Origin of the sequence: Streptomyces sp. NPDC015220, from assembly GCF_043079345.1 — a bacterium.
Taxonomy (GTDB): Bacteria; Actinomycetota; Actinomycetes; order Streptomycetales; family Streptomycetaceae; genus Streptomyces.
Genome location: NZ_JBIBUK010000009.1, coordinates 36,067 through 93,737 on the forward strand (window position 1 = coordinate 36,067; position 57,671 = coordinate 93,737).

44 protein-coding genes (1 of these 44 running past the window's edge) are annotated in these 57,671 nt (G+C 73.0%); 26 read left to right on the plus strand and 18 right to left on the minus strand.

What is annotated here, in order from left to right:
* Positions 1-166: 166 nt before the first annotated feature.
* Positions 167-2,734, minus strand: a complete 2,568-nt coding sequence (locus ACF061_RS19630; protein WP_392268162.1) for an ATP-dependent Clp protease ATP-binding subunit — start codon at positions 2,732-2,734, stop codon at positions 167-169.
* Between the two features lie 342 nt (positions 2,735-3,076).
* Here ACF061_RS19630 and ACF061_RS19635 point away from each other — a divergent pair, with 342 nt between their 5' ends.
* Positions 3,077-3,328: a helix-turn-helix domain-containing protein gene (locus tag ACF061_RS19635; RefSeq protein ID WP_392268163.1), complete on the plus strand. Its 252-nt coding sequence runs from the start codon at positions 3,077-3,079 to the stop codon at positions 3,326-3,328.
* Positions 3,329-3,730: 402 nt separating this feature from the next.
* Here the strand turns inward: ACF061_RS19635 and ACF061_RS19640 are convergent, their stop codons facing one another.
* A complete protein-coding gene (locus ACF061_RS19640) occupies positions 3,731-4,513 on the minus strand; it encodes an HAD family hydrolase (RefSeq protein ID WP_392268164.1) in 783 nt (260 codons plus the stop codon).
* Between the two features lie 736 nt (positions 4,514-5,249).
* Here ACF061_RS19640 and ACF061_RS19645 point away from each other — a divergent pair.
* From ACF061_RS19645 to ACF061_RS19675, 7 genes are all read left to right on the plus strand, one after another.
* A complete protein-coding gene (locus tag ACF061_RS19645; RefSeq protein ID WP_392268165.1) occupies positions 5,250-6,092 on the plus strand; it encodes a nitrilase-related carbon-nitrogen hydrolase in 843 nt (280 codons plus the stop codon).
* Positions 6,089-7,372: an aspartate aminotransferase family protein gene (locus tag ACF061_RS19650; protein WP_392268166.1), complete on the plus strand. Its 1,284-nt coding sequence runs from the start codon at positions 6,089-6,091 to the stop codon at positions 7,370-7,372. The genes ACF061_RS19645 and ACF061_RS19650 overlap by 4 nt, the downstream gene beginning before the upstream one ends.
* 44 nt (positions 7,373-7,416) lie before the next feature.
* The gene (locus ACF061_RS19655) at positions 7,417-9,060 is read left to right on the plus strand and encodes a PucR family transcriptional regulator (protein ID WP_392268167.1); all 1,644 of its coding nucleotides are present in this window, start codon (positions 7,417-7,419) and stop codon (positions 9,058-9,060) included.
* 157 nt (positions 9,061-9,217) lie between these two features.
* Positions 9,218-10,060 (plus strand): nitrilase-related carbon-nitrogen hydrolase, encoded by an 843-nt coding sequence (locus ACF061_RS19660; protein WP_392268168.1) that lies wholly within the window; start codon positions 9,218-9,220, stop codon positions 10,058-10,060.
* A gap of 78 nt (positions 10,061-10,138) precedes the next feature.
* Positions 10,139-11,542, plus strand: coding sequence for a dihydropyrimidinase (hydA, locus tag ACF061_RS19665; RefSeq protein WP_392268169.1), 1,404 nt, complete (start codon positions 10,139-10,141; stop codon positions 11,540-11,542).
* A gap of 11 nt (positions 11,543-11,553) precedes the next feature.
* Complete coding sequence (locus tag ACF061_RS19670; RefSeq protein ID WP_392268170.1) at positions 11,554-12,576, plus strand: TIGR03842 family LLM class F420-dependent oxidoreductase; 1,023 nt, start codon at positions 11,554-11,556, stop codon at positions 12,574-12,576.
* Between the two features lie 29 nt (positions 12,577-12,605).
* Positions 12,606-13,007: a hypothetical protein gene (locus ACF061_RS19675; protein WP_392268171.1), complete on the plus strand. Its 402-nt coding sequence runs from the start codon at positions 12,606-12,608 to the stop codon at positions 13,005-13,007.
* Here the strand turns inward: ACF061_RS19675 and ACF061_RS19680 are convergent.
* On the minus strand, positions 12,998-13,705 hold the full coding sequence (locus ACF061_RS19680) for a hypothetical protein (RefSeq protein WP_392268172.1): 708 nt from the start codon (positions 13,703-13,705) through the stop codon (positions 12,998-13,000). The genes ACF061_RS19675 and ACF061_RS19680 overlap by 10 nt on opposite strands.
* 731 nt (positions 13,706-14,436) lie before the next feature.
* On the opposite strand from ACF061_RS19680, the gene ACF061_RS19685 reads away from it, so the two are divergent.
* From ACF061_RS19685 to ACF061_RS19720, 8 genes are all read left to right on the plus strand, one after another.
* A complete protein-coding gene (locus tag ACF061_RS19685; protein ID WP_392268173.1) occupies positions 14,437-16,266 on the plus strand; it encodes a gamma-glutamyltransferase family protein in 1,830 nt (609 codons plus the stop codon).
* Positions 16,267-16,399: 133 nt separating this feature from the next.
* Positions 16,400-17,245, plus strand: coding sequence for an inositol monophosphatase family protein (locus ACF061_RS19690; RefSeq protein ID WP_392268174.1), 846 nt, complete (start codon positions 16,400-16,402; stop codon positions 17,243-17,245).
* Positions 17,246-17,370: 125 nt separating this feature from the next.
* Positions 17,371-18,780 carry a phytoene desaturase family protein gene (locus ACF061_RS19695; protein WP_392268175.1) on the plus strand — a complete coding sequence of 470 codons (1,410 nt, stop codon included), beginning with the start codon at positions 17,371-17,373 and terminating at the stop codon, positions 18,778-18,780.
* Entirely contained in the window at positions 18,777-19,289 is a 513-nt protein-coding gene (locus ACF061_RS19700) for an O-acetyl-ADP-ribose deacetylase (protein WP_392268176.1), read from the plus strand. Before ACF061_RS19695 ends, ACF061_RS19700 begins: the two co-directional genes overlap by 4 nt.
* Positions 19,290-19,393: 104 nt before the next feature.
* Complete coding sequence (locus ACF061_RS19705; protein ID WP_392268177.1) at positions 19,394-20,929, plus strand: AlkA N-terminal domain-containing protein; 1,536 nt, start codon at positions 19,394-19,396, stop codon at positions 20,927-20,929.
* A gap of 12 nt (positions 20,930-20,941) precedes the next feature.
* A complete protein-coding gene (locus ACF061_RS19710) occupies positions 20,942-21,439 on the plus strand; it encodes a methylated-DNA--[protein]-cysteine S-methyltransferase (RefSeq protein ID WP_392268178.1) in 498 nt (165 codons plus the stop codon).
* A gap of 127 nt (positions 21,440-21,566) precedes the next feature.
* Positions 21,567-22,046: a hypothetical protein gene (locus ACF061_RS19715; RefSeq protein ID WP_392268179.1), complete on the plus strand. Its 480-nt coding sequence runs from the start codon at positions 21,567-21,569 to the stop codon at positions 22,044-22,046.
* Between the two features lie 319 nt (positions 22,047-22,365).
* Complete coding sequence (locus ACF061_RS19720; RefSeq protein WP_392268180.1) at positions 22,366-24,444, plus strand: LysM peptidoglycan-binding domain-containing protein; 2,079 nt, start codon at positions 22,366-22,368, stop codon at positions 24,442-24,444.
* Between the two features lie 42 nt (positions 24,445-24,486).
* Here ACF061_RS19720 and ACF061_RS19725 read toward each other — a convergent pair whose 3' ends face one another.
* From ACF061_RS19725 to ACF061_RS19735, 3 genes are all read right to left on the minus strand, one after another.
* Positions 24,487-25,221: an NAD-dependent deacetylase gene (locus tag ACF061_RS19725; protein ID WP_392268181.1), complete on the minus strand. Its 735-nt coding sequence runs from the start codon at positions 25,219-25,221 to the stop codon at positions 24,487-24,489.
* Positions 25,222-25,360: 139 nt separating this feature from the next.
* Positions 25,361-25,861: an NUDIX domain-containing protein gene (locus ACF061_RS19730; RefSeq protein ID WP_392268182.1), complete on the minus strand. Its 501-nt coding sequence runs from the start codon at positions 25,859-25,861 to the stop codon at positions 25,361-25,363.
* Complete coding sequence (locus tag ACF061_RS19735; protein ID WP_392268183.1) at positions 25,858-26,931, minus strand: ADP-ribosylglycohydrolase family protein; 1,074 nt, start codon at positions 26,929-26,931, stop codon at positions 25,858-25,860. The genes ACF061_RS19730 and ACF061_RS19735 overlap by 4 nt, the downstream gene beginning before the upstream one ends.
* Before the next feature lie 172 nt (positions 26,932-27,103).
* Here ACF061_RS19735 and ACF061_RS19740 point away from each other — a divergent pair, with 172 nt between their 5' ends.
* Positions 27,104-28,240 carry a glycerate kinase gene (locus ACF061_RS19740; protein ID WP_392268359.1) on the plus strand — a complete coding sequence of 379 codons (1,137 nt, stop codon included), beginning with the start codon at positions 27,104-27,106 and terminating at the stop codon, positions 28,238-28,240.
* A 191-nt stretch (positions 28,241-28,431) separates the two neighbouring features.
* On the opposite strand, the gene pssA is transcribed toward ACF061_RS19740, so the two are convergent.
* The 9 genes from pssA to ACF061_RS19785 form a co-directional block, all read right to left on the minus strand.
* Complete coding sequence (gene pssA, locus ACF061_RS19745) at positions 28,432-29,250, minus strand: CDP-diacylglycerol--serine O-phosphatidyltransferase (RefSeq protein WP_392268360.1); 819 nt, start codon at positions 29,248-29,250, stop codon at positions 28,432-28,434.
* Between the two features lie 22 nt (positions 29,251-29,272).
* Positions 29,273-29,929 carry a phosphatidylserine decarboxylase gene (locus ACF061_RS19750; protein WP_164583064.1) on the minus strand — a complete coding sequence of 219 codons (657 nt, stop codon included), beginning with the start codon at positions 29,927-29,929 and terminating at the stop codon, positions 29,273-29,275.
* A gap of 170 nt (positions 29,930-30,099) precedes the next feature.
* Positions 30,100-31,305, minus strand: coding sequence for an acyl-CoA dehydrogenase family protein (locus ACF061_RS19755; protein ID WP_392268184.1), 1,206 nt, complete (start codon positions 31,303-31,305; stop codon positions 30,100-30,102).
* Positions 31,305-31,817: a MaoC family dehydratase gene (locus tag ACF061_RS19760; protein WP_392268185.1), complete on the minus strand. Its 513-nt coding sequence runs from the start codon at positions 31,815-31,817 to the stop codon at positions 31,305-31,307. The genes ACF061_RS19755 and ACF061_RS19760 overlap by 1 nt, the downstream gene beginning before the upstream one ends.
* Positions 31,818-31,822: 5 nt before the next feature.
* Complete coding sequence (locus tag ACF061_RS19765) at positions 31,823-32,797, minus strand: HpcH/HpaI aldolase/citrate lyase family protein (protein WP_392268186.1); 975 nt, start codon at positions 32,795-32,797, stop codon at positions 31,823-31,825.
* The gene (locus ACF061_RS19770; RefSeq protein WP_392268187.1) at positions 32,794-34,842 is read right to left on the minus strand and encodes a protein meaA; all 2,049 of its coding nucleotides are present in this window, start codon (positions 34,840-34,842) and stop codon (positions 32,794-32,796) included. The genes ACF061_RS19765 and ACF061_RS19770 overlap by 4 nt, the downstream gene beginning before the upstream one ends.
* A 9-nt stretch (positions 34,843-34,851) precedes the next feature.
* The gene (gene ccrA, locus ACF061_RS19775) at positions 34,852-36,189 is read right to left on the minus strand and encodes a crotonyl-CoA carboxylase/reductase (protein ID WP_392268361.1); all 1,338 of its coding nucleotides are present in this window, start codon (positions 36,187-36,189) and stop codon (positions 34,852-34,854) included.
* A 647-nt stretch (positions 36,190-36,836) separates the two neighbouring features.
* Positions 36,837-37,682, minus strand: a complete 846-nt coding sequence (locus tag ACF061_RS19780) for a TetR family transcriptional regulator (RefSeq protein WP_392268362.1) — start codon at positions 37,680-37,682, stop codon at positions 36,837-36,839.
* A gap of 118 nt (positions 37,683-37,800) precedes the next feature.
* On the minus strand, positions 37,801-39,606 hold the full coding sequence (locus ACF061_RS19785) for a 3-hydroxyacyl-CoA dehydrogenase family protein (protein ID WP_392268188.1): 1,806 nt from the start codon (positions 39,604-39,606) through the stop codon (positions 37,801-37,803).
* Positions 39,607-39,982: 376 nt separating this feature from the next.
* Between ACF061_RS19785 and ACF061_RS19790 the strand changes: the two genes are divergently transcribed.
* Positions 39,983-40,558: an adenylosuccinate lyase gene (locus ACF061_RS19790; protein WP_392268189.1), complete on the plus strand. Its 576-nt coding sequence runs from the start codon at positions 39,983-39,985 to the stop codon at positions 40,556-40,558.
* Between the two features lie 599 nt (positions 40,559-41,157).
* Here the strand turns inward: ACF061_RS19790 and ACF061_RS19795 are convergent.
* Both ACF061_RS19795 and ACF061_RS19800 read right to left on the minus strand, forming a co-directional pair.
* The gene (locus tag ACF061_RS19795) at positions 41,158-42,774 is read right to left on the minus strand and encodes an alpha/beta hydrolase (RefSeq protein ID WP_392268190.1); all 1,617 of its coding nucleotides are present in this window, start codon (positions 42,772-42,774) and stop codon (positions 41,158-41,160) included.
* Between the two features lie 322 nt (positions 42,775-43,096).
* On the minus strand, positions 43,097-44,158 hold the full coding sequence (locus ACF061_RS19800; protein WP_392268191.1) for an Rv2578c family radical SAM protein: 1,062 nt from the start codon (positions 44,156-44,158) through the stop codon (positions 43,097-43,099).
* Positions 44,159-44,351: 193 nt separating this feature from the next.
* Here ACF061_RS19800 and ACF061_RS19805 point away from each other — a divergent pair, with 193 nt between their 5' ends.
* The 6 genes from ACF061_RS19805 to ACF061_RS19830 all read left to right on the plus strand — a co-directional run bounded on the left by ACF061_RS19805 (position 44,352) and on the right by ACF061_RS19830 (position 55,254).
* A complete protein-coding gene (locus tag ACF061_RS19805) occupies positions 44,352-44,795 on the plus strand; it encodes an SRPBCC family protein (protein WP_392268192.1) in 444 nt (147 codons plus the stop codon).
* A 160-nt stretch (positions 44,796-44,955) separates the two neighbouring features.
* A complete protein-coding gene (locus ACF061_RS19810) occupies positions 44,956-47,379 on the plus strand; it encodes an MFS transporter (protein ID WP_392268193.1) in 2,424 nt (807 codons plus the stop codon).
* A gap of 916 nt (positions 47,380-48,295) precedes the next feature.
* The gene (locus ACF061_RS19815) at positions 48,296-51,172 is read left to right on the plus strand and encodes a CDP-glycerol glycerophosphotransferase family protein (protein WP_392268194.1); all 2,877 of its coding nucleotides are present in this window, start codon (positions 48,296-48,298) and stop codon (positions 51,170-51,172) included.
* On the plus strand, positions 51,169-52,302 hold the full coding sequence (locus ACF061_RS19820) for a glycosyltransferase (RefSeq protein ID WP_392268195.1): 1,134 nt from the start codon (positions 51,169-51,171) through the stop codon (positions 52,300-52,302). Before ACF061_RS19815 ends, ACF061_RS19820 begins: the two co-directional genes overlap by 4 nt.
* A 102-nt stretch (positions 52,303-52,404) precedes the next feature.
* Positions 52,405-53,835 (plus strand): glutamate decarboxylase, encoded by a 1,431-nt coding sequence (locus ACF061_RS19825; protein WP_392268196.1) that lies wholly within the window; start codon positions 52,405-52,407, stop codon positions 53,833-53,835.
* Positions 53,836-54,384: 549 nt separating this feature from the next.
* Entirely contained in the window at positions 54,385-55,254 is an 870-nt protein-coding gene (locus ACF061_RS19830; RefSeq protein WP_392268197.1) for a class II glutamine amidotransferase, read from the plus strand.
* A gap of 60 nt (positions 55,255-55,314) precedes the next feature.
* Here ACF061_RS19830 and ACF061_RS19835 read toward each other — a convergent pair whose 3' ends face one another.
* Complete coding sequence (locus ACF061_RS19835; protein WP_392268198.1) at positions 55,315-56,349, minus strand: NlpC/P60 family protein; 1,035 nt, start codon at positions 56,347-56,349, stop codon at positions 55,315-55,317.
* Positions 56,350-56,642: 293 nt separating this feature from the next.
* Here ACF061_RS19835 and ACF061_RS19840 point away from each other — a divergent pair, with 293 nt between their 5' ends.
* A complete protein-coding gene (locus ACF061_RS19840) occupies positions 56,643-57,479 on the plus strand; it encodes a M55 family metallopeptidase (protein ID WP_392268199.1) in 837 nt (278 codons plus the stop codon).
* Positions 57,472-57,671: the start of a M20/M25/M40 family metallo-hydrolase gene (locus ACF061_RS19845; RefSeq protein ID WP_392268200.1), read on the plus strand. It continues 1,105 nt past the right edge of the window; only the first 200 of its 1,305 coding nucleotides appear in the window; it begins with the start codon at positions 57,472-57,474; its stop codon lies off the right edge, out of view. Before ACF061_RS19840 ends, ACF061_RS19845 begins: the two co-directional genes overlap by 8 nt.

Consider the following 57,671-nt stretch of genomic DNA (forward strand, 5'->3'; position numbering starts at 1 on the left):
CCCAAACATCCCATTTTGAGCCCCCCCCCCCGGGGGGGGGGGGGGGGGGGGGGGGGGGGGGGGGGGGGGGGCCCCGGGGGGGGCCCCCCGGGGGGGGGGGGGCCCCCCCCCCGGGGGGGGGCCCCCCCCCCCCCCCGGGGGGGGGCCCCCGCCGCTCGTACGGCCCCTACTCGTGGGGTGCGGGCGCGGGCCGGGGCGGGGCAGGAGGCGCCGCCGCCTCCTGCGTGCGGAAGGCGAGCCGCCCGTCCTCGACGTCCACCGTGACCCGGCTGCCCTCGCCGATCCTGCCGTCCAGCAGGAGCCGGGACATCTGGTTGTCCACCTCGCGCTGGATGGTGCGGCGCAGCGGACGCGCGCCGTACTCCGGCTGGTAGCCACGCTGGGCCAGCCAGTCCACGGCCGGGTCGGTGAACTCGACGGCGACGCCCTGGGCGCGCAGCAGCCGGCGGGTCTTGTCCAGCAGCAGGTTGGTGATCTGCCGCAACTGCTCGGCGGTGAGCTGCCGGAAGACGACGATCTCGTCGATGCGGTTGAGGAACTCGGGCCGGAAGTGCTCCCGCAGCGGCCGGAGGATCTGCTCCCGCCGTGCCTCCTCGTCCGCGTCGCTGCCGCCCGGACCGAAGCCGATGCCGGCGCCGCGCCGGGTGATGGCCTCGGAGCCGAGGTTGCTGGTCATCACGATGACGGTGTTGGTGAAGTCCACCGTACGGCCCTGCGAGTCGGTGAGCCGTCCGTCGTCGAGCACCTGGAGCAGGATGTTGAACACGTCGGGGTGGGCCTTCTCCACCTCGTCGAGCAGGAGCAGCGAGTACGGGTGCCGGCGCACCACCTCGGTGAGCTGACCGGCCTCCTCGTGCCCGACGTAGCCCGGCGGGGCGCCCACCAGCCGGCTGACCGTGTGCCGCTCCTGGTACTCGCTCATGTCGAGCCGGACCATGCGCTCCTCGCTGCCGAACAGCGCCTCGGCCAGCGCCCGGGCCAGTTCGGTCTTGCCGACACCGGTCGGGCCGAGGAACAGGAAGCTGCCGATCGGCCGGTCGGGGCTGGCCAGCCCGGCGCGGGAGCGCAGCACCGCCTCGGAGACCACGCTCACGGCCTCCTCCTGGCCGACCACCCGCTGGTGCAGGTGCTCCTCCAGGCCGAGCAGCCGCTCCTTCTCCTCCTGGGTGAGACTGCTGACCGGGATGCCGGTCTGCCGGGACACCACCTCGGCGATGGCCTCGGCCGTGACCTCCAGGTGCTGTCCCTCGTCGGCCTCGCCGTCCCCGCCGGCCTCGGCGATCCGCCGCTTCAGCTCCACGATGCGGTCGCGCAACTGCGTGGCCTGCTCGTACTGCTCGTCGGCGACCGCCTGGTCCTTGTCCAGGGTCAGCTGCTCGACCTCGCGTTCCATGGCCCGTACGTCCGTGCCCTTGGTGCGCGCCCGCAGCCGCACCCGCGCCCCGGCCTGGTCGATCAGGTCGATCGCCTTGTCCGGCAGCCGCCGGTCGGTGAGGTAGCGGTCGGAAAGCTCCACGGCGGCCGCCAGCGCCTCGTCGGTGTAGCGAACCTGGTGGTGGGCCTCGTAGCGGTCGCGCAGCCCGCGCAGGATCTCCAGGGCGTCCGCGACGGTCGGTTCGGGCACCAGGATCGGCTGGAACCGGCGGGCGAGCGCCGCGTCCTTCTCGATCCGCCGGTACTCCTCCAGCGTGGTCGCGCCCACGATGTGCAGCTCGCCGCGGGCGAGGGCCGGCTTGAGGATGTTGCCCGCGTCCATCGCCCCGCCCTCGCCGCCCGAGCCCGCGCCGACCACGGTGTGCAGCTCGTCGATGAAGACGATCAGCCGCTCGGAGTTGGTCCGGATCTCGGTGACGATGTTGTTCAGCCGCTCCTCGAAGTCGCCCCGGTAGCGGGTGCCGGCGACCACTCCGGTCAGGTCCAGGGCCACCACCCGGCGGCCCAGCAGGATGTCGGGCACGTCCCCGTCGGCGATCCGCTGGGCGAGCCCCTCGACGATCGCGGTCTTCCCCACGCCCGCGTCGCCGATCAGCACCGGGTTGTTCTTCCCGCGCCGGGAGAGCACCTCGATGGTCTGCTCGATCTCCTGGTCCCGCCCGATCACCGGGTCGATGCGTCCCTGCCGGGCCAGGTCGGTGAGATCGCGCCCGTACTTGTCCAGGGTGGGCGTGGCGGTGGTCCGCTGCCGCTCGGCGCCCGGCGGGGCGGCGGCTTCCGGCGCCGCCTCCGGCAGGCCGGAGGCGGCGAACCGGGCCGCGTTCAGGATGTGCCCGGCCGCGGAGTCGGGGTTCGCGGCGAGCGCGCTGAGCACGTGCTCGGGGCCGATGTACCCGGCGCCGCTCGCCCGTGCCATGTCGTGCGCGTCCAGCAGGGCACGCTTCACGGCCGGGGTGAGGGACAGGGTGGCCGACGGTGGCGGATCGCCGGGCTTCTGCTGGACGGGGCCGGACCGCTCGTCGATCTGGGTGGCGATCGAGTCCGGGTCCGCCCCGGCCCGGCTGAGCAGGCTCCGGGTGGGCTCGGTGGCGAGCGCCGCCCGCAGCAGGTGCTCGGTGTCCAGGTCCCGGCTGCCGTGGTCGGCGGCGTACTGAGCCGCGCCCTTGACCAGTTCCCGGGCGGGCTGGCTGAGCAGCCTGCCGATGTCGACGTGCCGGGGACCGGGGCGGGGTCCGCCGAAGAACCGGGCGAAGAATTCGCCGAAGGGGTCACCCTCCGGGCCGACGTAGCCGCTGGTCATCGCTTTCCGTTCCTTCGCTGACGTGTGGCTCTCGCCGGGTAACCGCTTAGGAGGGCGCTCATGCCACCATGGCACGCCCGGTTTCCGGCGGCACGTCGGGTGACCCACGGGGTGGAGGGACGCGTCCGTGCGCGCGTGCGGCGTCGTCGTGCCGGGTCACGCCCGCGCGGCGCGCCGCCCGCCAGTGCGCCCGGCTCCGCTCCCGGAGGATCCCCGCGGCCCGGCCCTGCCGCCGGGTGAGGCCGCGGCGTCCCGGCCGGTGATCAGCGCCGTGCGTCTCACCCCGTCGCGCCCATTGTTGTACCGGTATTTGAATAACGCCTGCCGCGTTAGACTGGGTGCATGGTGCGCACCCCCCTGACCCCGGAAGAGCGCGAGCGTGGTGAGCGGCTCGGCCGGCTGCTGCGCGAGGCGCGCGGCGACCGCAGCATGACGGAGATCGCGGCGCGCGCGGGCGTCTCGGCGGAGACGCTGCGCAAGATCGAGACCGGCCGTGCCCCGACGCCCGCCTTCTTCACGGTCGCCGCGCTGGCCGGCGTCCTCGGACTGTCGATGGACGAACTGGCGGGGCGGTGCGCACTGGCCCGGGTGTGACCGGACGGCTCGCGCGGTGAGCGGTGCGCGTTCCGGGTAGGGCGTCCCGGGCGGGGGCGGGGCGGTCGCAGGGCCGGCGCCCGCCGGCCCAGGACGGGGTGCCGGCCCCCGGTGAGGCCCCTGCCCGGTGGGCGCGGTGAACCCGCGGTGTGCGGCACGGTGAGGAGCGCCTGGGCCGCGCTGCCCCGCCCGGACCTCTGCCGCGCCTCCGCCCGGACCGCGCGCCCGCTCGGCGTGCACGGGGACGGCCCGGCGTGCACGGGGACGGCCCGGCGCGGACGGGTGCCGTATGGGACGGGTTCGGGCTCGCCGCCCGCCTCGGACGCACGTCACCCGAGGCGGAGCGCCGTCAGTGGTGGACGGTCCGACAGGGGAGGAAGGGCCGTCAGAGGGGAAGGGGCGTCAGGACGCGGAGGCCGGGTCCGTGCTCGTGGGCCCGCCCGGCCTCGGGACCTTCGGGTCGGCCGGTGCGGCGCCAGGGCGGTCCGCCGTCGGCCGCCGGGCCGCCGGGCGGCTGTCCGCCCAGGCCGTCAGCTCCGGGTCGTCCAGGGCGCTCACCCAGAGGTCGGCGAGGGCCAGGGCCTCGGGCCCGGGCCGTGGCCCCACCCCGACGACCCGCAGACCCGCGGCCACGGCGGCCTTCAGTCCGTTGACCGAGTCCTCCACGGCCAGGACGTCGCCGCCGGACGCACCGAGCAGCCGTGCGGCCTCCGCGTAGGTGTCCGGGTGGGGTTTGGGGCGGATGTCCCCGCCGGGCACGACGATGTGCCGGAAGTGACGGCGTAAGTCCACCGACTCCAGGCAGAACTCCACCACGTCCGCTGGGCAGTTGCTGGCGACGGCCAGGGGCGCGGCCCGGCCCAGGGCCCGCACGAGGTCCCGGGCCCCGCGTGTGGTCACGGGGTCGCGCGCGACGAGGGCGCGGAAGGTGCTCAGGAGTTGCGAGGTCATCTCCTCGGCCTGGTCGGGATGGCCGACGAGGTCGGCCATGAGGGCTCCGCAGTCCTTGTAGTGCAGCCCTCTGGCGCGTTCGGCGAACTCGGGGTCGGGAGCGTGTCCGAAGGCGCGCAGGACCACGGCGCGCGCCCGCTGCCAGTGCTGCTCGGAGTCCACCAGGGTGCCGTCGCAGTCGAAGACGACGGCTGTGGGGGTCCAGTCGGGGGCGAACATGGGGGGTTTGGTCATGTGCTCTGGCCGTTCTGGCGTGAGGCGGAACCGCCGGGAAAGCCCTCTGGGTCCGCCGCTCGTGGGTGACGGTACGCCTGCTGCGCGTCCTTCACTTCGGGGAAGTGGGAAACCGCAGACGGAGAAGGACGGTCGTGAACGCGGCGGTGGACGCACAGCCGACTGCCGTGCTCCTGCGCGCGTTCGGAACCGTAAACACAATGAACGGTACGCTCCGCTTGGCATGTCGTGGACGTTTGCCAGCGCAATACGCACGTGTGGGTGACGCCTCGCTCGCAGCCGGGGCCCGAGGCGGCGCGCGGCGGGACGCGGAACGCCGGGTCGGCGCGACGGCCGGGCGATCGCCCCGGGCCGCCTCGGGCCGCCTCGGACCGCGTCGGGCCGGACGCCCGGGGGCGCCGCGGGTCGCGTCGGGTGTGGGGAGTCCGGCAGTCGCCCCGGCCGGTTCCGGGCCGGGGACCCGAGGTGACCCGGCCCGGAACCAGCCGGGACCCGGAGGTGACCCGGCCGGGCGCCCGACGCGGCCCCGGTAGCCGCCCCCCGGGCCGCCTCGGCGGCGGCCTCCCGGGCGGCCCCGGCCCTCGGCCGCGGCGCTCACCCACCAGAGTGCGAAACACGATCGACTCCGCGGGTTCACGGCGATGGTCTTGGCAAGGCCGCCCGGGAGGCTTACGTTCGTGCCTCTGGGTCTGTTCTACAGGCGTAGAGGCTCTGACGTACGTCGAAGGAGCAGCTCATGGCCAACGTCGTCCGCGCGGCCCTGGTCCAGGCCACCTGGACCGGTGACACCGAGTCCATGGTCGCCAAGCACGAGGAGCACGCCCGCGAGGCGGCCCGCCGGGGTGCGAAGATCATCGGGTTCCAGGAAGTCTTCAACTCGCCCTACTTCTGCCAGGTACAGGAGCCCGGGCACTACCGCTGGGCCGAGCCGGTCCCCGACGGGCCGACCGTGCGCCGGATGCGGGAACTCGCCCGCGAGACCGGCATGGTGGTCGTCGCCCCGGTCTTCGAGATCGAGCAGTCGGGCTTCTACTACAACACCGCCGCCGTGATCGACGCCGACGGCGGCTACCTGGGCAAGTACCGCAAGCACCACATCCCCCAGGTCGAGGGCTTCTGGGAGAAGTACTACTTCAAGCCCGGCAACCTCGGCTGGCCCGTCTTCGACACCGCCGTCGGCAGGGTCGGCGTCTACATCTGCTACGACCGCCACTTCCCGGAGGGCTGGCGGCAGCTCGGCCTGAACGGCGCCCAGCTCGTCTACAACCCCTCCGCCACCCACCGCGGCCTCTCCTCCCACCTGTGGCGGCTGGAGCAGCCGGCCGCCGCCGTCGCCAACGAGTACTTCGTCGCCGCGATCAACCGCGTCGGCCGGGAGGAGTACGGCGACAACGACTTCTACGGGACGTCGTACTTCGTCGACCCGCGCGGACAGTTCGTCGGAGACCCCGCGAGCGACTCCCGGGAGGAACTCGTCGTCCGGGACCTCGACCTCGACCTCATCGAAGCGGTGCGGCGGCAGTGGGCCTTCTACCGCGACCGCCGCCCCGACGCCTACGAAGGGCTGGTGCAGCCGTGAACGACCTCTACGACCGTCACCGGGCCGTGCTGCCCGACTGGCTCGCGCTCTACTACGAGGACCCGCTGGAGATCACCCACGGCGAGGGCCGCCACGTCTGGGACAGCGCGGGCAGGCGCTACCTCGACTTCTTCGGCGGGATCCTCACCACCATGACCGCCCACGCGCTGCCCGAGGTCACCAAGGCGGTGAGCGAGCAGGCCGGCCGGATCCTCCACTCCTCCACCCTCTACCTCAACCGGCCGATGGTCGAACTCGCCGAGCGCATCGCCAAGTTGAGCGGCATCCCGGACGCCCGGGTCTTCTTCACCACCTCCGGCACCGAGGCCAACGACACCGCGCTGCTGCTCGCGACGACGTACCGGCGCAGCAACACGGTCCTGGCCATGCGCAACAGCTACCACGGCCGTTCCTTCAGCGCCATCGGCATCACCGGCAACCGCTCCTGGTCCCCGAGCTCCCTCTCCCCGCTCCAGACGCTGTACGTCCACGGGGGCGTGCGCACCCGCGGTCCGTTCGCCCACCTCGACGACTCCGGGTTCGTCGCGGCCTGCGTGGAGGACCTGAAGGACCTGCTCGGCCACACCCGTCCGCCCGCCGCGCTGATCGCCGAGCCCATCCAGGGCGTCGGCGGCTTCACCTCCCCGCCCGACGGCCTGTACGCGGCCTTCCGGGAGGTGCTCTCGGAACACGGCGTCCTGTGGATCAGCGACGAGGTGCAGACCGGCTGGGGCCGCACCGGCGAGCACTTCTGGGGCTGGCAGGCGCACGGGCGCAGCGGCCCGCCGGACATCCTCACCTTCGCCAAGGGCATCGGCAACGGCATGTCCATCGGCGGCGTCGTGGCCCGGGGCGAGATCATGAACTGCCTGGACGCCAACAGCATCTCCACCTTCGGCGGCACCCAGATCACCATGGCGGCCGGTCTCGCCAATCTCAACTACCTGCTGGAGCACGACCTCCAGGGCAACGCCCGGCGTGTCGGCGGCCTGCTCATCGAGCGGCTGCGCGCCGTCGCCGCCCAACTGCCCGGGGTACGGGAGGTGCGCGGGCGCGGACTGATGATCGGCGTCGAACTCGCCAGGCCCGGCACGGACACGGCCGATCCGCAGGCCGCCGCCGCCGTGCTGGAGGCGGCCCGCGAGGGCGGGCTGCTCATCGGCAAGGGCGGCGGTCACGACACCAGCGCCCTGCGCATCGCCCCGCCCCTGTCGCTGACCGTCGCGGAGGCCGAGGAGGGCGCCGCCGTCCTGGAGAGCGCGCTGCGCGCGGCGTACTGAGGAGCGCGTAGGAAGAACCCGGCCGAGCGAGGGGAGCGTTTCCCATGACCACCGCCTCGGAACCACCCCCGACCACCCGCCGACGCCCGGGCACGAGCACCGGGCGGACGCCGGAACCGGCCCTGTCCGTCCGCCAGGTGCTCGCCCTGGAGCGGGTGCTCGCCGGGGAGCCCGAGGTGGTGGCCGGCGCCGGCCGGCTGGACCGGCCCGTGCGCTGGGTGCACGTCGCCGAGGCGGCGGACGTCGGCGTGATGCTCAGCGGCGGCGAGATGGTGCTCACCACCGGAGTACTGCTGGCCGGCGACGAGGAGAAGCAGGCCGAGTACATCCGCTCCCTGCACCGGGCGGAGGCCGCTGCCGTCGTGCTGGGCCTGGGCCGGGCCTTTCCCGCGCCGCCGGAGGCGATGCGCCGCGCCGCCGAGCGGTGCGGGCTGCCACTGGTCGTCCTGCACCGGCCGTTCCCGTTCGCCGAGCTCACCGAGGAGGTCCAGTGCCGGCTGGTGCGGCGCAAGTTCGCCGCCGTCAGCCTGTCCGAGGCGGTACGCGCCGCGCTCACCGCACTGATCACCGCGGGCGCCCCGCTCCAGGCGCTGCTCGACGAGATCGCCCGGCACAGCGCCTGCCCCGTCGTCGTCTCCAACCTCGCCCACCGCGTCCTCGCCACGGCGGGGGAGCGGCCGGCGGTGGACGACGTGCTGCGCGACTGGGAGCGCATCGCCCGGCAGGCATGGGGGCACCCCCCAGGCCGTTCAGGCACTGGGGGAGGCAGCGAGGGCGACGGCTGGATCCGCGCCGAACTCGGCGGGCGCGGGGAGCGCTGGGGCAGGATCACGCTGTGCGGCCACCGCGGGGACACCGCCACCGGACGGCTGCTCGCCGACCGGGCCGCCGAGGCCCTGGTCCTGCACCGCATGCTCGGCGGCGCCGCGGGCCGCTCCTGGGAGGAGCAGTCCGCGCGGAGCCTGCTGACCGACCTGGCCGACGGGACCGTACCGGCCCGGCGGCTGCTGCCCCGGGCCCGGGCGGCCGGGCTGCCGGTCAACCGGCGTGTCTTCGTGCCGCTGGCCGTCCCGGACGGCGAGCCCGGCGGACTCGACCGGCTGCTGCGGCTGCTGGGCCTGCCCGGCCTGGTCGCCGAGCTGGCCGGGGGCGTCACCGCGGTCCTGCTCAGCCTCGCCCGCGACCAGGACGCCGACGCCCTGGCCGGACACTTCGCCACCCGGCTGCGCGCGGAGGCGGGCCGGGCGCACACGGTCGTCGCCGCCGCGGACGCCCGCACCGCCTGGGACGACGTACCCGCGGGACTGCGCGAGGCCCGGCACGTCGCCGACGCCGTGGCCGCCTCCGCCCCCGCCCTCGGTCTCCCGGCCGTCGTCCGCCTCAAGGACGTCCACCTGCGCGGGCTGGTGCGCCTGCTGCGCGAGAACCCGCACGTGCAGTCCTTCGCCGAACGGGAGCTGGACGGGCTGCTGTGCGACACCGGCCAGGACCTCCTGGACGTCCTGCGCACCTACCTGGCCACCGGCCGCAACAAGTCCAGCACCGCCCGGCTCCACCACGTCTCCCGACCCGCGCTCTACCGCCGCCTGGAGGCCATACAGGGCCGCCTGGGAGTGGACCTCGACGACTTCGAACAGGCCGTCTCCGTGCACATAGCGCTCCTCGCGCACGACGCGCAGCAGCGGTGAGGCCCGCGACCGACCGGGAGAACGAGAGTGGCACAGGGGCGGAGCCAGGGTGACAGGCCGGCACGCCGCACCCCGGCGGACGTGACACCGTGCACCTCGAACCGGGCCCGCGGGCTCCCTACGCTCACCGCACACCGATCGAGCAGCGGAGGTCCCGATGAGCCGAGTGATCCGTGCCGCCCTCTTCCAGACCGCCTGGACCGGCGACAAGGAGTCCATGATCCGGGTCCACGAGCAGGCGGTCCGCGACGCCGCCGCGCAGGGCGCCCAGGTCCTGTGCTTCCAGGAGCTGTTCTACGGACCGTACTTCTGCCAGGTCCAGGACCCGGCCTTCTACGAGTACGCCGAGCGGGTCCCCGAGGGCCCCGTCGTCCGGCGCTTCCAGGCACTGGCCGGGGAGCTGGGCATCGTCCTCGTCCTGCCGGTGTACGAGGAGGAGCAGCCGGGCGTCCTCTACAACACGGCCGCCGTGATCGACGCGGACGGCAGCTACCTCGGCAAGTACCGCAAGACCCACATCCCCCAGGTGCACGGGTTCTGGGAGAAGTTCTACTTCCGTCCCGGCAACAGCGGCTGGCCCGTCTTCGACACCGCCGTCGGCAGGGTCGGCGTCTACATCTGCTACGACCGCCACTTCCCGGAGGGCTGGCGGGCGCTGGGCCTGGCCGGCGCGGAGGTCGTCTTCAACCCCTCGGCCACCTCGCGCGGCCTGTCCGGCTACCTCTGGCAGCTGGAGCAGCCCGCGGCTGCCGTCGCCAACGAGTACTTCGTCGGCGCGATCAACCGGGTCGGCGTCGAGGAACTGGGCGACAACGACTTCTACGGCACCTCCTACTTCGTGGACCCCCAGGCGCGGTTCGTCGGCGAGGTCGCGAGCGACAAGGAGACCGAACTCGTCGTACGGGACCTGGACCTCGCCGCACTGCGCGAGGTGCGCGACCGCTGGCAGTTCTACCGCGACCGGGCGCCGGGCGCGTACACACCGCTGACCGCGCCCTGAGCGGCGCCCCGCCGGCCGCCCCCGGCCGGCGGACCCGCGCCCCGGCCCCGTACAGGCACCAACGGAAGGAGAGGGAGCATGAGCAGCCGTACCGTCATCCGCGGCGGCCTCGTCGTCACCGCCGCCGACGAGATGCACGCCGACGTCCTGATCGAGGACGGCCGCATCGCCGCCCTCGCCGCCTCCGGCACCGCCGCCGCCGAGGCGTTCACCGCCGGGCGCACCATCGACGCCACCGGCAGATACGTGATCCCGGGCGGGGTCGACGGCCACACCCACATGGAGATGCCGTTCGGCGGCACCAAGGCCTCGGACACCTTCGAGACCGGCACCCGGGCCGCCGCCTGGGGCGGCACGACGACCATCGTCGACTTCGCGATCCAGTCCAGGGGCGGTTCACTGCGTGAAGGCCTCGACGCCTGGCACCAGAAGGCCGAGGGCAACTGCGCCGTCGACTACGGCTTCCACATGATCGTCTCCGACGTGAACGACGAGACGCTGAAGGAGATGGACCTGCTCGTGGAGGAGGGCGTCACCTCCTTCAAGCAGTTCATGGCCTACCCGGGGGTGTTCTACTCCGACGACGGACAGATCCTGCGCGCCATGCAGCGCGCCGCCGGCAACGGCGGGCTGGTCATGATGCACGCCGAGAACGGCATCGCCATCGACGTGCTGGTCGAGCAGGCGCTGGCCCGCGGCGAGACCGACCCGCGCTTCCACGGTGAGGTCCGCAAGGCGTTGCTGGAGGCCGAGGCGACCCACCGCGCCGTCCGGCTGGCCCAGGTCGCGGGCGCCCCCCTGTACGTCGTGCACGTCTCGGCGCGGGAGGCGGTCGCCGAGCTGGCGGCGGCGCGCGACGCCGGGCTGCCGGTCTTCGGCGAGACCTGCCCGCAGTACCTGTTCCTGTCCACCGACAACCTCGCCGAACCGGACTTCGAGGGCGCGAAGTACGTCTGCTCGACCCCCCTGCGCCCCGAGGACCACCAGGCCCCCCTGTGGCAGGGCCTGAGGACCGACGACCTCCAGGTGGTCTCCACCGACCACTGCCCCTTCTGCTTCGCAGGCCAGAAGGAACTGGGCCGGGGCGACTTCTCCAGGATCCCCAACGGCCTGCCGGGGGTGGAGAACCGGATGGACCTGCTCCACCAGGCCGTCGTCGACGGGCACATCTCGCGCCGCCGCTGGATCGAGATCGCCTGCGCCGCCCCCGCCCGCATGTTCGGCCTGTACCCGAAGAAGGGCACCATCGCCCCGGGCGCCGACGCCGACGTGGTGATCTACGACCCGCACGCCGAGCAGGTGCTGTCCGCCACGACGCACCACATGAACGTCGACTACTCGGCGTACGAGGGGAAGCGGGTCATGGGACGGGTGGAGACCGTGCTCTCGCGCGGCGAACCCGTCGTCACCGAGCGGGAGTACACCGGACGCGCCGGACACGGCGTCTACACCCCGCGCTCCACCTGCCAGTACCTCGACTAGGAGTGGCGCACATGGACTTCGGACTCGTCCTGCAGACCGACCCGCCGGCCTCGCGCGTCGTCAGCCTGATGCAGCGCGCCGAACGCAACGGCTTCCGCTACGGCTGGACCTTCGACTCCGCCGTGCTCTGGCAGGAGCCGTTCGTCATCTACAGCCAGATCCTCGCCAACACCGAGAAGCTGACGGTCGGCCCGATGGTCACCAACCCGGCCACCCGCACCTGGGAGGTCACCGCCTCCACCTTCGCCACCCTCAACGACATGTTCGGCAACCGCACCGTCTGCGGCATCGGCCGCGGCGACTCCGCGATGCGCGTCGCCGGGCGCAAACCCGTCACCCTGGCCCGGATCAGCGAGGCCATGAAGGTCATCCGGGCGCTGGCCGGCGGAGAGGAGGCCGACCTCGGCGGCGGCGCGGTCGTCCGGTTCCCGTGGATCGGGCCGGGCGCCCGGCTGCCGGTCTGGATGGCCGCGTACGGGCCCAGGGCGCTGCGGACGGCCGGCGAGGAGGCCGACGGATTCATCCTCCAGCTCGCCGACCTCTATCTGACCCAGTACATGGTCAAGGCGGTGAAGGACGCCGCGGCCGAGGCCGGGCGCGACCCGTCCGAGGTGACCGTCTGCGTCGCCGCCCCCGCCTACGTCACCGACGACGACTCGCCCGGTGCGCTGGCCCACGCCCGCGAGCAGTGCCGCTGGTTCGGCGGCATGGTCGGCAACCACGTCGCCGACCTGGTCGCCCGCTACGGCGAGCACTCCGCCGCCGTACCCGACGAACTCACCGACTACATCAAGGCCCGCCAGGGCTACGACTACGCCCACCACGGGCGCAGCGGCAACCCGGACACCCGGTTCGTGCCCGACGAGATCGTCGACCGGTTCTGCCTGGTCGGGCCGGTCGAGGCGCACATCGAGAAGCTGACCGCGCTGCGCGACCTGGGCGTCGACCAGTTCGCCGTGTACGCCATGCACGACGCGCGGGAAGCCGTGATCGACGCGTACGGCCGCCAGGTCATCCCCGTCGTCAACTCCTGATCACCGGCCCCGATCCGATCGGGCCGCCCATGACCGACACCGCCGCCTCCGGCATACCGTCCCCCGCCCAGGTCACCCTCCCCGACGGCCGGGTGCAGCTCGCGCCCGGCGCCCCGCCGCCCGCCGGCCCGTACGCCGACGCGGACCCGCTGCCGGTCCCGTCGTCCCGGCCGGCCCCTGGCCGCCGAGGTGACGGTCTCCGCCCGGCACGCGACCGTCGTCCACGCCCCGGACGGGGCGGCCCGGGTGACCGAGGTCTCCCGCAGGGCGCGACCAACGGCACGAGGTTCAACGACCGTGTGCTGAAGCCGGGTTCGAGGACGCGCCTGCACGACGGCGACCGAAGCGAGCTCGGCCCCAGGGCCGGTTTCGTCGTACGGGGGATCCAGGAGGAGGACCGGGCGGCGGAGTACGGGCCGGATCAGCCCTGACCGCGGCCGAGCGCCGCCACGGCGTCCTTGGCGGCCTTGATCGCGCCCTTGTTGATCTCGTCCGTACCCGGCGCCTTCTTCGTCTCGAAGTCGCTGCCGTTGTACGTGACGACCACCAGCGCGTTGCCGACGCGCGCCAGCACCGTGCCCTCGCGGGTCTGCTGCTTGTCCTGGGTGGTGAGGTCGACGACGGAGTACGCCGAGTCCCCGAGCCCGGGGACCGCTCCGCCGCCGCTCTTCTCGGCGGTCCGCTGCTCGTAGGAGGTCCGCGCCGCCGCGTCGGACCGCATGACCTCGAAGGACACGTCGAGCCAGCGGTAGTCGTAGCCCTTCAGGGCGTTCCAGGAACAGGTGCGGCGCACCTCCCGGTCGGTCGAGGGGATCTCCTTGCCCGCCGTCTTCGCGCCGGGCACCAGCGCGGTGACGGTCTTGGCGGCGACGGCGGCGCACGGCGCCGGCGCGGACGTGTACGTCTGCGCGGCTCCGGTCGAGGACGGCGCGGCGGACGATCCGGACGGCGCGGCGGACCCGGACGACCCGGCTCCGGACGCGGCGGTCTCCTGTCCGGCGGCCCGGTGCCCGTCGGTGGACGACGCCGCGAACGGACCGGACGTCAGCGCCCAGCCCGTGCAGGCGAGCACGAGGACCGGACTGAGCCGCGCGGTGAGCGCGAGCGGCAGGGGAAGAAGATGACGCACGGCGCACTTCTCGTGTGGGGGTGGACGATGCGAGGCCGTCCACAGTGTGGACGGGACGACAGTGTCACACGAGTGCCTGTGGGGCGGAAGCACGAACTCGCTGCGTACCCGGGCGGTCACCGCGCCCCGCCCCTGACGCGGTGTTCGCCCGGTTCTGTCCGGACGGCGGAGGCGGCCGCGGTGGTCCCCCCGGTCCGTGCCGGTGGGACGGGCGAGGCCACGACGGTGGTTCCCTCGGTCCGGGCCGGCCGCGCGGCGGGCGGAGAAGGGCCGCCGGAGTCCCTCCGGCTCGCACCGGGCTGTCGGCCCGCCCGACCCGCGGGGCGGCTGGGGCTCGTGGCCCGCCCGGTCCGCGCGGCGACCCCGGGCCCCCGCCACCGGCCCGCCGCCGACGAGCGGTGCTCCGGAGTCTCCGGCCGCCCGCTGGAGTCCGTGCACGGGCGGACTTCGGCAGGACGGAGGAAGGCCGGGGCCGCGGACCAGGAACACCCGACCGAACCGGCCCCCCGCCCACGGGCCGGGCCGGTCAAGTCCCCTGAGCCACCCGGTGGTTCGGTGTCCGAACCGGTGCGTCCGGCACGGCGCCCCGGGCCCGCCGCGTTCCGTAGCCTGATCCCGCGGGCCGGCCGCGTGCCGGCCCGGGAGCATCCGGGCCGACGGCCGCGCGCGGACGGAGAGCCGGGCCGCGCACGGACGGAGAGCCGGGCCGCGCGCGGACAGAGAGGTGACAGATGCGGTTCACCACCCGACCCACCCTCCAGGGCACCTTCGGCATGGTGTCCTCCACCCACTGGCTGGCCTCCCAGTCGGCGATGGCCGTGCTGGAGGCCGGCGGCAACGCCTACGACGCCGCGGTGGCCGGCGCCTTCGTGCTGCACGTCGTCGAGCCGCACCTCAACGGGCCCGCGGGCGAGGTGACGATCCTGCTCGCCCCGGCGGGCGGCGAGGTGCGGGTGCTGTGCGGGCAGGGGGTGGCGCCGGCCGGAGCGACGGTCGCCCACTACCGGGGACTTGGCCTGGACCTCGTACCCGGCACCGGGCCGCTCGCCGCCGCGGTCCCCGGCGCCTTCGACGCGTGGCTGCTCCTCTTGCGCGACCACGGCACCAAGTCCCTCGCCGAGGTCCTGGACCACGCCATCGGGTACGCCGAGAACGGGCACCCGCCGGTGGAACGCGTCGGCGCGACCGTGGAGAGCGTACGGAAACTGTTCGAGACGGAGTGGACGTCCTCCGCCGAGCTCTATCTGCCCGGCGGACGCGCGCCGGGCCCCGGACGGCTGCTGCGCAACCCCGCGCTCGCCGCCACCTGGAGACGGCTGCTCGCCGAGACCGCGGGCGCCGGCGGCCGGGAGGCCCGGATCGACGCCGCGCGGGAGGTGTGGCGCAGCGGCTTCATCGCCGAGGCCCTGGTCCGGCAGGCCGCGCGGCCCACCATGGACACCAGCGGCGAACGCCACGCCGGCACCCTCACGGCGGCCGACCTCGCCGCCTGGAGCGCGGCCTACGAGAGGCCGGCGACGTACGACTGGAACGGCTGGACCGTGTGCAAGGCGGGCCCCTGGAGCCAGGGCCCGGTGTTCCTCCAGCAACTGGCCCTGCTCCCGCCCGAACCGCCCCGCTACGGCACCGCCGACTACGTCCACCTGCTGGTGGAGAACTGCAAGCTGGCCATGGCCGACCGGGAGGCCTGGTACGGGGACGCCGCCGAAGTGCCGCTGGCCGACCTGCTGTCGGCGCGGTACAACGCGGGGCGGCGCCGACTGGTCGGGGACAGGGCCTCCTACGAGCTGCGGCCCGGCAGCCCCGGCGGCCGCGCCCCGCGGCTGAGCGCGCACGCCGGCCGGACCGCCGCGACGGCGGGGGAGTACGACGCCCTGGGCGTCGGCGAGCCCACGGTCGCCAAGCCGCCGACCTCCCCGGTGCCGGGCGAGCCCGAGGTCGCCGCCGACGGCGGCACCCGCGGCGACACCTGCCACCTCGACGTCGTCGACCGCTGGGGCAACATGGTCGCCGCCACGCCCAGCGGCGGCTGGCTCCAGTCCAACCCCGTCGTGCCCGAACTGGGCTTCCCGCTGGGCACCCGGCTGCAGATGACCTGGCTGGAGGAGGGACTGCCGAACTCGCTGACACCCGGCCGCCGTCCGCGCACCACCCTCAGCCCGTCGATCGCCCTGCGCGACGGCGAGCCCGTCCTGGCCTTCGGCACACCCGGCGGCGACCAGCAGGACCAGTGGCAGTTGCACTTCTTCCTGGCGGCCGCCCTGCGCGCCGCCGTCCGAGGCGGCCTCGACCTGCAAGGCGCCGTCGACGCGCCGAACTGGCACAACGACGCCTTCCCCGGATCGTTCTACCCGCGCGGTACGCGACCCGGCAGCGTCACCGTGGAATCGCGCATGGACCCCGGCACCATCGCGGAGCTGCGCCGCCGCGGCCACGACGTGACCGTCGGCGACCCGTGGTCCGAGGGCCGCCTGTGCGCGGTCGCCCGGGACCCCGGGACCGGCATCCTGTCGGCGGCGGCCAACCCGCGCGGGATGCAGGGGTACGCGGTCGGCCGCTGAGGCCGCCGCGCCACACCGGGCGCCCCGGGCGCCTCGGGCACCCGCCTGGGGCGACGACGGGTGTTCACGCCGATTCCACCCTGTGTGCACCCGAGAGGCGGGCTTTGTCACAGGCTCGTGCTCTCATGGAGGCATGATCGAAGAGACGGAAACCATCGAAGAGTTTCTCGTGCGCCACTCGGCCGACGTGGAGGAGGCGGTCCGCAAGGCCGCCGCGGCCGAGATCATGCCCCGCTTCCGCCGGCTCGCGGAGCACGAGGTCGACCAGAAGTCCGGACCGCACGACCTGGTGACGGACGCCGACCGCCTGGCGGAGCGGTACCTCACCGACACGCTCGGAGCACTGCTGCCCGGCTCCCTGGTGGTCGGCGAGGAGGCGGTGCACGCCGACCCGGCGGTCTACGAGGCGATCCGGGGCGACGCCCCGGTATGGATCGTCGATCCCGTGGACGGCACACGCCAGTTCGTCCACGGCGACCCCGGCTTCTGCACCCTGGTCGCGCTCGCCCGGGGCGGAGTCCTGCTGGCCTCCTGGACGTACGCGCCCGCCCTCGACCGGCTCGCCGTCGCCGTACGGGGCCGGGGCGCGCGCCTCGACGGCGAGCCGCTGCGCTCCGGCACGCCCGCCCCGGACCGCCCGCTCCGGGTGGCCACCTCCCACCCGGACTTCACCACCGACCGGCAGAAGCGCGCCCTGCTCGGCCTGTGGACCGACGGGGTCGAGCCCCGCCCCTGCGGCTCGGCCGGCCTGGAGTACCTCGCCGTCGCCCGGGGCGAGTTGGACGCCACGGCCTTCACCTGGGAAGCGGCCTGGGACCACGCGGCGGGCGTCCTGCTGGTCGAGGAGGCGGGCGGCGCCCACCTGACGCGGGCCGGTGAGCCGTTCCGCGTCACCGGGGGCAACGCCCTGCCGTTCACGGCGGCCCGGGACGCGGCGACGGCACGGCGGGTGACCGGGCTGCTGACGGCCTCGGACTGAGCGCCCGTGCCGCGGCGGGAGCACCGGCCGCGAGCCCACGGGTCTGCGTGCCGGGGTGTCGGCCCGGCGGCATATCCTGACCCCGAGTGGCCATCGGCTGACGAAGGGGTCCGAAGGTGCCGTCGATGCTCGATGCGGTCGTGGTGGGGGCGGGGCCGAACGGGCTGACCGCTGCCGTGGAGCTCGCCCGCCGCGGTTTCTCCGTGGCCGTCTTCGAAGCCCGGGACACCGTCGGCGGCGGCGCCCGCACCGAGGAGCTCACCCTCCCCGGCTTCCGGCACGACCCGTGCTCCGCCGCGCACCCCCTGGCCGTCAACTCGCCCGCCTTCCGCGGTCTGCCCCTGGAGCGGTACGGCCTTGAGTGGCTGCACCCCGAACTGCCCATGGCGCACCCCTTCCCGGACGGCACCGCCGCGGTCCTCGCCCGGTCAGTGGCCGAGACGGCGGCCTCCTTCGGACCGCGCGACGCGGGCGCCTACCGCAGGCTGGTCCAGCCGTTCCTGCCCAGGTGGGACACGCTGGTCCGGGACTTCATGTCGCTGCCGCTGACCGCGCTGCCGCGCGACCCGGTCACCCTCGCCCGCTTCGGCCTGGCCGGTCTGCCCCCGTCCACCTGGCTGATGCGCCGCTTCCGCGACGAGCGGGCCAGGACCCTCTTCGCCGGGCTCGTGGCCCACGTGATGGCCCCCCTCGGCGGCTTCGCCACCGGCGCCGTCGGCCTGGTCTTCCTGCTGGCCGCGCACGCCCGCGGCTGGCCGCTGGCCCGCGGCGGCTCCCAGGCGATCTCCGACGCCCTCGCGGCGTACCTGAGGGAACTCGGCGGCGCCGTGCACACCGACTACGAGGTCAAGCGCCTCGACGACCTGCCGCCCGCGAGGGCGTACGTCTTCGACACCTCGCCCACCGCCCTGGCCCGCATCGCCGGTCTCGGCCGGTACTACGAGGCCTACCGGTACGGCCCCGGCGTGTTCAAGATCGACTACGCGCTGGACGGCCCGGTCCCGTGGACCGCCGAGGAACCCCGCGTCGCCGGCACCGTGCAGGTCGGCGCGGACAGCGCCGAGATCGGCACCGCGCTGCGCGCCGCGTCCCGTGAAGGCCGCGCACCCGAGAGACCCTTCCTCATCACGGTCCAGCCCAGTGTCGTCGACCCCACCCGCGCCCCGGCCGGCCGGCACGTCTTCTGGGCGTACGGCCACGTCCCCAACGGCTGGACCGGCGACCTCACCGACGCCGTCGAGCGCCAGCTGGAGCGCTTCGCCCCCGGCTTCCGCGACCGCGTCCTCGCCCGCGCCACCGCCGGTCCGCCCGAACTGGCCGCCCGCAACGCCAACTACGTCGGCGGGGACATCGCCTCCGGCGCGGTCTCCGGGCTCCAGATCATGCTGCGCCCCAAACTGTCCCTGTTCCCGTACCACACCCCGCACCCGGCCGTCTTCATCTGCTCGTCGGCCACCCCGCCTGGCCCCGGAGTGCACGGCATGTCGGGGCACAACGCGGCGAAGGCCGTCTGGAGGAGGCTGCGGCAGACATGACCACCGCCATCACGCTGGTCCAGGGCGACATCACCCGGCAGCGCGTCGACGCCATCGTCAACGCCGCCAACTCCTCCCTGCTCGGCGGCTCAGGCGTGGACGGCGCGATCCACCGCCGCGGCGGCCCCGCGATCCTCCGGGAGTGCCGGGCCCTGCGTGCCTCCAGGTACGGCCGGGGCCTGCCCACCGGCCGGGCCGTCGCCACCACCGCGGGCGAACTGGACGCCCGCTGGGTGATCCACACGGTCGGACCGGTCTGGTCGGCCGACGAGGACCGCTCGGAGCTGCTGGCCTCCTGCCACCGCGAGTCGTTGCGGATCGCCGACGAACTGGGCGCCCGCACCGTGGCGTTCCCGGCCATCTCCACCGGTGTCTACCGCTGGCCGCTCCAGGACGCCGCGCGCATCGCCGTGACGGCGGTGCGCGAGAGCGGCACCCGGGTCGAGGAGGTCAGGTTCGTGCTCTTCGACGAGCGCGCCTACGCGGCGTTCGCCGCCCGGCTCGGCTGACCGGGGACCGGCCCGCCGCCGACGGGACGCCCGGCCCAGGCCCCGACGACGTCGATGTCGGATTCTCGCCAGCCCCGGCCCGGCCGGTGCCCGATGCTGGACACATGCGGAACGGGATGCACATCGACCGGGACCGGTGCGTACGCGCCGTGCGGTCCAAGGACGCGCGCTTCGACGGCTGGTTCTTCACCGCCGTCCTGACCACCGGCATCTACTGCCGGCCGAGCTGCCCCGTGGTGCCGCCCAAGCCGGAGAACATGGTCTTCCACCCGAGTGCCGCCGCCTGCCAGCAGGCCGGCTTCCGGGCCTGCAAGCGCTGCCGGCCCGACACCAGCCCCGGCTCCCCGGAGTGGAACCAGCGTGCCGACCTCGTGGCCCGCGCCATGCGCCTGATCGCCGACGGCGTCGTGGACCGCGACGGGGTGCGCGGCCTCGCCTCCCGCCTCGGCTACAGCACCCGCCAGATCGAACGCCAGCTCCTCGCCGAACTCGGCGCCGGACCGCTCGCCCTCGCCCGCGCCCAGCGCGCCCAGACCGCCCGGCTGCTGATCGAGACCACCGCCCTGCCGATGGCGGACATCGCCTTCGCCGCCGGCTTCTCCTCCGTCCGGACCTTCAACGACACCGTCCGCGAGGTCTTCGCGCTCTCCCCGGGCGAACTGCGCGCCCGCGTCCCGGGGCGGACCGCCGGCCCCGCCGCCCGGCGGCCCGCCGCACCCGGCGGCCCGAACGGAGCGCCGGGCGCACCGCGCACCACCACCCTCGGCCTCCGCCTCCCCTTCCGCGCCCCGCTCAACCCGGACAACCTCTTCGGCCATCTCGCGGCCACCGCCGTACCGGGCGTCGAGGAGTGGCGGGACGGCGCCTACCGGCGGACCCTGCGCCTGCCCCACGGCCACGGCGTCGCCGCGCTGACCCCGGAACCCGACCACGTCGCCTGCCGGCTCACCCTCGCCGACCTGCGCGACCTGCCGGTGGCCATCAGCCGCTGCCGGCGGATGCTCGACCTGGACGCCGACCCGGTCGCGATCGACGACCAGCTGCGCACCGACCCGGTCCTCGCGCCCCTGGTCGACAAGGCGCCCGGCCGGCGCGTGCCGCGCACGGTCGACGAGGCCGAGTTCGCCGTGCGGGCCGTGCTCGGCCAGCAGGTCTCCACCGCCGCCGCCCGCACCCACGCGGCCCGCCTGGTCACGGCGCACGGCGATCCGGTCGACGACCCCGAGGGCGGCCTCACCCACCTCTTCCCCGCCCCCGAGGCACTGGCCTCGGTCGATCCCGAGTCACTGGCGATGCCCCGCACCCGGCGGGCGACGTTCACCACACTGGTCGGCCGGCTCGCCGACGGCACGGTCCACCTGGGGGCGGAGAGCGACTGGCAGGAGACCCGCTCCCGCCTGCTGTCCCTGCCCGGCTTCGGCCCCTGGACGGTCGACGTCATCGCCATGCGCGCCCTCGGCGACCCCGACGCCTTCCTCCCCACCGACCTCGGCATCCGGCGCGCGGCCCAGGAGCTGGGCCTGCCCGCCACCCCGGCCGCGCTGACGGCCCGCGCCGCGGCCTGGCGGCCGTGGCGGGCCTACGCCGTGCAGTACCTGTGGGCCACGGACAGCCACCCGATCAACTTCCTACCCGTCTGAGGACGTGTCCCCGTGAAGCAGCACACCGTCATCGACAGCCCCTGCAATCCGCTCACCCTCGTCGCCGACGACGGCGTCCTGTGCGGCCTCTACATGACCGGCCAGCGCCACCGGCCGCCGCAGGAGACGTTCGGCGAACCCGCGGACCTCGCCGCCTTCGACGCCGCCGAGGAACAGCTCCAGGCCTACTTCGCGGGCGAGTTGAAGGAGTTCACCCTTGAACTGCGCCTGACGGGGACACCGTTCCAGCTCCGGGTGTGGGACCGGCTGCGCCGCATCCCCTACGGCGAGGTCCGCTCCTACGGCGAACTGGCCGACGCCCTGGGCGCCCCCCGCGCCTCCCGTGCCGTGGGCCTGGCCAACGGCCGCAACCCCGTCGGCATCATCGTCCCCTGCCACCGCGTCGTCGGCGCGAGCGGCGGCCTGACCGGCTACGGCGGCGGCCTGGACCGCAAGCGGCGGCTGCTGGACCTGGAAGGCGGAACCACCACCCTCTTCCAGTGCCGCTAGGACAGCCCACACGGCGCCCACGGCGACCGGCCCCGCTACCCCCGTCGGCCCAACAGCGGTGGTGGCGCGCGCCCGGCCGCGTCCAAGCTCGTAGGGCGACGGTTCGTGCGAGCGTCCGGAGGGCGATGTGGCACTCACTGAGAGCGACCTGCTCAACGCCGGTGACGACGGCCTCGTCGAGCTCTTCGGCGGGAGCCGGGCCGGGGACGTTCCCCGGGGTCCGCTGGAGGGCACCGGCATCGTGCGGTGGGGAGGCGGCCGGCTCGCCCGTCCTCTCGCCCGGCTGGTGCGCCTGGCCGTGTGGCGGGGCAAGGTGTTCGACCCCGAGGGCTACCTGAGCAACCGGATGACCCCGTTCGACGTGCTCGCCGTCCTCGCCCAGGTCTACAAGGGCCCGAGCCTGCTGGACGAGCGGGAGTGCATCGTCATCGACTACTCCCGGACCTCCCTCGTCGCCCGCGCGGTACGCGACGAGATGCGCCAGATCGAGGAGGGTCTGTACCTCGGCGTGGTCTGGCTGTACGGGTGCCGGGTCGGCTGGTTCGCCCTCCGGGTGCCCGAGGTGGACCGCACGCTCCCCGGAGCCGGAGAGGCCACGGCCGGATAGCCGCGGCGACGGGCCCGCCCGGTTCCCGATCCGTCCGCGCCCGCCCTCAAAAGCCCCTCGGAAACCCTTCACGAGCCGCGTCGGAGGCCGGCGGTCGGAAAGCCGGCCTCAAAACGGCCGTGCGGCCGGCCCCGGGCGGCGCTCCGGCACGCCCACCGGGCCCGCCGCCCGCCCGGACCGGCCGACCACCCCAGCGAAAGGTGCACCAGCCATGAGCTCTTCCGGCATGTCCGTCCGCGGGCCGGCGTCCGCCAGTGGGCCGCGGCGAAGGAAAGGACCCTCGCGGAGGGCCTCGGCAGCGGCGGCGGCCTCGGCCGCCATGGTCCTGGGACTGGCGAACGTCCCGGCCTCGTCACCCGGTGCCGCGCCGGGCCCCTTGCACGGCACCGTCACGGGCGCGGGCAAGCCGCTCCGGGGAGCCAGGGTCACGCTCTACGCCGGCTCCCGCACCGGGGTCAGGGAACTGGGCCGTGCGACGACCGACGCCACCGGCTCCTTCGACATCGGCTACGCCCCGCCCGCCGCCGGAGTGCTCTACGTGGAGGCCACACGAGCCGACGCCGGCCGGCTGCGGCTGCGCTCCGTGGTCGCGGTCGGTGAGGGCGGCGCGGTTCCCGCGCGGACGACGAACCGGGTGCGGGTCGACGAACTCACCACCGTCGCCGCCGCCTACTCCCTCGCCCAGTTCACCGGCGAACACGGTGTCGACGGGCCGAGCCCGGGGCTGCAGAACGCCGCGGCGACGACGTTCAACCTCGCAGACCCGGCCACCGGCGAACCCGGCGCGGTGGTCACGAACGCCGACAACGGCGACTCCAACGAAACCCTCGCCACCCTCAACACGCTCGCCAACCTGGTCTCCCTGTGCGTGTCGGACACCACGCGGTGCGAGAGCCTGCTCCGCCTGGCGACGCCTCCCGGCGGCACGGCTCCCCGGGACACCGCGCAGGCGGTGCTGAACCTGGCCCGCAATCCCGCACTGTCCCCGTCCGGGCTGCACGCCCTGGCACGTACCGCCGACCACTACGCCCCGGCACTCGCCGCGCCTCCCACGGCCTGGATACTGGCGCTGCGCTACACCGACACCGACCTGTACTCCCCGGGCCGCATCGCCTTCGACACCAAGGGCAACGCCTGGGCGTCCAACAACTGGCTGCCCGGCACCCGCAACCCCACCCCCTACGTCAGCGTGCTCGACCCCACGGGCCGCCCGGTCCTGGGCAGCCCGATCCAGGGCGGCGGCATGAAGGGCGGTGACTGGGGCGCCGCAGTCGCCCCGGACGGCTCCGTCTGGATGAGCAGTTACGGCGGCGACTCGGTCGCGCACTACTCCGCGACCGGCGAGCCGCTGTCGCCTGCCACCGGACACCGCGACGGCGGCCTGGTCCACCCGCAGGGAATCGCCGTGGACCAGCGGGGCAACGTGTGGATCGCGAACAACTACGGCCTGGAGACCGCACCGGGTCAGGGCAATGTGGTCGTCTACCCGCACGGCGACCCGTCCAGGGCTATCAGGATCACCGGCGGCGGACTCAACCACCCGTTCGCCGTCCAGATCGACGGCTACGGGCGGGCCTGGGTCAGCAACGCCGGGCCGGGAGGCGCCGACCTGGTGAACACCCGGCTGGCGCCCCTGACAGGAAAGTTCGGCGGCAGTGTCACCGTCATCGGGCCGGACCTCGAGCCCACCGCGTCCTCGCCCATCCAGAGCGACTCCTTCAAGTGGCCCCTGGGCATCGCCATCGACTCCCGGAACAACGCCTGGCTCAACAGTTACGTCAACAGCGCGGTCACCCGGCTCACCCCCGACGGCGCCGTGGCGGGCGTGTACAGGCTGCCCGAGAACACCCTTCCCTGGTCGGTGGCGGTCGACGGCTCCGACCGCGTGTGGGTCGCCGGCTTCCTCACCCCGGGCGTGTGGACGCTGTGCGGCGCCGACACCACCGCCTGCCCGCCCGGCAGCGCCACCGGCGCCCTCCTGTCACCCCCGAAGGGCCTGCGGAGCAAGGCGATGCAGCACCTCACCGCCGTGCAGATCGACCAGTCCGGCAACGTCTGGCTGGCCAACAACTGGTCGCGCGTCGTCCCACCCGCCGGCGGCACGGGACTGGTCGAACTCATCGGACTCGCCACCCCGGTCTGCACACCCCTCACGCCCGTCCCGACGCGGCCCTCCTCGGCGACCCCCACCCCCTGCGCCGAGCGCACCGCGCAGGCCGACCCGCCCACCGCAGAGCGGGCCGGCACCGCCCCCTACACCGTGCGGCCCGGCGACACCCTCGGCGGCATCGCCCGTGCCCACGGAGAGTCCTGGACGGAGCTGTACCTGAGGAACCGGACCGCCGTCGGACGCGACCCGAACCTGATCACCCCGGGCCAGCGCCTCACCCTGCGCTGAACACGAGGCCGAAGCGCCACTCGGGCCCGTGGCGGCGCCTGCTCAGGAACCGGCCTCCCCGAGCACGCGCAGCAACGCGGGCAGAGCCGTCCCGATGGGCCCCCGGACGACTTCGTCGGCGATGTCGTCGTACGGCGTCGGCTCGGCGTTGACGATGATCAGCCGTGCTCCGTGGTCGGCGGCGACCCCGGCCAGCCCCGCCGCGGGATGCACCTGGAGGCTGGTGCCGACGGCGATGAACACCTGGCAGGCCTTGGTGATCGCGACCGCCTCGCCGAGCACCACCGGGTCGAGGTGTTCGCCGAACATCACGGTCGCCGACTTCAGGATGCCGCCGCACTCCCGGCACGGCGGATCGTCCTCGCCGGCCTCCACCCGGGCGAGGGCGTCCTCCATCGGGCCGCGTGCGCCGCACCGCGTGCACACCACCTCGCGCGCGCTGCCGTGCAGTTCCAGCACCTTGCGGGCGGACAGGCCGGCGAGCTGGTGCAGGCCGTCCACGTTCTGGGTGATGACCCGGACCGGCACGCCGGACCGCTCCAGGTCGGCCACCGCCCGGTGCGCGGCGTTCGGCCCGGCCCCGAGCGCGTGGGTCGCGCGCCGCATCCGCCAGGACCGCCGCCGGATCTCCGGATCACCCATGTAGTGCTCGTACGTCACGAGCTTCTCGGCCTCGGGATCGCGCCGCCACAGCCCGTTGGGCCCGCGGTAGTCGGGGATGCCGGAGTCGGTGGAGACACCGGCGCCGCTGAGGATGGCGACGAGGGGCTTGGACATGCCCTGAGCCTAGGCCGGGGGCGTCCGGCCGGGCGAACCGATATCGGGATCACCGCGGCACCCGAGGCGCCGGGGCCCGGGTACGGCCGGGGCCTCGGCAGCCGACGCGGTGGCCGGGTCAGCCGGCGCGGTGGCCGGGTCAGCCGACGCGGTGGCCGTTCTCCAGCTCGGCGGTGGCCGTGCCGTCGGCGAGGACGTCCAGGGCGGCCAGGACCCGGCGGCCCGTGGCGCCCGGCAGGTGGGCGGTGAGTTCCTCGGGCCGGACCAGTCGCCAGGACAGCAGCTCCTCCTCCTGGAGCCGGATCGCCTTCAGGTCCTCGTCGGCCAGGACCCCGCCGTCGAAGAGGTACGCCACCAGCGGCGGACGGTCGGCGCCGGGCACCCAGTCGACCGCGAGCAGCCGGCCCAGGCCGCGGTCCAGGCCGATCTCCTCCAGCGTCTCGCGGCGCGCGCCCTGGCGCGGGCTCTCACCGGTGTCGGACTCGATCGTGCCGCCCGGAAGCGCCCAGCCCTCGCGGTAGTTCGGTTCGACGAGCAGCACCCGCCCGCGCTCGTCGCGGAAGAGGGCGGCGGCGGCGGCGAGGACGCGCGGCAGTCCCGCGATGTACGTGGCGTAGTCCGGGAAGTCTGGAGTGGTCATCCTCGAAGGGTAACCAGCCGCACCGTCCGCTCCGCCAGTTCGCTGACGCGCACGCCGTCGAAGCCGAAGACGGCGCTGCGCACGGTGTCCTGGAGCGGGTCCTTCCACTGGGCCGGGACGGCCCGCGCGCCGGTCATGACACCGGCCACCGAACCGGCAGTCGCGCCGTTGGAGTCGGTGTCCAGGCCGCCGCGGACGGTCAGCGCGACGGTCCTGGTGAAGTCGCCTCCGCCGTGCAGCAGACCGGCGGTGAGGACGGCGGCGTTGGGAACGGTGTGGATCCAGCCGAGCCCCGCGGTCTCCTCCGCGAGCGTGTCGAGCGTGTCCTGCCAGGACAGGCGCGTCTCGTACAGGGAGACGACCCGGCGTACGGTGCGGGCCAGGCGGCTGCTCGCCGGGATCACCGTCAGCGCGGTGTCGACCGCGGCGCGGACGGTGGGCGCGGTGAACGCCGCGGCGATCAGCGCCGCCGCCCACATGGCGCCGTACACGCCGTTGCCGGTGTGCGACAGCACCGCGTCGCGGCGGGCGAGCGAGGCGGCGCGGCGCGGGTCGCCCGGGCTGGTCCAGCCGTGGATGTCGGCACGGATCAGCGCGCCGATCCACTCCTGGTACGGGTTGTCGTAGGTGGCCGTCAGCGTCGGCCTGAGGCCGTTCGCCAGGTTGCGGTACGCCACCCGCTCGGCGGTGAACGTCTGCCGGTACGGCAGCCGCAGCAGCCACAGGTCGCCGACCTGCTCGGTGCTGAAGCCGAAGCCGTGCGTCTCCAGGAGGTCGAGGCCGAGGATCGCGTAGTCGACGTCGTCGTCGCGGCAGCTCCCGTGGACGCGGCCCCGGACGCAGTCGCGCCACTCGGGGCGCAGCTCGGGCAGGTCGTCGTCGTCGACCGGCTCGGGCAGGTAGTCCGTGAGCGGGAGCGCGTCGGCCCGCCTCAGGTAGCGGTCGATCCGGTCGCGCGTCCACACCTCGCCCTGCTCGACCGGCTTGCCGAGCATGTTGCCGGCGATCCGGCCCAGCCAGCCCCCGAGGACGCGGTCGGCGAGTTCCGGATCGGTGCTCACAGAGGTCATGGGGCCGGAGTACCCGCATTCCCGCGGGAGCCGTCCGGGCTCCCCGGGGCTTCTCAGGGTGCGGGCGGGGCATGACGGCGGGGGCGGTCGCCGGTTATGGTCGCAGCGGCGCGACTGGCCCTGACGTGCGGGGCCCGGAGAGCAAGGGGAATGCAAGGTGGCGGACGCTGCAGTGCACGGCACCCGCAGGGTGCTGATTGCCGCGGACAAGTTCAAGGGCTCGCTGACGGCCGTACAGGTCGCCGAGCGGGTGACGGCCGGGCTGCGCCGGGTCGTGCCCGACCTGCGGGTCGAGGCGCTGCCGGTCGCCGACGGCGGCGACGGGACCGTGGACGCGGCGGTCGCGGCCGGGTTCGAGCGCCGGGAGGTACGGGTCGCCGGTCCCCTCGGCGACGAGGTGACGGCCGCGTTCGCGCTGCGCGGCGACACGGCGGTGGTGGAGATGGCCGAGGCCAGCGGGCTGCAGCGGCTGCCCGACGGCGTCTTCGCGCCGCTCACCTCCTCCACGTACGGTTCCGGGGAGCTGCTGCGGGCCGCGCTGGACGCGGGCGCGCGGACGATCGTGTTCGGCGTCGGCGGCAGCGCGACCACCGACGGCGGCGCGGGCATGCTGTCGGCGCTGGGCGCGCGGTTCCTCACCGCGGCCGGGGAGCCGATCCCGCCGGGCGGCGGGGGACTGGCCGAACTCGCCCAGGCGGATCTGTCCGGGCTGGACGCCCGGCTCGCCTCGGTGGAGTTCGTCCTCGCGAGCGACGTCGACAACCCGCTGACCGGGCCGAAGGGCGCCCCGGCGGTCTACGGCCCGCAGAAGGGCGCCTCGCCCGAGGACGTCGACACGCTGGACGCGGCCCTCGCGCACTACGCCAAGGTGCTGGAGGAGGCGATCGGGGCCAGGGCCGCGCAGTACGCGGCGTCCCCCGGCGCGGGCGCCGCGGGCGGCATCGGGTACGGGGCGCTGATCCTCGGGGCCCGGTTCCGTGCCGGGATCGAGGTCATGCTCGACGTGCTCGGGTTCGCGCCGGCGCTGGAGCGTGCCTCCCTGGTGATCACCGGCGAGGGATCGCTGGACGAGCAGACGCTGCACGGCAAGGCCCCGGCCGGGGTCGCCGCCGCGGCCCGGGCGGCGGGCAAGGAGGTCGTCGCGGTGTGCGGGCGGCTGGCGCTGGCGCCCGAGGTACTGGGCCGGGCCGGGATCCGGCGGGCGTACGCGCTCACCGACGTCGAGCCGGACGTCGCCAGGTGCATCGCGGACGCGGGCCCGATCCTGGAACGCGTGGCGGAGCGGATCGGCCGGGACTTCCTTAGCTGACCGCACCCGCCGCCGCGGGGCCCGCGCCGCAGGGGCGGGTGCGCCGGCCGCCTCCGCCCTGAGGCCCCCCACCGGCGGCGGAGCAGCGACGGCGGAGCGGCGGCAGCCAGGCACCGGCGGGTGGGCCACCGACGGCGGAGGGCCCCGGAACCTTCATGGTTCCGGGGCCCTCCGCCGTCGTCGTACGGCCGCTACGGCAGCTGTGCCGCCCGCGCCTCGCGCCGGTTGTCGCGGAAGTTGTTCACCCGGCGGGCCGTGGCGAACAGCGGGATCACCGCGCCCATGACGAGCTGGAGCGCGCAGCCGGTCTGCAGGAGCAGCTGGCCGCTCGGGGCGTCGAACGCCCAGCCGGCCAGCAGGCCCATCGACAGCACGATCCAGGAGAGCATCGCCACCGCGAGACGGCCCCGCGGCTTGGGGTACTCCACCCGGCTCACCATCAGCCACGCCGTGCCCAGGATCGCCAGCAGCGTCGCCACGAAGGGCAGCTCCAGCAGCACGATGGAGACCACTGTCAGCGCTCCGAAGGGCGAGGGCATGCCCTGGAACACGCCGTCCTTCATCGTCACGCAGGAGAATCTCGCCAGTCGCAGCACCACCGCCAGCAGCACCACGATCGCGCCCAGCGCGGCCATCCTCTGGTGGGCGTCGTCGGCGACCATGCCGTAGACGAGGACGAAGTACGCCGGGGCCAGACCGAAGCTGATCAGGTCGGAGAGGTTGTCCAGCTCGGCGCCCATGGGGGAGGAGCGCAGCTTCCTCGCCACCAGACCGTCGAACAGGTCGAACACGGCCGCGCACAGCATGAGGATGACCGCCGTGGCGGCGCTGTGCCGGGCCATGCCGTTTTCCTGGCTGCCGGTGAGGTGTGGGATCAGGATGCCGGTGGTGGTGAAGTACACCGCCATGAAACCGCAGGTCGCGTTGCCCAGGGTGAGGGTGTCCGCTATCGACAGGCGGAGCGAGAGGGGCATCTCCTCCTCGTCGTCCAGCTCGTCGGCCTCGGGCACCCAGCCGGCCTGGGTGTCGGGATCAATCACGGTCAATGCGAGTCACCCCAGCCACGGTCTTCTGACCGACCTCGACGGCGACCTCCACGCCTTCGGGCAGGTAGAGGTCGACACGCGAGCCGAAGCGGATCAGACCGACCCTCTCGCCCTGCTCGACCTTCGTGCCCGACGGGATGTAAGGGACGATGCGACGGGCGACCGCGCCGGCGATCTGGATCATCTCGATGTCACCGAGCTCGGTGTCGAAGTGCCAGACGACGCGCTCGTTGTTCTCGCTCTCCTTGTTGAAGGCCGGAACGAACCCACCGGGGATGTGCTCGACCGACGTGACCGTGCCGGCCAGCGGGGCGCGGTTGACGTGGACGTTCAGCGGGCTCATGAAGATCGCGACGCGGGTGCGGCCGTCCTTCCACGGCATGATGCTCTGCACCACACCGTCGGCGGGCGAGATGACCCGGCCCTGGGTGATCTCGCGCTCGGGGTCGCGGAAGAACCACAGCATCCCCGCCGCGAGCGCGGTGGCGGGGACGGCTACGGCCTTGGCGGCACCCGAGCGGCGGGCACGGACCAGGCTGACGGCTGCGGTGGCGACGGTCGGCAGAAGCCACGGCGATGCTCCGCGCGCGAGGCGTACGCCGGCGAGGCTGTCGCGAGGTGCAGAGGTTTGGCTGTGGGGCATGGATGACCTTCGTAGCGGATGATGCCGCGCTTTCGACGGGGGACGGCGGCTTTCCGCGATCGTAGCGGTTAAGGGCCACAACTGGGTAAGCCGGGAAGCCGAGTCGGAGGCCGAAGACCGCTGACGGGGTGTGATCTTCTTCTCGGAGGTAACACCCCGTATGCGGACAATCAACCTTCGAATCGATACTCTTCGAGCAGTCGGCGGCCGATGATCATTTTCTGGATCTCGGCGGTACCTTCACCGATGAGCAGCATCGGGGCCTCGCGGTAGAGGCGCTCGATCTCGTACTCCTTGGAGAAGCCGTAGCCGCCGTGGATCCGGAAGGCGTCCTCCACGACCTCCTTGCAGTACTCCGAGGCCAGGTACTTCGCCATGCCCGCCTCGAGGTCGTTGCGCTGCCCGGAGTCCTTCTTGCGGGCCGCGTTCACCATCATCGCATGCGCGGCCTCGACCTTGGTGGCCATCTCCGCCAGCTTGAACTGGATGGCCTGGTGCTGGGCGATCGGCTTGCCGAAGGTGCTGCGCTGCTGGGCGTACCCGATGCCGAGCTCGAAGGCGCGCTGGGCGACACCGCAGCCACGGGCCGCCACGTTCACCCGGCCGACCTCGACGCCGTCCATCATCTGGTAGAAGCCCCGGCCGGTGACGCCGCCGAGCACCCGGTCGGCCGGAACGCGCAGGCCGTCCATGATCAGCTCGGTGGTGTCGACGCCCTTGTAGCCCATCTTGTCGATCTTGCCCGGGATGGTGAGGCCGGGGCGGACCTCGCCGAAACCGGGCTCCTTCTCCACCAGGAAGGTCGTCATGGACTTGTGCGGAGCGGTGCCCTCGGGGTGACCCTCGTCACTGCGGACCAGGACCGCGACGAGGGACGAGGTGCCGCCGTTGGTCAGCCACATCTTCTGGCCGGTCAGAACGTACTCGTCGCCGTCCCGCACCGCTTTGGAGGAGATCGCCGACACGTCCGAGCCCAGCGCCGGCTCCGACATCGAGAAGGCGCCCCGGATCTCGCCGAGCGCCATCTTCGGCAGGAAGTGGTCCTTCTGCTCCTGCGTGCCGTGCTGCTTGAGCATGTACGCGACGATGAAGTGGGTGTTGATGATGCCGGACACCGACATCCAGCCGCGGGCGATCTCCTCCACGCACAGCGCGTAGGTCAGCAGCGACTCGCCCAGCCCCCCGTACTCCTCGGGGATCATCAGCCCGAACAGGCCGAGCTCCCTCAGGCCGTCCACGATCTGCTGCGGATACTCGTCGCGGTGCTCCAGCCGGGTCGCGACCGGGATGATCTCCTTGTCGACGAAGTCCCGGACGGTGGAGACGATCTCCTGCTGGACGTCGGTCAGACCGGCGGTCTGGGCGAGGCGCGTCATCACTTCTCCCGCTGCTCGAGCTCCGGGCGGCCGGGCTGCTCGCCGCCGCGCTCCTTGACGTACGTCTCGGTCGGCACCATCACCTTGCGGCGGAACACGCACACCAACGTGCCGTCCTGCTTGTAGCCCCTGGTCTCGACGTGGACGATGCCGCGATCGCTCTTCGACTTCGACGGCCACTTGTCGAGCACCGTCGTCTCGCCGTAGACCGTGTCGCCGTGGAAGGTCGGCGCCACGTGCTTCAGCGACTCGATCTCCAGGTTGGCGATCGCCTTGCCGGAGACGTCCGGCACGGACATGCCGAGCAGCAGGGAGTAGACGTAGTTGCCCACGACGACGTTCCTGCCGAAGTCCGTCGTCCGCTCGGCGTAATTCGCGTCCAGGTGGAGCGGGTGGTGGTTCATGGTGAGCAGACAGAACAGGTGGTCGTCGTACTCCGTGACCGTCTTCCCGGGCCAGTGCTTGTAGACCGCCCCGACCTCGAACTCCTCGTAGGTGCGTCCGAACTGCATCGCGCTCAGGCCTCCGGGATCTCGAACTTGCTGGTGCGCCGCATGCCGGCGGCGCGCCCCTTGCCCGCGACGACCAGGGCCATCTTGCGGCTGGCCTCGTCGATCATCTCGTCGCCGAGCATCGCCGAGCCCTTCTTGCCGCCCGCCTCGGACGTGCAGTACTCGTACGCGTCCAGGATCAGCTCGGCGTGGTCGTAGTCCTCCTGGGAGGGGGAGAAGACCTCGTTGGCGGCCTCGACCTGGCCGGGGTGCAGCACCCACTTGCCGTCGAAGCCGAGCGCGGCGGCCCGGCCGGCCACCTCGCGGAAGCCGTCGACGTTGCGGATCTGGAGGTAGGGGCCGTCGATCGCCTGGAGGTCGTTGGCGCGGGCGGCCATCAGGATCTTCATCAGGATGTAGTGGTAGGCGTCCGCCGGGTAGCCGGGCGGCTGCTCGCCCACGACCAGGGACTTCATGTTGATCGACGCCATGAAGTCGGCCGGGCCGAAGATGATCGTCTCGGTGCGCGGGGAGGCCTGCGCGATCTCGTTGACGTTGTTCAGGCCCCGGGCGTTCTCGATCTGCGCCTCGATGCCGATCCGGCCGACCTCGAAGCCCATCGTCTTCTCGATCTGCGTCAGCAGCAGATCCAGGGCGACGACCTGCTGGGCGTCCTGCACCTTCGGCAGCATGATGCAGTCCAGGTTCGGGCCCGCGCCCTCCACGACGGTCACGACGTCGCGGTACGTCCATTCGGTCGTCCAGTCGTTGACGCGCACCACCCTGGTCTTGCCCGTCCAGTCGCCCTCGTTGAGGAACTTGACGATGGTGTGCCGCGCCTCGGGCTTGGCCAGCGGCGCGCACGCGTCCTCCAGGTCCAGGAAGACCTGGTCGGCCGGCAGGCCCTGCGCCTTCTCCAGGAAGCGGGGGTTGCTGCCCGGTACGGCCAGGCAGGAGCGCCGCGGGCGCAGTCGGTCGACCTGCGGAGCGGGGCTGGTCATGCGGGAACCTCCAGGGGGTCGAGCTTGTTCGCTTTCCGGATCTCGTCGACGATGCGGCCGATGATCCCGGTGATGTCGAAGTCCTTCGGGGTGAAGACCGCCGCCACTCCGGCGGTCCGGAGCTGTTCGGCGTCACCGTTCGGGATGATGCCACCGGCGATCACCGGTATATCTGTGGCACCCGCCACACGGAGCCGTTCCAGTACGTCCGGCACCAGTCGGGCGTGCGAGCCGGAGAGGACGGACAGGCCGACCGCGTGCACGTCCTCGGCCAGGGCCGCGTCCACGATCTGCTCCGGGGTGAGCCGGATGCCCTGGTAGACCACCTCGAACCCGGCGTCGCGGGCCCGCACCGCGATCTGCTCGGCGCCGTTGGAGTGCCCGTCCAGGCCGGGCTTGCCGACCAGGAAGCGCAGCTTGCCCACGCCGAGGTCGCGGGCGGTGGCGTCCACCTTCCGGCGGACGTCGGACAGGGCCGAGCCCGCCTCGGCGGCGACGGCCACCGGAGCGGACGACACGCCGGTCGGCGCCCGGAACTCGCCGAACACCTCGCGCAGCGCCCCGGCCCACTCCCCGGTCGTGACACCCGACCGGGCGCACTCCAAGGTGGCCTCCATCAGGTTCTCGGTGCCCTTCGCCGCCTCCTTCAGCCGCTCCAGCGCCTTGCAGGGGCGCGGGTGGTTGAAGGGCGGCTGGTAGCGGGTGTCGCGCCAGCGCCGCAGCGACTCGACGACGCGGGCCTCGACCGCCGGATCGACCGTCTGTATCGCGGTGTCCAGGTCGGCGGTGAGCGGGTTCGGCTCGGTGCCCTCGAAGACGTTGACGCCCACGATCTTCTCCTGGCCCGACTCGATCCGGGCCCTGCGCTCGGCGTGCGAGGCGACCAGCCGCGACTTCAGGTAGCCGGACTCCACGGCGGCCAGCGCGCCGCCGAGCTCCTGGATGTGGTCGATCTCGGCGAGCACCGCCTCGACCAGCTCGGCCACCTTCGCCTCGACGACCACCGAGCCCTCGAAGATGTCCTCGTACTCCAGCAGGTCGGACTCGTAGGCGAGGACCTGCTGGATGCGCAGCGACCACTGCTGGTCCCAGGGGCGGGGCAGGCCGAGGGCCTCGTTCCAGGCCGGCAGCTGCACGGCACGCGCGCGGGCGTCCTTGGAGAGGGTGACCGCCAGCATCTCCAGCACGATGCGCTGGACGTTGTTCTCCGGCTGCGCCTCCGTCAGGCCGAGGGAGTTGACCTGGACGCCGTAGCGGAAGCGGCGGTGCCTGGGGTCCTCGATGCCGTACCGCTCGCGCGTGACCTTGTCCCAGATGCGGCCGAAGGCGCGCATCTTGCACATCTCCTCGACGAAGCGGACGCCCGCGTTCACGAAGAAGGAGATGCGGCCCACGACGTCGCCCATGCGCTCCTGGGGCACCTGCCCGCTGTCGCGCACCGCGTCGAGGACGGCGATCGCGGTGGACATCGCGTACGCGATCTCCTGCACCGGCGTGGCGCCCGCCTCCTGCAGGTGGTAGCTGCAGATGTTGATCGGGTTCCACTTCGGGATGTGCGAGACCGTGTACGCGATCATGTCCGTCGTCAGGCGGAGCGAGGGCCCCGGCGGGAACACGTGCGTCCCCCGGGACAGGTACTCCTTGACGATGTCGTTCTGGGTCGTGCCCTGGAGCCGGCTGATGTCCGCGCCCTGCTCCTCGGCGACGACCTGGTAGAGCGCCAGCAGCCACATGGCCGTGGCGTTGATCGTCATCGAGGTGTTCATCTGCTCCAGGGGGATGTCCTGGAACAGCCGGCGCATGTCGCCGAGGTGCGCGACCGGCACCCCGACCCGTCCCACCTCGCCGCGGGCGAGGATGTGGTCGGAGTCGTAGCCGGTCTGCGTCGGCAGGTCGAACGCCACCGACAGACCGGTCTGGCCCTTGGCGAGGTTGCGCCGGTACAGCTCGTTGGACGCCTCGGCGGTGGAGTGGCCGGCGTAGGTCCGCATGAGCCACGGCCGGTCCTTGTGCCGCCCGCCTTCGGTGGTCTGACGCTCGCTCATGTACGCCTCTCAGATGTTCCGGAAGCGGTTGATGGCCTCGACGTGCCGGGCGCGCATCTCCTCGTCGCGCACGCCCAGGCCCTCCTCGGGCGCCATGCAGAGCACGCCGACCTTGCCCTGGTGGACGTTGCGGTGCACGTCGTGGGCGGCCTGGCCGGTGTCCGCCAGGGAGTAGACCTTGGAGAGGGTCGGGTGGATCTTCCCCTTGGCGACGAGCCGGTTGGCCTCCCACGCCTCGCGGTAGTTGGCGAAGTGCGAGCCGATGATCCGCTTCAGGGACATCCACAGGTAGCGGTTGTCGTACTCGTGGTTGTAGCCCGAGGTGGAGGCGCAGGTGACGACGGTGCCGCCCTTGCGGGTGACGTAGACGGAGGCGCCGAAGGTCTCGCGGCCGGGGTGCTCGAAGACGATGTCGACGTCCTCGCCGCCGGTGAGCTCCCGGATGCGCTTGCCGAAGCGCTTCCACTCCTTCGGGTCCTGGGTCCGTTCGTCCTTCCAGAACCGGTAGTCCTCGGCGTTGCGGTCGATGATCGCCTCGGCGCCCATGGAGCGGCAGATCTCGGCCTTCAGCGGCGAGGAGACGACGCAGATGGGATTGGCGCCGCCGGCCAGGGCGAACTGGGTGGCGTAGGAGCCGAGGCCGCCGCTGGCGCCCCAGATGAGGACGTTGTCGCCCTGCTTCATGCCGGCGCCGTTGCGGGAGACCAGCTGGCGGTAGGCGGTGGAGTTGACCAGGCCGGGCGCGGCGGCCTCCTCCCAGCTGAGGTGGCCGGGCTTGGGCATCAGCTGGTTGGACTTGACCAGTGCGATCTCGGCGAGGCCGCCGAAGTTGGTCTCGAAGCCCCAGATGCGCTGCTCGGGGTCGAGCATCGTGTCGTTGTGGCCGTCGCTCGACTCCAGCTCGACCGACAGGCAGTGCGCGACGACCTCGTCACCGGGCTTCCAGGCGTTGACGCCGGGGCCGGTGCGCAGGACGACGCCCGCGAGGTCGGAGCCGATGATGTGGTACGGCAGGTCGTGGCGCCTGGTGAGCTCGCTGACCCGGCCGTAGCGCTCCAGGAAGCCGAAGGTCGACAGCGGCTCGAAGATCGAGGTCCACACCGAGTTGTAGTTGACCGAGGAGGCCATGACGGCCACCAGGGCCTCGCCCGGCCCGAGTTCGGGCAGGGGCACCTCGTCCAGGTGCAGCGACTTGCGAGGATCCTTGTCACGGGTGTCGAGCCCGGCGAACATCTCCGTCTCGTCCTTGTGCACGGTGATCGCGCGGTACGACTCGGGGAGCGGCAGGGCGGCGAAGTCGGCGGGCGTGGAGTCCGACGACTGGATCGCGTCCAGGATGTCCTTCACGGTCACGGTGTTGCCTCCGGCGATGAGCGCCCTGAGGGAGGGGCGCTGAGGGTTACGTCGGTGCTGCGGGGTCGGGGGTGAGGGGTGCCGTCGGTTCGGCGGGTGATGCCTGGCGGCGCTTTGTGGCGCGAGAGGTGCCTGTGACGCAGGCGTCCGGGCGGGCAGGCCGGGTTCCCCCCTGCTCGAAGGGTTCGGGGGAGGTCTGCTGGGACAGCCGGCGTGCGTTCGGATCCCGTCCGCCGGCCGCCCGGACATCTCCAACGTATGACACCGCGTGTCAGCTCGCAAGGCACTGAGTGCCAGGAATTCCGCTCAGGCGAAATCTTTACGTCACAGATGAGCGATGATCGATCGAACGGGCTTCGGCGGCTACCCGAAAAGCCCCTCTGACATGCCAAAACGGCCACCCAGGGGGTGGCCGTCATCACAGGGCGATAGCCCGGTCCGGCGGTCGTCCGACGCCGCGCGAGGGGTCCGGGGAAGGCTCTCGAAGGTGCTCGGGAGGGCTTGCGGAGGTGCTCGGGAGGGCTGCGGAGGTGCTCGGTGGGACCCGGTCGGCGGTCCGGGCCGGCCCACTCGGCGGTCTGGGCCGGCCCACTCGGCGGTCCGGGCGGGCCCACTCGGCGGTCCGGGGCCGGCGGGCCCGCTCAGCGGTCCTTCAACGCCTCCTCGATGGTCCGCATGACCTCCTCCAGCGGGGCGTCGGTGCGGGCGACCGTCACCAGGACCTCGCCCTGCCGCGCGACCGTGGCGCCGGCCGGCGCGGGGGATGCGGAGGCGCCCGGCGCGGTGGTGCGGCCCGCCCCGATCCCGGTGCCGAACGTCTTGCGGACGATCGCGAAGGCATGGTCCAGCTGTGCCTCCACGTCGCCCTGACCGCCCGCGCGCAGCCAGCGCCGCAGCACGTGGTTGTGGGCGGTGACCACCGCGGAGGCGGCCACCTCGGCGAGCAGCGGATCGTCGTTGGCGTCGTCCGCGTGCGCGCGCTCGTCGAAGTGGCCCAGCAGATACCGGGTGAACAGGCGCTCGTAACGGGCCACCGAGGCGATCTCCGCCTCGCGCAGGGTGGGGACCTCGCGGGTCAGCTTGTAGCGGGCGACCGAGATCTCCGGCCGGCCCGCGTACATCTTCATGACTTCCTTGATGCCGCGGCACACCGTGTCGAGCGGGTGCTCGTGGGCGGGGGCGGCGTTGAGGACCGCCTCGGCGCGGATCAGGGTGTCGTCGTGGTCGGGGAAGATCGCCTCTTCCTTGGAGCGGAAGTGACGGAAGAAGGTGCGGCGGGCGACCCCGGCCGCCGCCGCGATCTCGTCGACCGTGGTCGCCTCGTACCCCTTCGTCGCGAACAGCTCCATCGCGGCGGCCGCCAGCTCCCGGCGCATCTTGAGCCGTTGGGCGGCGGCACGGGAGCCCGCGGCGCTCTCCGGCGCTTCGGGCGTGGCGGGTGTACGTGCGGACTTGGCGGGCTGGGACATGTCCCGAACGTACTGCATGCGCGCGGCCCGGTGTGCGGGTCCCCGGCCCACCCCGTCCTCCGCGGCCGGGAGCGGGGCGGCCGGGTCCAGCAGACCGCCCCACTCGCCCGCGTCCCGCAGCCGGTCGCCGGGCCGCTCAGCGCCGGGCATATTCGCGGAAGCCACGGCCCGTCTTGCGGCCGAGGCAGCCCGCGGCGACCAGGTGCTCCAGCAACGGCGCGGGAGCCAGGCCCGGGTCGCGGAACTCCCGGTGCAGCACCTTCTCGATGGCCAGCGAGACGTCCAGGCCGACGACGTCCAGCAGCTCGAAGGGGCCCATCGGGTAACCGCCGCCCAGCCTCATCGCGGCGTCGATGTCGTCCAGGGACGCGTAGTGCTCCTGCACCATCTTCACCGCGTTGTTGAGGTACGGGAACAGCAGGGCGTTCACGATGAAACCGGCCCGGTCGCCGCAGTCGACCGCGTGTTTGCCGATCCGGCCGCAGACCTCGCGGACCGTGGCGTGCACGTCGGGCTCCGTCAGCACCGTGCGGACCACCTCCACCAGTTTCATGGCCGGCGCCGGGTTGAAGAAGTGCATGCCGATCACGTCCTGCGGGCGCGAGGTGGCGCGGGCGCAGGCGATCACTGGCAGCGAGGAGGTGGTGGTGGCGAGCACCGCGCCGGGCTTGCAGACCTTGTCCAGCGTGCCGAACAGCTGCTGCTTGACCGCCAGGTCCTCGGCGACGGCCTCGACGGCCAGGTCCACGTCGGCGAAGTCGTCGTAGCTGCCCGTCGCCGTGATCAGGTCCAGGGTCCGCACGGCCGCCTCGGCGGTCAGCCGCCCCTTGTCGACCGAGCGCGAGAGGGACTTGCCGATACGGGCCTTGGCGGCCTGCGCCTTCTCCACGCTGCGTGCGGCCAGCACCACCTCGTACCCGGCCTTGGCGAAGACCTCCGCGATGCCGGAGGCCATGGTGCCCGAGCCGGCCACGCCGACGGAGCGGACCGGGCGCCCGGGGGCGAGCGCCGCGCCCTCCGGCGAGGTCAGCGCGTCCCGCACGACGGTGGCGCTGCCCGGTGCCTCGTAGGTGTAGAAGCCGCGGCCCGCCTTGCGGCCGGTCAGGCCAGCCTCGCTGAGCTGCTTGAGGATCGGCGCGGGAGCGTGCAACCGGTCGCGCGACTCGGCGTACATGGCCTCCAGGACGGTGCGCGCGGTGTCGACGCCGATGAGGTCCAGCAGCGCGAGCGGGCCCATCGGCAGACCGCAGCCGAGCCGCATCGCCGCGTCGATGTCCTCACGCGAGGCGTACTTGGCCTCGTACATCGCGGCGGCCTGGTTGAGGTAGCCGAACAGCAGTCCGTCGGCGACGAATCCGGGCCGGTCGCCGACCGCGACCGGCTCCTTGCCGAGCTCCAGGGCCAGGTCCGTGACCGCGGCGACGGCCTGCGGCGCGGTCAGCACCGAGGAGACGACCTCGACCAGCCTCATGGCCGGCGCCGGGTTGAAGAAGTGCAGGCCGAGCACGCGTTCGGGGTGGGCGGACTCGGCGGCCAGCCGGGTCACGGACAGCGCGTTGGTGCCGGTGGTCAGGATCGTCCCCGGTCGCACGATGCCGTCGAGTTCCCGGAAGATCTGCTGCTTGATCTCGTACGACTCCGGCGCCACCTCGACGACCAGGTCGGCGTCGGCCGCCGCGGTCAGCTCGGTGGCGGTGCGCACCCGGGCGAGCACGTCCGCGCGCTCCTGCTCGGTCAGGCGTCCGCGCCTGACGGCGCGGGCGGTGGAGGTCTCCAGGGCGGCGACGGACTTGGCGGTCGCGGCCTCGCTGACGTCGATGCCGACGACCTGGCGGCCGGCCCGGGCGAGGACTTCGGCGATGCCGGTGCCCATGGTGCCGAGGCCGACGACGGCGACCGTCCTCAGGGCGGATGCGGAGGTGTCGGAGAGGGGAGTGGCCATCGCGGGACTCCAGGAATGAGGGTGACGACTGGGAACGCGACCGGGTGCGCCGAGGGGCGCACCGGGTGCGTGAGGGAAGGGAGTGCGGGTGTCGCCGGGCTGCGAGCGCACACGCCCGGTGCCGCACGCCGCGGGCGCGCACACGCCTGGGCGGCGGCGGAGAAGCGACCGGCCCTGTCCCGGAGCCGGGTCGTACTGCGGTACCCGAGGCACCGAACCGACAACACTCGTGGTGGCTGCGTCACCAGGCCACTGCGAGCCGAAGCGAGCGGATGGCTCGCTCGTCTGAGCTTAACCGGTGAGTAACGAGCGCGCCACCCCTTCGAGTTCGTGATGTGGGTCCCCTGCCGCCCGCCGCGCCCCTACCCTGGCTGTCGTGGACGAAGAGTTGCGATCGCTCACGGAGCGCTTACGGCAGGAGTCGGGCGGCACGGCGGCGTACCGGCACCTGGAGGCCACTGAGGACCCGGATGAGCTGGCCGAGGTCCTCACCGCCCCCGGCCGGCCGCTGTGGGCCCGGGAACTGGCCGCGTTCCGCCTCGGCCTCGTGGGCGACCGGCGGGCCTTCGAGTCCCTGGTCCTGCTGCTGAACCACCGAGACCCGCAGCGCTGCGTCTGCGCCGCCTACGCACTGGCCCGCCTCGGCGACCCGCGTACGGCCCGGGCGGCGGCGGCCCTGGCCACCAACGAACTGCGCGTCGCCTACGCCCTGCACCCGGTGCGCCTCCTGGTGGAACTGCGCGCCCCCGAGTCCGTGCCCGCCCTGATCACCACCCTGGAGCGCCGGCTGCGCCCGCACGATCCCTACCGCAGGGTGGCCCTCGCCTGTGTCGAGGGCCTGGGCGCGCTCGGGGACGTGCGCGCCCGTCCCGTCCTCGGCGAGGCCCTGGCCCATCCCAGCCTCGCGGAAGCGGCGGTGCGGGCACTGGCCCGCATCCCGAAGCAGGGATGAGGCGTCGGGTCCGCATCTCGGAGCGGGGGTGAGGCGTCAGGCTGAGCGACCTCGCCGGGCTGCGGGCGCCCGGGGCGCGCCGGGCCGCGGGCGCCGGGCTCGCCGAGCAGCGGGCCCCGGGGCCGGCGGTCACCGCTCTTGGCGGGTGCGAGCCGGATGCCGGGCCGGACGCCGACGCGGCACCATGAGGCGGCGCGGGACCCGTCCGACCGTACGGTTCGCTGTGCGGCCGGACCGTCGGGCCCGCCCCTGCCGCCCCGTCTCCGTGGGGTATGCGGTCTAAACCGAAGACACTCAGGGGTTGGGTGCTCAAGCACCTCTCAAATGAGCGCCATAAGAACACTCGCGGCTCAAGTGTCTTCGCTTTTCGGCACACCCGTGGACCCCTTGCCTACCGGACCTCCGGCAGGCACCTCGACCCCGGGCGCCTCGACCCCGCCCGCCGCGAACACCTCCGTCGCGCCGTCCGCGGGAAAACGCGCCCGCCGGGCCGCGGGCGACGGCTGTTCCGGTTCCGGACGCCCGCCCCCGACGGCGACCGGGCCACCCGCGCACCTCACGGCGGCCCGGCCGCCCGTGAGGCGCGCGAGCGCGGCGGCTCAGCCGTGGAAGCCCAGCAGGGCGTGCAGCCTCGCTCCCGGCGAGGCGGCTCCCGTCGCCGCGGACGGGGCGGCGGCCGCCTTGGCGGCGGTGCCCTTCGCACCCCCGGGCTTCGGGTCGGGCAGCTTCCGGCACACCGCGTCGGCCGCGCCCACGTGGCCGCGCGGCACCGTGCCGTCGGCCAGGTACGCCGCCAGGTACTTGTCCAGGCAGCCGTTGCCGCTCAGCGTGATGCCGTGGTTGCCGCCGCCCCGCTCGACGACCAGGCTGGAGCGGGCCAGCAGGTGATGCACCGTCACGCCCCCGGCGTAGGGGGTGGCCGCGTCGTCGGTCGCCTGGAACAGCAGTGCCGGCGGCAGCTTGCCGTTGGCGATGTCCACCGGACGCTTCGCGGCGACCGGCCAGAAGGCGCAGGGCGCGTTGTACCAGGCGTTGCTCCAGGCCATGAACGGCGCCTTGTCGTGCACCGCCCAGTTGTCCTCGCGCCACTGCCGCCAGTCGCGCGGCCAGGAGGTGTCACGGCACTGCACCGAGGTGTAGACGCTGTAGCCGTTGTCGCCCGAGGCGTCGACCGCGCCGAAGACGTCGTACGCCTCCACCAGCGGCCCGGTCCTGCCGTCGTTCACGTACGCGGCGAAGGCCTGGGCGAGACTCGGCCAGTAGCCGTTGTAGTAGCCGCCCGGGACGAAGGTGTCCTCCAGTTCGGAGGCGCCGACCTTCCCGCCCGCGGGCTTCCGGGCGAGCGCCGCCCGCATGGCGTACCACTTGGACTCGACCCGGGCCGGGTCGGCGCCGAGCCGGTACACCGAGTCGTGCTCCGCGACCCAGGCCGTGAAGGCGCGGTGGCGGGCGTCGAAGGCGTAGTCCTGCCGGAGGTTGTCGTCGTACCAGACGCCGGTCGGGTCGACGACCGAGTCCAGGACGAGCCGGCGCACCCGCTCCGGGAAGAGCCTGGCGTACACCGCGCCGAGGTAGGTGCCGTAGGAGTAACCGAAGTAATTGATCCGCTTCGCGCCGAGCGCCCGGCGGATCGAGTCCATGTCCCGGGCCGCGTCGACGGTGCCGAGGTGCGGCAGCAGGTCCGCGTACTTCCTGCCGCAGGCCGCGGCGTAGGACTTCGCACGGGCGAGGTTGGCCCGCTCCAGCGCGGGGGTGCGCGGTACCGAGTCGGGCCGCACCGGGGCGAACTGGCCGGGGCTGCAGTCCAGGGCGGGCCTGCTCGCGCCCACCCCGCGCGGGTCGAAGCCGATGACGTCGTACTGGGCCGCGACGGCCCTGGGCAGCGAGGAGGCCACGAACCCGGCGAGCGAGAGCCCGCTGCCGCCCGGTCCGCCGGGGTTGACCAACAGGGGCCCCTGGGACGTCCTGGCGGTGTGCGGGACGCGCGAGAGCGCCAGTGTGATCTTCCGTCCGTTCGGTCGCGCGTGGTCGAGCGGCACCTGGAGGGACCCGCACTGGAGGGTCGGGTGCTCGGCGGTGCCGCACTTCTTCCAGCCGACCCGGGCGACGGGTGCGGCGGCCGCGGTGTGCGGTGTGCCGGCCTCGGCGGGGACGGCGGTGACGGAACCGGCCAGGACGACGGCGGCACCGCACAGTACGGCAGCGCGTTTTCTCATGGGTCCTCCGAGGACGGAGAGGCTGCGGACCGCGGATCCGCGATCCTCGCCGCATCGTCCCGGAAAGAAGCCCCGGAAGAACGGGTTCTGACGCGTTCTGGCGATTGTTGACCCGATTGAGCTGTGTCATGTGCTCGCACGATCACGGGCGGGTAAGAGCTGGACCGGTGGTCCGGTGGTCCGGTGGACCGGTGGACCGGTGGACCGGTGGACCGGTGGACCGGTGGACCGGTGGTCCGGTGGTCCGGTGGACCGGTGCGACCGGTGTCGTCGTCGGCGCCGACGTGGCGGGGGCCGACTCCGGGTGACGTCCCGGCCGTGCTCAGACGAGCGGGAGTTGAACAGGTTCGGACGAACCGCTCGGCGCCGGCGCAGCGGGCGCCGGCTCCGCCGGGCGGATACGGCGGCGTGCCGCGGCGCGCGCGGGGCCGATGCCGTACTCCTGGGCCAGTTCGTGCACCTGACGGGTGATTCGGCGCTGGTACCACGTGGGGGCGTAGGCGCCCTCGGCGTACAGCCGCTCGTAGCGGGGCACCAGGTGCGGGTGGTGACGGCCGAGCCAGGCCATGAACCACTCGCGGGCGCCCGGGCGCAGGTGGAGCGTCAGCGGAGTGACGGAGGTGGCGCCGGCGGCCGCGATCGCCCTGACCGTCGCCCGCAGCCGGGCCGGGTGGTCACTGAGGAAGGGGATCACAGGGGCCATCAGCACTCCGCAGCCGATGCCGTGCTCGCCGAGGGTGCGCACGACGTCCAGCCGGCGCTCCGGCGCGGGCGTTCCCGGCTCCAGGGTGCGCCACAGCTCCGGATCGGTGAAGCCGACGGAGACCGAGACGCCGACGTCGGTGACCTCGGCCGCCTGGGTGAGCAGTTCCAGGTCGCGCAGGATCAGCGTGCCCTTGGTCAGGATCGAGAACGGGTTCGCGTGGTCGCGCAGCGCGCTCAGGATGCCCGGCATCAGCCGGTACCGTCCCTCGGCGCGCTGGTAGCAGTCGACGTTCGTGCCCATCGCGATGTGCTCGCCCTGCCAGCGGTGCGAGGCGAGCCGGCGACGCAGCAGGTCCGGCGCGTTCACCTTCACCACGATCTGGCTGTCGAAGTCGAGCCCGGTGTCCAGGTCGAGGTAGCTGTGCGTCTTCCGCGCGAAGCAGTACACGCACGCGTGAGTGCAGCCCCGGTAGGGGTTGACCGTCCACTCGAACGGCATGCGGGAGGCTCCCGGCACCCGGTTGACGATCGAACGGGCCCGGACCTCGTGGAAGGTGATCCCGCGGAACTCGGGCGTGTCGAAGGTTCGGGTGACCACCGCTTCCGCGCCGAAGAGCGCGGCGTCGGCCCGGCTGTCGCCGTGGGCCCCGGAGTCGGCTGTGAGGTTGTCCCAGCGCATGACGCCTCCTTGGTAGCGCTGAGGGACAGAATAGAACACATGTTCCCTTGATCGTGCGGGCGACCGTTCGGGCGCCGACGGCGGCCGCGCGGGGGACCGGGGCCGATCACATGCCGTACCCCGATTTGGGGGGCCGGGCAGGGGGGTGGTTGGCTTGCCCCAACCCTGAGAACGGATGTCCTGGAGGAACCCCATGGCGCAGGTCGAGGCCACTACGGAGCGGGTCGTCGCGGCGGACGCGGAGAAGGTGTTCGACGCCCTCGCCGACTACAGCGGCACCCGCGAGAAGCTGCTGCCCGAGCACTTCAGCGAGTACGAGGTGCGCGAGGGCGGGGACGGCGAGGGCACCCTCGTCCACTGGAAGCTGCAGGCCACCAGCAAGCGGATCCGCGACTGCCTCATGGAGGTGAGCGAGCCCACCGACGGCGAGCTCGTCGAGAAGGACCGCAACTCCTCCATGGTCACCACCTGGCGGGTCACCCCGGCCGGCGAGGGCAGGTCCCGGGTGGTCGTCACCACCACCTGGCAGGGCGCCGGCGGCATCGGCGGTTTCTTCGAGCGGACGTTCGCGCCCAAGGGGCTCGGCCGCATCTACGACGCCATGCTCGGCAAGCTCGCCGCCGAGGTCACGAAGTAGTCCCGCGCGGGCAACTCCCCCTGGAGCGGCCCGTGTTGGTCCCTCACCGGTTCGAGTGATCTCGCCAGGTTCTGGCGCTGTGCCGTAACTCGCCGCACCTGCCCGTAGTTGTCGCTTCACGCGCGGAACTCGCGTGGCAGGTGCGACGAGGGAGAGGTACGTGGGCGGGATCACTCTGGTGCAGGACGAACCGGTGGCGGCGCCCCCGGACACCCGCGCCGCGCCCCCGAGCCCCCGCGCCGCGCCGCCCCCGGACCCGGTCCCCGCGCTCGGCCCCCGCCGGGTGCGGCTGGTCTTCGTCGGGCTGATGCTGGCCCTGCTCCTGGCCGCCCTGGACCAGATGATCGTCGCCACGGCGCTGCCCAAGGTGGTCGGCGAGCTGCACGGCCTGGACAGGATGTCCTGGGCGATCACCGCGTATCTGCTCACCGCCACGGTCGGACTGCCCGTCTACGGAAAGCTCGGCGACCTGATCGGCCGCAAGGGCGTCTTCCAGTTCGCCATCCTCGTCTTCGTCGTCGGCTCCGCGCTCGCCGGCCGGGCGGGGACCATGGACCAGATGATCGCCTTCCGTGCCGTGCAGGGCGTCGGCGCGGGCGGGCTCATGATCGGCGTGCAGGCGATCATCGCGGACATCGTGCCGCCCCGGCAGCGCGGCCGGTTCATGGGACTCATCGGCGCCGCCTTCGGCCTCGCCTCCGTCGCCGGACCGCTGCTCGGCGGCTACTTCACCGACCACCTCTCCTGGCGCTGGTGCTTCTACATCAACGTGCCGTTCGGGCTGGTCACCCTGGCCGTCGTCACCGTCGTGCTGAAACTGCCCAGGCCCCGGGGCAGGGCCCGCTTCGACGTCCTGGGCGCCGCGCTGCTGACCGCCGCCTCCACCTGCCTGGTGCTGCTGACCAGTTGGGGCGGCACCGAGTACGCGTGGAACTCGCGCGTCATCTGGGGCCTCGGCGCGGGCGCCGCCGTCGCGGCCCTCCTCTTCGCCGTCGCCGAGCGCTTCGCCGCCGAACCCCTCATCCCGCTGCGGCTGTTCCGGGACTCCGTCTTCAACATCAGCGGCCTGGTCGGCCTGGTCGTCGGCGTCGCCCTGTTCGGCGCGGCCAGCTACCTGCCGACCTTCCTCCAGATGGTCGACGGCGCCTCGGCCACCGAGTCCGGTCTGCTCATGCTGCCCATGATGGGCGGCATCGTCGGCACGTCGATCGTCTCCGGGCAGCTCATCAGCCACACCGGCCGCTACCGGATCTACCCGGTCCTCGGCAGCGCGCTGTCCGCCCTCGGCATGTGGCTGCTGTCCCGGCTGGAGACCGGCACGCCCCGGCTCCAGTACAGCGTCTGGATGGCCGTCCTCGGCGCCGGCATCGGCCTGGTGATGCCGGTCCTGGTGCTCGCCGTGCAGAACTCCGTGCGCCCCGCCGACCTCGGCACGGCGACGAGCGCCAACAACTACTTCCGGCAGATCGGCGGCAGTGTCGGCGCCGCCGTCTTCGGCACCCTGTTCGCCGGCCGGCTCACCGACGCCCTGCACGCCCGCGTCCCCGCGCGAGCGGGCGCCGCCCTCCCCGACCCCGAGTCGATCACCCCGCAGGTGGTGCGCGCGCTCCCGCCGGCCCTGCGCGACGCCTACATCCAGGCGTACGCCGACGCCATGCCGCGGATCTTCCTCTACCTGGTGCCGGTGCTCGTCCTCGGCCTGATCCTCGCCTGCTTCCTCAAGGAGAAACCCCTGGTGTCCCACAACACCCCCGCCCCGACCGGCTACGAGAGCGACACCGCGTCGCCGACCGGCTCCGTTCCGCAGGCCCGCTCGCCCTACCCGGCCGGCGTCCCCGTGTGCGGCACCGTGCAGCACGCGGACGGGACCGTCGTGCCGCGCGCGGCGCTGACCCTGATCGACATCGGGGGGCAGCAGATCGGACGGGGCGCGAGCGGCGAGGACGGACGGTACGCGCTGTCCACGCCGGGTACCGGGTCCTACGTCCTGATCGCCGCGGCCGGCGGACACCAGCCGCAGGCGGTCTCCGTGACCGTCGGCGAGCGCCCCGTCGAACTCGATGTCGTCCTCGGCGGCGCCGGACGCCTCGCGGGCACCGTGTGCACCGCCGACGGGAGCCCGGTGCGGGAGGCCACGGTCACCCTGACCAATGTGCACGGCGAGGTCGTCGCCAGCACCCGCAGCGGACGCGAGGGCGGCTACGTCATCACCGAACTCGTCGCCGGCGAGTACACCCTCGCCGCCAGCGCGCCCGCCTTCCGGCCGGCCGCCCTGCCGGTCAGCGTGCAGGCCTCCCGGGAGACCCGCCAGGACATCGAGCTCGCGGGCGGAGCCGTCCTGCGCGGGACCGTGCGCGCCAGCGGCGGCCGGCCGGTGGAGGAGGCGCGCGTGACCCTCCTCGACGCGGCCGGCAACGTCGTCGACACGCTCACCACCGGTGCCGACGGTACGTTCCGTTTCGTGGACCTCTCCTCCGGCGAGTACACCGTGATCGCGGCCGGCTACCCGCCGGTCGCCACCGTCCTGCAAGTGGCGGGCGGGGGACGCACCGAACGGGACCTCCAGCTCGGCCACGAGGACTGAGCGGGACCGCCACCGCCACCGCCACCGCCACCGCCACCGTCGTCGGCTCCGGCTCCGGCTCCGGCGCCGGTCCGGCACGTGCCGCGCCGCCGCGGCCGGTGGCGCACTGGCGCAGGGCCGACGAGCGCCGTAGGCCGACGAGCGCCGTAGGCGGACGAGAGCCGTAGCCGGACGAGTGACGGAGCCGGACGAGGTCCGGACCGGCGCCGGACGACCGGCCGGGGTGTGCCCGGGCCTGCCCGCCCAGGGCAGGCGGGCGTACCCCGCCCGGTTCCGTGGACCGGCGTGGACCGGCGTGGCCCGCCGTTGCCGGGGAAGGAGGAGCCGTACGGGAACAGCAGGGCGCCCGGAAGACCGAGGCGTGCCCGACAGCCCGTACACGCCGTCGCTCGGGACGGATTCCCGCCATCGTCTTGGGGAGTTGGGCATGGGTGTGACGAGTCGGCGCCGTCGGTACCGGGAGGATTCCGGCGCGAGGCGCCCGACGCAGCGGACACGGTGCTCCGGGACGCCGGTCCCGCCGGCCGCTCCCGGCCTCTTCGCACCGCGCCCCGTCGACACCGGCCCGCCCCCGCTCGGCGCCGGCCGCGGCAAGGCCTCCGGGGGCTCGCTTCCGCGCCCCCGTTCCTCCCGGGTCGCCGGTACCGGCCCCACCGTCCTGGCGAGCGGCGAAACACCCCTGGCGGCAACCGAGTTCGTCCCGGACGGCGGCCGGATACGAGCCGCCGTAGAAGGGGTGTGCGGCAGGGCGGGTACGGTGACGGTCCGGGGCGACGGGATGTCCTGCGTGTCAGGGGGGCGGCGTATTGTCGCATTGACGTAGTTTGGCGGGGGCGGGGAAATCCGCTCCCCCTACAGCCTGTAGGGTTACGTCCACCCCGCCGCATCCCGAACGGAACAGAGACGAGAGGTGGCCGTGTCGACCGTCGCGCCCGAGCCGGACGTCAGTGTTGTCGTCATCGTCTACAACGACGAAGAGCGACTTCCGACGGCCGTTGGTTCCGTCCTCGAGCAAACACTGCGCAATGTCGAAGTGATCATCGCCGACGACTGCTCGACGGACGGCTCCCACGAGGTCGCCAAGGCGCTCGCCGCGGCCCATCCCGGCAGGGTCCGCGCCATCCGGCTGCCGGAGAACAGCGGCGGCTGCGGAGAGCCCCGCAACCAGGGCGTGCGGGCGGCCCGCGGCCGGTACGTGATGTTCCTGGACAGCGACGACACGCTGGAACGCAACGCCTGCCGCAACATGGTCGAGGCCGCCGACCGCACCGGCTCCGACCTCGTCTCCGGCCTGTGTGTCCGGGTTCACACCGACAGCCGGCACGACAAGCGGGTCCTCTGGTACCCGTGGCTGTACCGCTCCACCCGCACCCTCGACTCGGTCGCCGAGCTGCCCGACCTGTTCGTCTTCGACACCCTCTCGACGAACAAGTGCTACCGGCGCGCGTTCCTCCTCGACAACGACCTCGCCTTCCCCAGGGGCATCCACTACGAGGACCTGCTCTTCTCCGCCCAGGCGTACCTGGCCGCCGAGCGGATCACCCTCATCCCCAACACGGTCTACCACTGGAACGTCGTCCAGAAGACCGCCGTGAAGTCGATCAGCAACCGGCGGGGCGAGATCAGCAACTTCGCCGACCGGGTCGAGATCCACCGCCGTATCGACGCCATCCTGGACCGCCGGGGCCAGGACGAGCTGAAGCTGCGCAAGGACATCAAGTTCCTCAAGCACGACCTCGTGCTGTACCTGCGGGAACTGCCCTTCCTCGACGACGACTACCGGCACCGCTTCGCCGAACTGGCCCGCGGCTACGTCCAGGACTTCCCCGAGGCGGCCTACGCCGAACTCGACAAGATCCACGCCATCTGCGCCCAGCTGATGCTGCGCGAGGACTGGACCGACCTGATGCCGGCCATCGACGCGCTGCTCAACCGGGGCAAGATCGCCACGCCGCTGGTCGAGCACGACGGCCGGATCTACTGGACCGACCGCTACCTGGACGACGCCGAGATGCGCGCGGTCCTGGACGTCACCGCCCTCGGCTACCACGCCAAGCGGCTGAACCAGATGTTCCTGCGCAACCGGCTCACCGAGTACACCGTCCACGGCGGTGACGTCACGCTCGCCGGCCGGATCGTCAACCCGCTGCACACCGTCGCCCCGGACGCGAAGCTCACCGCCGAGCTGGAGTTCCGGGCCCGGCGCCGCAGCCTGCAGACCTTCCGCTTCCCCCTGCCCGCCCCGCGCCACGACGGCGACGGGATCACCTGGCGCGCCGAGGTCCCGCTGGCCCGGCTGCTGAGACCGCTCGGCATCGTCGACGACGTCTGGGACGTCCGGCTGCACCTCACCGCGGACGGCAGGCGCACCACCAGCAGGCTGACCGTGGGCACCGTCGACCTCGAGGACGCCGAGGCCGTGCCCGTCCGGCCGCGGCTCACCCGGCTCATGGCCGACCGCCTGGAGGCCCAGGTGTCCGCCAAGGGCCACCTGGCCTTCCGGCTCACCCAGCACGGCCGGGTCGCCCGCACCGGACGCGCCGCCGTGGAGCGCAACCTGCACGGCCGCCCCGCGCGCGCCGCCAAGAGCGCCTACCGCAAGGTGCGCGCCGTGCGCCGCGAGCTGAACTCCGGCACCCGCAAGCTCCAGGTCTACGAGCGCATGCTGACGAAGTTGCCCGTCCGCAAGGGCACGGTCGTCTTCGAGAGCCACCTCGGCAAGCAGTACAGCGACAGCCCCCGGGCGATCTTCGAGGAACTGCGCCGCCGTCGCGCGCCCATCACCCCGATCTGGTCCTACGCCGGTGAGCGGCCCCAGGGCTTCCCGCAGGGCGTGGAGCTGGTGCGCCGCTGGTCGTGGCGCTACCTGAAGGCGCTCGCCCAGGCCGAGTACTGGATCGACAACCAGGGCTACCCGCTGCGCCTGACCAAGCGCCCGGAGACGACGTACATCCAGACCTGGCACGGCTCCGCGCTCAAGCGGATGGGCTTCGACGAACCCGGCCTGCGGATGCTGTCCGAGGTGGAGCAGCGCGCCTACCAGCAGGCGCTGAACCGCTTCGACCACTTCGTGGTCCGCGGCGAGCACGACGTGCGCACCCTCGCCCGCGCCTACCGCATCCCCGAGGACAAGCTGCTGCGCACCGGCTACCCGCGCAACGACGCGCTGGTACGGGCACGGGAGAGCGAGACGCGCAACCCCGAGGTGCAGCGGCTCGCCGAACGCCTGGGCATCGAGCCGGGCCGGCGCGTGCTGCTGTACGCGCCCACGTTCCGCGCCGGTGCCGACGGCCGGGTACGGGACTTCCGGTTCCCGTTCGACATCGAGGACTTCGCCGCCCGCTTCGGCGACGACTTCGTGCTGCTCGTGCGGGCGCACTACCTGAACCGCCTCACCCTGCCCCCGTCGGTGGCCGGACGCGTGATCGACGTCAGCGCCGAGCCGGACATCACCCCGCTGATGCTGCTCGCCGACGCCATGATCACCGACTATTCCTCGGTGATGTTCGACTACGCGCTCCTGCGCCGTCCCCTGGTGTTCTACGCCCACGACTGGGAGGAGTACGCCGAGGACACCCGCGGGACCTACTTCGACCTGCTCGCCGAGGCGCCCGGCCCCGTACCGCGCACCCAGGAGGAACTCTTCGCCGTGCTCGGCGACCTGGGCGCCGTGCGCGCCAAGTACGAGGCGCGGCTGAAGGAGTTCGTGGACAAGTACGGCGAGTACGACCGCGGGGACGCCGCGGCACAGATCGTCGACCGTTTCTTCGGCCCGGCGGGAGAGGCCCGATGACCGAGCGCGACATCTTCTTCGTGGCCAACGAGGTCAACGAACTCGGCGGCGTGGGCCGCTGGCAGACCCAGCTGGCCAGGCTGCTGGCCGAACGCGGCCACCGGGTCACCGTCATCGGCGTCGCCCCGGCCAACCACCCGATGGACCTCGGCGAGCGGCCCCCGTTCCGGACCGTCACGCTGTACGCCCGCCGCCCGCCCGGCCGGCCCCGGGCGCGCCGGCCGCTGGGCTCCTTCGACCCGGCCGTCCGCCGCCACGAGACGCACATGCGCTCCGCCGCGGGCCGGCTCTCGGCACTGTTCCGCGCCGCCCGGCCGGGCGCGATGATCATCGTGCCGCAGGTGTGGGCGATGGAGTGGGTGGCGCTCGCGGACACCGCCGGGCACCCCGTCATCGGCATGACCCACGAGTCCTTCGACACCTCCCGCAAGTCCTCCCGCTTCGATCGGGTGAAGAGGTACTTCAAGGACGTCGACCGGCTGCTGGCCCTCACCCAGGAGGACGCCGACCGCTGGGTCGGCGAGGGCCTGAACAACATGGGCTTCATGCCCAACCCGCTGCCGATCGTGCCCGGAGCGCCGTCGCCGCGCACGGCCAAGGTGGTGGCGAGCGTCGGCCGGCTCTCCCACGAGAAGGGCGTCGACCTGCTCCTCGAAGCCTGGGCGGAGGCCGCGCCGAAACAGCCCGGCTGGACCCTGCGGATCTACGGCAAGGGAGAGGCGGAGGCGGAACTGCGGCAGCGGTGCGCCGAGCTCGGTCTGGACGACTCGGTGGACTTCGCCGGCCAGACCGACGACGTGCCCGGGGCGCTGCGCGCCTCCTCCGTCTTCGTCCAGTCCTCCCGCGGCGAGGGCTTCCCCCTGGTGCTGCTGGAGGCGATGGCCGGCGGAGTGCCGTGCGTGGCCTTCGACTGCGCGCCCGGCGTCCGTGAGATCGTCACCCACGAACGCGACGGACTGCTGGCCCGGCCCGGCAATACCACCGAACTCGCCCGCCACCTCGTACGGTTGATGTCCGACGAGCAACTGCGGGACACGCTGGGCGAGGAGGCCCTGCGCAGCGTGCGGCGCTTCGACCCGGACACCATCACCCGCCGCTGGGAAGAGCTCTTCGACTTCCTGGAGCGCTGACCGGGCGGGGGTTCCGCGGCCCGGCGGCGGGGGACCCGTACCCACGCGAGGACCCACCAGGTCCGTCGCCAAGACCGACCACGCACGGAGGACGGAGCGCGCATGACGGTGAGGCACCCCCGCGGCGGCCGGGGCACGAGCCGGGACCTGGCGGTCAACCCGATCTTCAGCCGGGAGCCCCTCCAAGTGCCCCGCTACGCGATGCCGGACGGCGAGATGGAGCCGGACACGGCCTACCAGGTGGTGCACGACGAACTGATGCTCGACGGCAACGCCCGGCAGAACCTGGCCACGTTCGTCTCCACCTGGGCCGAACCGCAGGCCCGGCTGCTCATGGACGAGTGCGCCGAGAAGAACATGATCGACAAGGACGAGTATCCGCAGACCGCGGAACTCGAGACCCGGTGCGTGCACATGCTCGCCCGGCTGTGGCACGCCGCGGACCCGCGGCACGCCATCGGCTGCTCGACCACCGGGTCCAGCGAGGCGGCCATGCTGGGCGGCCTGGCGCTCAAGCGGCGCTGGCAGCACCGGCGCCGCGCCGAGGGCAGGCCCACCGACCGGCCCAACCTCGTGATGGGCATCAACGTACAGATCTGCTGGGAGAAGTTCGCCGACTACTTCGAGGTCGAACCGCGCTACGTGCCGATGGAGGGGGACCGGTACCACCTCACCCCCGAGAAGGCGGTCGAGCTGTGCGACGAGAACACCATCGGGGTGGTAGCGGTGCTCGGCTCCACCTTCGACGGCAGCTACGAGCCCGTCGCCGGCATCGCCGCGGCCCTGGACGACCTCCAGGCCCGAACCGGCCTTGACGTGCCCATCCACGTGGACGGCGCGTCCGGAGCCATGATCGCGCCCTTCCTCGACCCGGACCTGGAGTGGGACTTCCGGCTGCCCCGGGTCGCCTCCATCAACACCTCGGGGCACAAGTACGGCCTGGTCATGCCCGGCGTCGGCTGGGCACTGTGGCGGGACAAGGACGCCCTCCCCGACGACCTCGTCTTCCACGTCAACTACCTCGGCGGCGACATGCCGACCTTCGCGCTGAACTTCTCCCGGCCGGGCGCCCAGGTCGTCGCCCAGTACTACAACTTCCTGCGGCTGGGCTTCGACGGCTACCGGCGGGTGCAGCAGACCTGCCGGGACGTCGCCACCCGGCTGGCCGCCGAGATCGCCGGGCTCGGCCCGTTCGAGCTGATCACCGACGGCAGCGACATCCCGGTCTTCGCCTTCCGGGTGCGCGAGGGCATCGACCACTTCAGCGTCTTCGACGTCTCCGCCGCGCTGCGCGAGCGCGGCTGGCTGGTGCCCGCGTACACCTTCCCGGCCGACCGCACCGACCTGGCCGTGCTGCGCATCGTGGTCCGCAACGGCTTCAGCCACGATCTGGCGGATCTGCTCCTGGAGGACCTGCGCCGCGTGCTGCCCCGGATGGACAAGCAGAGCGAGCCGCACCGCGACGCCGACGACGCGGGCGGCTTCGCCCACGGCGCGGAGACCAAGAACCCGCACAGCCCGGGCCGCCACTGACACCACCGACGACGAACAGCCACCGCGGGCCGGCCGTCACCCCGGCCACAGCCGAACGCCGGTGCCCTCGGCGACCGTCCCGGCGGCTGGTGACGGGAGCCGGTTCGTACCCGCTGGGCGCCGAACCGGTCCCGGCCGGAGCGGCCCCCGCCCGCCTGCCCCCGGGCGGGCGGAAAGGGCCGGCGGAAACCGGGCGGGAGCGCCGCGCCCGAGCGCCGGCCCCAGCGCGCTGCGGCCTGGCGTGCCACGGCCTCGCGTGCCACGGTCCCCGCGCGCGATGGTCGTCCGGCGCGCCACGGCCCCCGCGCGCCACGGCCCGGTACGTCGGCTGACATCGGCCGCGAGCGACGGCGAACCGTCGCGGACACCCACCGTCACGGACGCACCCCGTCGCGGACATCCCTCTCAGGCACGCCCTGGTCGGTGGCGCGGCTGCCGGAGTTCGCCGGACGGCGTCCGCGCGGCCGAGCGGCCGAGCGTCCGCCCGTCCGAGCGGCGGCCGGGCGCGAGCCACCGTACGGTGACCAGGGAGCACCAAGGAGGAACCCGATGTGCCGTCTCTTCGGCCTCAGCAGCGCGCCGCGGCGCACCCACGCGACCTTCTGGCTGCTGGACGCCCCGGACAGCCTCAGCCGGCAGAGCCGTCAGGAACCCGACGGCACCGGACTGGGCCGCTTCGCCGCGGACGGCGCCCCGAGGGTCGACAAGGCCCCGATCGCCGCCTACGAGGACCGTGCCTTCGCCGAGGAGGCCCGGCGGGTGGAGTCCGCCACGTTCATCGCCCATGTGCGCTTCGCCTCCACCGGAAGCCTGGACGCCCGCAACACCCACCCCTTCGAACAGGACGGGCGGCTGTTCGCGCACAACGGGGTCGTCGAGGGCCTCGACGCGCTCGACGACCACCTGGGACCGGACCGGTCGCTGGTCAAGGGGGACACCGACTCCGAGCGGGTCTTCGCCCTCATCACCCGTGAGACGCGGGATCGGGGCGGCGACCTCGCCGCCGGCATCGAGCACGCCGCCCGGTGGATCGCCCGGAACCTGCCCGTCTTCGCCCTCAACCTCGTCCTGGTCACCCCCGACGAACTGTGGGCGCTGCGCTACCCCGACACCCATGAGCTCTACGTCCTGGAGCGTCCGGCGGGCGGGCAGCACGGCACCCGGCACCTGGACCACAGCGGCAGCCACGGGCGGATGCGGATCCACTCCGCGAACCTGGCCGACCACCCGGCCGTGGTCGTCGCCAGCGAACGCATGGACGACAATCCGGGCTGGCGCCTGCTGGAGCCGGGCGAACTGCTCCACGTGGGTCCCGGTCCCGTGGCCGCCGGCCGGGTCGTCCTGCCCGACCCCCCGGCGCACCGGCTGACCCTGAAGGACCTGCGCCCGGACGCCGCCGTCTCGCAGCGGGCCGTCTAGCCGGGCGGACCGCCGGGCGGACCGCCGGGCGGACCGCCGGGCGGCCGCCCGGATGTCGCGTCAGACGCGGACGCCGAACTGGTAGGGCATGTTGCCCATCGACTCGTAGCGCACGACGGCGCCGCTGTGCGGGGCGTGCAGCACCATGCCGTTGCCCGCGTAGAGCCCGACGTGGTGCAGGTCTCCGTAGAAGAAGACCAGGTCGCCGACCTGGAGCTGGCTCTGCGAGTTGATCCGCTGGCCGTAGTTGGCCTGCGCCTCGGAGGTGCGCGGGATGAAGACGCCTGCCTGCCCGTACGCCCAGGAGGTCAGGCCCGAGCAGTCGAACGTGGACGGGCCGGCGTGGCCGTAGTCGTACGGGCTGCCTATCTTGGACTGGGCGGCGGCGAAGGCGGCGCCGGCCCGGCCGGTCCCGGGGGTGATCTTGCCGATCGTGACGCGGTCGGTGCCGCGGGTGGCGCGGGTCTGGTCGGCGGCGGTGATGGCCGCCTTCTCCTGCGCGGTGAGGGAGTTGAGCAGCTGCCGCGCCTCGGTGAGCTTGCTCTGGACTTCCCTCTTCTTGCCGCCCAGTTCGGTGCGGGTGGCGGCGAGGTCCTTCAGCTTGGCGGCGGCCTCGGCGCGCTCCTGGGCGAGTTCGCGCTGCTTGTCCTGGATCTTCCTCAGCGCGTCGGCCTGCTGGCCGCTGATCTGGTCGAGCGTGGCCGCCCTGTCCAGGTAGTCGTCCGGGTCGGCGGAGAGGAAGAGCTGGAGGGAGGCGTCGATGCCACCGGAGCGGTACTGGCCGGCGGCGAGTGAACCCAGGCTGTCGCGGAGCTTGTTGAGGTCCTGCTGACCGCGGGCGACGTTGTCCTGGATGGTGGAGATCTCCTTCTGGAGCTTCTCCTGCTTCTCCTTGGCGCCGTTGTACTTCTCGGTGGCCTGCTCCGCCTGCTCGTAGAGCTGGTCGACCTTGGACTTGACCTCGTCCTTGCTCGGCTTCGCGCCGGGCGCGGCGTTGGCGGCCTGCGCACTGATCGCTACGGCGGCCGCTGCCGCGGTGGTCAGCACGGTCACACGTGTGCGACTGGGCCTCTTGGGTCGACGGTGGGATGCCACGGAAGCGAGCTCCTTCTTGTGAGTGATAACCCGCTCAGAAGTTCGGTGACAATCTAGTGATCTCATCGTGATGAATTCAATTCGGCCCGGCATGAAATCCCACCCAGGCCTACATTCTTTACCCTCAACTCACCACCAGTGCCGATGCGTTGACGCTAAGTCAGAGAGTTCTGCGGGTCCCGGTGCCCTCCCGGCCCCGGGAGACGCCGTGTGCTCCGGCGTCCGGGGGAGTCCGCTCGACCTCCCGTCCGCCTCATAGGCAGTTCCCCCGCCGCCGCGTAACGTGAAGCACCATGAAGATCCTCATCAGCGCCGACATGGAAGGCGCCACGGGTGTGACCTGGCCGGAGGACGTGATGCCGGGGGCCTCGCAGTGGGAGCGGTGCCGGTCCCTGTTCACCTCGGACGTCAACGCCGCCGTGCTGGGCTTCTTCGACGGCGGCGCCGACGAGGTCCTCATCAACGAGGCCCACTCGACCATGCGCAACCTGCTGCTGGAGCAACTGGACCCGCGGGCCCAGATGCTGACCGGGCGGCACAAGTCGCTGTCCATGGTGGAGGGCGTGCAGCACGGCGACGTGGACGGCATCGCCTTCGTCGGCTACCACGCGGGTGCCGGCATGGAGGGCGTCCTCGCCCACACCTACCTCGCCAACCAGATCACCGGTGTCTGGCTGAACGACGTGCGGGCCAGCGAGGGGCTGCTGAACGCGCACGTGGCGCGGGAGTACGGGGTGCCCGTCGTCCTGGTCACCGGGGACGACGTGGCCTGCGAGGACGCGCTCGGCTACGCGCCGGAGGCGCTGAAGGTCGCGGTCAAGGACCATGTGTCGCGGTACTCGGCGGTGTGCCGTACGCCGGCCCGCACTGCCGCCGACATCCGGGCGGCGGCCAAGGAGGCGGCCGCGCTGGCGGTCTGCGGCCGGCCGGTCGCAGACGGCGGGCCGTTCACCGTCGCGGTGGAGTTCGACGCCGAGCACCTCGCGGCCGCCGTCACCGTCGTTCCCGGCGTGTCCCGCATCGGGGAGCGCAAGGTGGCCTACACCAGCGCCACGATGTACGAGGGAATCCGCACCTTCAAGGCGGTCACCACGATCGCCTCGGCCGCCGTGGAGGAGCAGTATGGCTGACGCCCAGGCACTGGAGGAGGTCGTCCGGTTCACCTCCGACCTGATCCGCGTGGACACCACCAACCGGGGCGGTGGCGACTGCCGGGAGCGGCCGGCCGCCGAGTACGCCGCCGAGCAGCTGGCCGGGGCCGGCCTGGAGCCCGTGCTGCTGGAGCGCACCGAGGGCCGGACCAACGTCGTCGCCCGGATCGA

Coding starts and splice junctions, on each gene's coding strand:
- ACF061_RS19630 (WP_392268162.1), bottom strand. CDS start 2,734: ATGACCAGCGGCTACGTCGGCCCGGAGGGTGACCCCTTCGGCGAATTC.
- ACF061_RS19635 (WP_392268163.1), top strand. CDS start 3,077: ATGGTGCGCACCCCCCTGACCCCGGAAGAGCGCGAGCGTGGTGAGCGG.
- ACF061_RS19640 (WP_392268164.1), bottom strand. CDS start 4,513: ATGACCAAACCCCCCATGTTCGCCCCCGACTGGACCCCCACAGCCGTC.
- ACF061_RS19645 (WP_392268165.1), top strand. CDS start 5,250: ATGGCCAACGTCGTCCGCGCGGCCCTGGTCCAGGCCACCTGGACCGGT.
- ACF061_RS19655 (WP_392268167.1), top strand. CDS start 7,417: ATGACCACCGCCTCGGAACCACCCCCGACCACCCGCCGACGCCCGGGC.
- ACF061_RS19660 (WP_392268168.1), top strand. CDS start 9,218: ATGAGCCGAGTGATCCGTGCCGCCCTCTTCCAGACCGCCTGGACCGGC.
- hydA (WP_392268169.1), top strand. CDS start 10,139: ATGAGCAGCCGTACCGTCATCCGCGGCGGCCTCGTCGTCACCGCCGCC.
- ACF061_RS19670 (WP_392268170.1), top strand. CDS start 11,554: ATGGACTTCGGACTCGTCCTGCAGACCGACCCGCCGGCCTCGCGCGTC.
- ACF061_RS19675 (WP_392268171.1), top strand. CDS start 12,606: ATGACCGACACCGCCGCCTCCGGCATACCGTCCCCCGCCCAGGTCACC.
- ACF061_RS19685 (WP_392268173.1), top strand. CDS start 14,437: ATGCGGTTCACCACCCGACCCACCCTCCAGGGCACCTTCGGCATGGTG.
- ACF061_RS19690 (WP_392268174.1), top strand. CDS start 16,400: ATGATCGAAGAGACGGAAACCATCGAAGAGTTTCTCGTGCGCCACTCG.
- ACF061_RS19695 (WP_392268175.1), top strand. CDS start 17,371: ATGCTCGATGCGGTCGTGGTGGGGGCGGGGCCGAACGGGCTGACCGCT.
- ACF061_RS19700 (WP_392268176.1), top strand. CDS start 18,777: ATGACCACCGCCATCACGCTGGTCCAGGGCGACATCACCCGGCAGCGC.
- ACF061_RS19705 (WP_392268177.1), top strand. CDS start 19,394: ATGCGGAACGGGATGCACATCGACCGGGACCGGTGCGTACGCGCCGTG.
- ACF061_RS19720 (WP_392268180.1), top strand. CDS start 22,366: ATGGTCCTGGGACTGGCGAACGTCCCGGCCTCGTCACCCGGTGCCGCG.
- ACF061_RS19725 (WP_392268181.1), bottom strand. CDS start 25,221: ATGTCCAAGCCCCTCGTCGCCATCCTCAGCGGCGCCGGTGTCTCCACC.
- ACF061_RS19730 (WP_392268182.1), bottom strand. CDS start 25,861: ATGACCACTCCAGACTTCCCGGACTACGCCACGTACATCGCGGGACTG.
- ACF061_RS19735 (WP_392268183.1), bottom strand. CDS start 26,931: ATGACCTCTGTGAGCACCGATCCGGAACTCGCCGACCGCGTCCTCGGG.
- ACF061_RS19750 (WP_164583064.1), bottom strand. CDS start 29,929: ATGCCCCACAGCCAAACCTCTGCACCTCGCGACAGCCTCGCCGGCGTA.
- ACF061_RS19755 (WP_392268184.1), bottom strand. CDS start 31,305: ATGACGCGCCTCGCCCAGACCGCCGGTCTGACCGACGTCCAGCAGGAG.
- ACF061_RS19760 (WP_392268185.1), bottom strand. CDS start 31,817: ATGCAGTTCGGACGCACCTACGAGGAGTTCGAGGTCGGGGCGGTCTAC.
- ACF061_RS19765 (WP_392268186.1), bottom strand. CDS start 32,797: ATGACCAGCCCCGCTCCGCAGGTCGACCGACTGCGCCCGCGGCGCTCC.
- ACF061_RS19770 (WP_392268187.1), bottom strand. CDS start 34,842: ATGAGCGAGCGTCAGACCACCGAAGGCGGGCGGCACAAGGACCGGCCG.
- ACF061_RS19780 (WP_392268362.1), bottom strand. CDS start 37,682: ATGCAGTACGTTCGGGACATGTCCCAGCCCGCCAAGTCCGCACGTACA.
- ACF061_RS19785 (WP_392268188.1), bottom strand. CDS start 39,606: ATGGCCACTCCCCTCTCCGACACCTCCGCATCCGCCCTGAGGACGGTC.
- ACF061_RS19795 (WP_392268190.1), bottom strand. CDS start 42,774: ATGAGAAAACGCGCTGCCGTACTGTGCGGTGCCGCCGTCGTCCTGGCC.
- ACF061_RS19800 (WP_392268191.1), bottom strand. CDS start 44,158: ATGCGCTGGGACAACCTCACAGCCGACTCCGGGGCCCACGGCGACAGC.
- ACF061_RS19805 (WP_392268192.1), top strand. CDS start 44,352: ATGGCGCAGGTCGAGGCCACTACGGAGCGGGTCGTCGCGGCGGACGCG.
- ACF061_RS19820 (WP_392268195.1), top strand. CDS start 51,169: ATGACCGAGCGCGACATCTTCTTCGTGGCCAACGAGGTCAACGAACTC.
- ACF061_RS19825 (WP_392268196.1), top strand. CDS start 52,405: ATGACGGTGAGGCACCCCCGCGGCGGCCGGGGCACGAGCCGGGACCTG.
- ACF061_RS19830 (WP_392268197.1), top strand. CDS start 54,385: ATGTGCCGTCTCTTCGGCCTCAGCAGCGCGCCGCGGCGCACCCACGCG.
- ACF061_RS19840 (WP_392268199.1), top strand. CDS start 56,643: ATGAAGATCCTCATCAGCGCCGACATGGAAGGCGCCACGGGTGTGACC.